The 53,724-nt window shown below is 65.6% G+C and carries 60 protein-coding genes, 1 pseudogene and 1 riboswitch (2 of these 62 cut by a window edge); of the genes and pseudogenes, 22 read left to right on the forward strand and 39 right to left on the reverse strand.

Going from position 1 to position 53,724, the window contains the following annotated elements:
* The 7 genes from aroA to ACFTOW_RS03260 all read left to right on the forward strand — a co-directional run.
* Positions 1-669 carry the end of a 3-phosphoshikimate 1-carboxyvinyltransferase gene (gene aroA / locus ACFTOW_RS03230; RefSeq protein WP_379913260.1) on the forward strand. The gene continues 672 nt to the left of window position 1, outside the view, so only the last 669 of its 1,341 coding nucleotides appear in the window; its start codon lies off the left edge, out of view; it ends in the stop codon at positions 667-669.
* Between the two features lie 53 nt (positions 670-722).
* The gene (locus tag ACFTOW_RS03235) at positions 723-1,343 is read left to right on the forward strand and encodes a (d)CMP kinase (protein WP_379913004.1); all 621 of its coding nucleotides are present in this window, start codon (positions 723-725) and stop codon (positions 1,341-1,343) included.
* Complete coding sequence (locus tag ACFTOW_RS03240; protein WP_379913006.1) at positions 1,340-2,338, forward strand: aldo/keto reductase; 999 nt, start codon at positions 1,340-1,342, stop codon at positions 2,336-2,338. Before ACFTOW_RS03235 ends, ACFTOW_RS03240 begins: the two co-directional genes overlap by 4 nt.
* 256 nt (positions 2,339-2,594) lie before the next feature.
* Positions 2,595-4,274: a 30S ribosomal protein S1 gene (gene rpsA, locus ACFTOW_RS03245; protein WP_379913008.1), complete on the forward strand. Its 1,680-nt coding sequence runs from the start codon at positions 2,595-2,597 to the stop codon at positions 4,272-4,274.
* Positions 4,275-4,553: 279 nt separating this feature from the next.
* Positions 4,554-4,835, forward strand: coding sequence for an integration host factor subunit beta (gene ihfB, locus ACFTOW_RS03250; RefSeq protein ID WP_379913262.1), 282 nt, complete (start codon positions 4,554-4,556; stop codon positions 4,833-4,835).
* A 4-nt stretch (positions 4,836-4,839) separates the two neighbouring features.
* The gene (locus tag ACFTOW_RS03255; protein WP_379913010.1) at positions 4,840-5,199 is read left to right on the forward strand and encodes a lipopolysaccharide assembly protein LapA domain-containing protein; all 360 of its coding nucleotides are present in this window, start codon (positions 4,840-4,842) and stop codon (positions 5,197-5,199) included.
* Positions 5,200-5,206: 7 nt separating this feature from the next.
* Positions 5,207-5,884 (forward strand): phosphoribosylanthranilate isomerase, encoded by a 678-nt coding sequence (locus ACFTOW_RS03260; RefSeq protein ID WP_379913012.1) that lies wholly within the window; start codon positions 5,207-5,209, stop codon positions 5,882-5,884.
* Positions 5,885-5,943: 59 nt separating this feature from the next.
* Here the strand turns inward: ACFTOW_RS03260 and ACFTOW_RS03265 are convergent, their stop codons facing one another.
* Positions 5,944-6,756, reverse strand: coding sequence for a DUF4394 domain-containing protein (locus ACFTOW_RS03265; RefSeq protein ID WP_379913014.1), 813 nt, complete (start codon positions 6,754-6,756; stop codon positions 5,944-5,946).
* A 213-nt stretch (positions 6,757-6,969) separates the two neighbouring features.
* Between ACFTOW_RS03265 and trpB the strand changes: the two genes are divergently transcribed.
* A complete protein-coding gene (gene trpB, locus ACFTOW_RS03270) occupies positions 6,970-8,223 on the forward strand; it encodes a tryptophan synthase subunit beta (protein ID WP_379913016.1) in 1,254 nt (417 codons plus the stop codon).
* A gap of 27 nt (positions 8,224-8,250) precedes the next feature.
* Here trpB and ACFTOW_RS03275 read toward each other — a convergent pair whose 3' ends face one another.
* The 4 genes from ACFTOW_RS03275 to pth all read right to left on the reverse strand — a co-directional run bounded on the left by ACFTOW_RS03275 (position 8,251) and on the right by pth (position 11,561).
* On the reverse strand, positions 8,251-8,625 hold the full coding sequence (locus ACFTOW_RS03275) for a DUF2237 family protein (RefSeq protein ID WP_379913018.1): 375 nt from the start codon (positions 8,623-8,625) through the stop codon (positions 8,251-8,253).
* On the reverse strand, positions 8,622-9,791 hold the full coding sequence (locus tag ACFTOW_RS03280; RefSeq protein WP_379913020.1) for a serine hydrolase domain-containing protein: 1,170 nt from the start codon (positions 9,789-9,791) through the stop codon (positions 8,622-8,624). The genes ACFTOW_RS03275 and ACFTOW_RS03280 overlap by 4 nt, the downstream gene beginning before the upstream one ends.
* Positions 9,792-9,861: 70 nt before the next feature.
* A complete protein-coding gene (locus tag ACFTOW_RS03285) occupies positions 9,862-10,896 on the reverse strand; it encodes a DUF2332 domain-containing protein (RefSeq protein WP_379913022.1) in 1,035 nt (344 codons plus the stop codon).
* Positions 10,893-11,561 carry an aminoacyl-tRNA hydrolase gene (gene pth / locus ACFTOW_RS03290; RefSeq protein ID WP_379913024.1) on the reverse strand — a complete coding sequence of 223 codons (669 nt, stop codon included), beginning with the start codon at positions 11,559-11,561 and terminating at the stop codon, positions 10,893-10,895. Before pth ends, ACFTOW_RS03285 begins: the two co-directional genes overlap by 4 nt.
* An 85-nt stretch (positions 11,562-11,646) precedes the next feature.
* Here pth and hmuQ point away from each other — a divergent pair, with 85 nt between their 5' ends.
* Entirely contained in the window at positions 11,647-11,970 is a 324-nt protein-coding gene (hmuQ, locus tag ACFTOW_RS03295) for an antibiotic biosynthesis monooxygenase family protein (RefSeq protein ID WP_379913026.1), read from the forward strand.
* A gap of 72 nt (positions 11,971-12,042) precedes the next feature.
* Here hmuQ and ACFTOW_RS03300 read toward each other — a convergent pair whose 3' ends face one another.
* From ACFTOW_RS03300 to miaB, 13 genes and pseudogenes are all read right to left on the reverse strand, one after another.
* Positions 12,043-12,681 carry a 50S ribosomal protein L25/general stress protein Ctc gene (locus ACFTOW_RS03300; RefSeq protein WP_379913028.1) on the reverse strand — a complete coding sequence of 213 codons (639 nt, stop codon included), beginning with the start codon at positions 12,679-12,681 and terminating at the stop codon, positions 12,043-12,045.
* 106 nt (positions 12,682-12,787) lie between these two features.
* Positions 12,788-13,372: a GNAT family N-acetyltransferase gene (locus ACFTOW_RS03305; RefSeq protein WP_379913030.1), complete on the reverse strand. Its 585-nt coding sequence runs from the start codon at positions 13,370-13,372 to the stop codon at positions 12,788-12,790.
* Positions 13,369-13,773: a ketosteroid isomerase-related protein gene (locus ACFTOW_RS03310; protein WP_379913032.1), complete on the reverse strand. Its 405-nt coding sequence runs from the start codon at positions 13,771-13,773 to the stop codon at positions 13,369-13,371. Before ACFTOW_RS03310 ends, ACFTOW_RS03305 begins: the two co-directional genes overlap by 4 nt.
* A 166-nt stretch (positions 13,774-13,939) precedes the next feature.
* Positions 13,940-14,653 (reverse strand): tRNA (guanosine(46)-N7)-methyltransferase TrmB, encoded by a 714-nt coding sequence (gene trmB, locus ACFTOW_RS03315; RefSeq protein ID WP_379913034.1) that lies wholly within the window; start codon positions 14,651-14,653, stop codon positions 13,940-13,942.
* Between the two features lie 50 nt (positions 14,654-14,703).
* Positions 14,704-14,871, reverse strand: coding sequence for a hypothetical protein (locus ACFTOW_RS03320; RefSeq protein WP_379913036.1), 168 nt, complete (start codon positions 14,869-14,871; stop codon positions 14,704-14,706).
* Positions 14,872-14,952: 81 nt separating this feature from the next.
* Entirely contained in the window at positions 14,953-16,131 is a 1,179-nt protein-coding gene (gene metK, locus ACFTOW_RS03325; protein ID WP_379913038.1) for a methionine adenosyltransferase, read from the reverse strand.
* A 5-nt stretch (positions 16,132-16,136) separates the two neighbouring features.
* Positions 16,137-16,184: riboswitch (SAM-SAH riboswitch) on the reverse strand.
* Positions 16,185-16,217: 33 nt separating this feature from the next.
* Positions 16,218-17,735 (reverse strand): apolipoprotein N-acyltransferase, encoded by a 1,518-nt coding sequence (gene lnt / locus ACFTOW_RS03330; RefSeq protein ID WP_379913040.1) that lies wholly within the window; start codon positions 17,733-17,735, stop codon positions 16,218-16,220.
* Position 17,736: 1 nt separating this feature from the next.
* Positions 17,737-18,633, reverse strand: a complete 897-nt coding sequence (locus ACFTOW_RS03335) for a CBS domain-containing protein (RefSeq protein ID WP_379913042.1) — start codon at positions 18,631-18,633, stop codon at positions 17,737-17,739.
* Between the two features lie 38 nt (positions 18,634-18,671).
* Entirely contained in the window at positions 18,672-19,175 is a 504-nt protein-coding gene (gene ybeY / locus ACFTOW_RS03340) for an rRNA maturation RNase YbeY (protein WP_379913045.1), read from the reverse strand.
* A gap of 122 nt (positions 19,176-19,297) precedes the next feature.
* Entirely contained in the window at positions 19,298-20,314 is a 1,017-nt protein-coding gene (locus tag ACFTOW_RS03345) for a PhoH family protein (RefSeq protein ID WP_379913047.1), read from the reverse strand.
* 145 nt (positions 20,315-20,459) lie between these two features.
* The gene (locus ACFTOW_RS03350; RefSeq protein WP_379913049.1) at positions 20,460-20,756 is read right to left on the reverse strand and encodes a hypothetical protein; all 297 of its coding nucleotides are present in this window, start codon (positions 20,754-20,756) and stop codon (positions 20,460-20,462) included.
* Positions 20,757-20,775: 19 nt separating this feature from the next.
* Positions 20,776-21,285 (reverse strand): annotated as a pseudogene (locus ACFTOW_RS03355) (OmpA family protein).
* Positions 21,286-21,543: 258 nt separating this feature from the next.
* Positions 21,544-22,863: a tRNA (N6-isopentenyl adenosine(37)-C2)-methylthiotransferase MiaB gene (gene miaB, locus ACFTOW_RS03360; RefSeq protein ID WP_379913051.1), complete on the reverse strand. Its 1,320-nt coding sequence runs from the start codon at positions 22,861-22,863 to the stop codon at positions 21,544-21,546.
* Positions 22,864-22,977: 114 nt separating this feature from the next.
* Here miaB and ACFTOW_RS03365 point away from each other — a divergent pair, with 114 nt between their 5' ends.
* The gene (locus ACFTOW_RS03365) at positions 22,978-23,844 is read left to right on the forward strand and encodes a hypothetical protein (RefSeq protein WP_379913053.1); all 867 of its coding nucleotides are present in this window, start codon (positions 22,978-22,980) and stop codon (positions 23,842-23,844) included.
* Between the two features lie 138 nt (positions 23,845-23,982).
* On the opposite strand, the gene ACFTOW_RS03370 is transcribed toward ACFTOW_RS03365, so the two are convergent.
* Both ACFTOW_RS03370 and argH read right to left on the reverse strand, forming a co-directional pair.
* Positions 23,983-24,297, reverse strand: coding sequence for a DUF2834 domain-containing protein (locus ACFTOW_RS03370; RefSeq protein WP_379913055.1), 315 nt, complete (start codon positions 24,295-24,297; stop codon positions 23,983-23,985).
* Positions 24,298-24,463: 166 nt separating this feature from the next.
* A complete protein-coding gene (gene argH, locus ACFTOW_RS03375) occupies positions 24,464-25,855 on the reverse strand; it encodes an argininosuccinate lyase (RefSeq protein ID WP_379913057.1) in 1,392 nt (463 codons plus the stop codon).
* 21 nt (positions 25,856-25,876) lie between these two features.
* Between argH and ACFTOW_RS03380 the strand changes: the two genes are divergently transcribed.
* The 3 genes from ACFTOW_RS03380 to ACFTOW_RS03390 all read left to right on the forward strand — a co-directional run bounded on the left by ACFTOW_RS03380 (position 25,877) and on the right by ACFTOW_RS03390 (position 28,193).
* Positions 25,877-26,482: a TlpA family protein disulfide reductase gene (locus ACFTOW_RS03380; protein WP_379913059.1), complete on the forward strand. Its 606-nt coding sequence runs from the start codon at positions 25,877-25,879 to the stop codon at positions 26,480-26,482.
* An 89-nt stretch (positions 26,483-26,571) separates the two neighbouring features.
* Complete coding sequence (locus ACFTOW_RS03385; protein WP_379913061.1) at positions 26,572-26,937, forward strand: hypothetical protein; 366 nt, start codon at positions 26,572-26,574, stop codon at positions 26,935-26,937.
* A gap of 83 nt (positions 26,938-27,020) precedes the next feature.
* Positions 27,021-28,193, forward strand: a complete 1,173-nt coding sequence (locus ACFTOW_RS03390; protein WP_379913063.1) for a lytic murein transglycosylase — start codon at positions 27,021-27,023, stop codon at positions 28,191-28,193.
* A 21-nt stretch (positions 28,194-28,214) separates the two neighbouring features.
* Here the strand turns inward: ACFTOW_RS03390 and ACFTOW_RS03395 are convergent, their stop codons facing one another.
* From ACFTOW_RS03395 to ACFTOW_RS03415, 5 genes are all read right to left on the reverse strand, one after another.
* Positions 28,215-30,098 carry an acyl-CoA synthetase gene (locus tag ACFTOW_RS03395; protein WP_379913065.1) on the reverse strand — a complete coding sequence of 628 codons (1,884 nt, stop codon included), beginning with the start codon at positions 30,096-30,098 and terminating at the stop codon, positions 28,215-28,217.
* Positions 30,099-30,276: 178 nt separating this feature from the next.
* Positions 30,277-30,720, reverse strand: coding sequence for a molybdenum cofactor biosynthesis protein MoaE (locus ACFTOW_RS03400; RefSeq protein ID WP_379913067.1), 444 nt, complete (start codon positions 30,718-30,720; stop codon positions 30,277-30,279).
* Between the two features lie 2 nt (positions 30,721-30,722).
* Positions 30,723-30,968 carry a molybdopterin converting factor subunit 1 gene (moaD, locus tag ACFTOW_RS03405; protein WP_379913264.1) on the reverse strand — a complete coding sequence of 82 codons (246 nt, stop codon included), beginning with the start codon at positions 30,966-30,968 and terminating at the stop codon, positions 30,723-30,725.
* Positions 30,968-31,633 (reverse strand): CDP-diacylglycerol--glycerol-3-phosphate 3-phosphatidyltransferase, encoded by a 666-nt coding sequence (gene pgsA, locus ACFTOW_RS03410; protein WP_379913069.1) that lies wholly within the window; start codon positions 31,631-31,633, stop codon positions 30,968-30,970. Before pgsA ends, moaD begins: the two co-directional genes overlap by 1 nt.
* Before the next feature lie 41 nt (positions 31,634-31,674).
* Positions 31,675-32,655 (reverse strand): DMT family transporter, encoded by a 981-nt coding sequence (locus tag ACFTOW_RS03415; RefSeq protein WP_379913071.1) that lies wholly within the window; start codon positions 32,653-32,655, stop codon positions 31,675-31,677.
* Between the two features lie 113 nt (positions 32,656-32,768).
* On the opposite strand from ACFTOW_RS03415, the gene ACFTOW_RS03420 reads away from it, so the two are divergent.
* From ACFTOW_RS03420 to uvrC, 8 genes are all read left to right on the forward strand, one after another.
* Positions 32,769-33,293, forward strand: a complete 525-nt coding sequence (locus ACFTOW_RS03420; protein ID WP_379913073.1) for a CoxG family protein — start codon at positions 32,769-32,771, stop codon at positions 33,291-33,293.
* A gap of 208 nt (positions 33,294-33,501) precedes the next feature.
* A complete protein-coding gene (locus tag ACFTOW_RS03425) occupies positions 33,502-34,431 on the forward strand; it encodes an ABC transporter ATP-binding protein (RefSeq protein ID WP_379913075.1) in 930 nt (309 codons plus the stop codon).
* Positions 34,428-35,189 carry an ABC transporter permease gene (locus ACFTOW_RS03430; protein ID WP_379913077.1) on the forward strand — a complete coding sequence of 254 codons (762 nt, stop codon included), beginning with the start codon at positions 34,428-34,430 and terminating at the stop codon, positions 35,187-35,189. Before ACFTOW_RS03425 ends, ACFTOW_RS03430 begins: the two co-directional genes overlap by 4 nt.
* 67 nt (positions 35,190-35,256) lie before the next feature.
* Complete coding sequence (locus ACFTOW_RS03435; RefSeq protein WP_379913079.1) at positions 35,257-36,054, forward strand: S49 family peptidase; 798 nt, start codon at positions 35,257-35,259, stop codon at positions 36,052-36,054.
* A complete protein-coding gene (locus ACFTOW_RS03440; protein ID WP_379913081.1) occupies positions 36,035-36,223 on the forward strand; it encodes a hypothetical protein in 189 nt (62 codons plus the stop codon). Before ACFTOW_RS03435 ends, ACFTOW_RS03440 begins: the two co-directional genes overlap by 20 nt.
* A gap of 3 nt (positions 36,224-36,226) precedes the next feature.
* Complete coding sequence (locus tag ACFTOW_RS03445) at positions 36,227-37,183, forward strand: calcium/sodium antiporter (RefSeq protein WP_379913083.1); 957 nt, start codon at positions 36,227-36,229, stop codon at positions 37,181-37,183.
* Positions 37,184-37,197: 14 nt separating this feature from the next.
* A complete protein-coding gene (locus ACFTOW_RS03450; protein WP_379913085.1) occupies positions 37,198-37,977 on the forward strand; it encodes an SDR family oxidoreductase in 780 nt (259 codons plus the stop codon).
* 302 nt (positions 37,978-38,279) lie between these two features.
* Entirely contained in the window at positions 38,280-40,142 is a 1,863-nt protein-coding gene (gene uvrC / locus ACFTOW_RS03455) for an excinuclease ABC subunit UvrC (RefSeq protein WP_379913087.1), read from the forward strand.
* 78 nt (positions 40,143-40,220) lie between these two features.
* Here the strand turns inward: uvrC and ACFTOW_RS03460 are convergent, their stop codons facing one another.
* The 5 genes from ACFTOW_RS03460 to ACFTOW_RS03480 form a co-directional block, all read right to left on the reverse strand.
* Positions 40,221-41,087 (reverse strand): crotonase/enoyl-CoA hydratase family protein, encoded by an 867-nt coding sequence (locus ACFTOW_RS03460; protein WP_379913089.1) that lies wholly within the window; start codon positions 41,085-41,087, stop codon positions 40,221-40,223.
* Positions 41,088-41,248: 161 nt separating this feature from the next.
* Positions 41,249-41,884, reverse strand: coding sequence for an ATP-binding cassette domain-containing protein (locus ACFTOW_RS03465; protein ID WP_379913091.1), 636 nt, complete (start codon positions 41,882-41,884; stop codon positions 41,249-41,251).
* On the reverse strand, positions 41,877-43,553 hold the full coding sequence (locus ACFTOW_RS03470) for an ABC transporter permease (RefSeq protein WP_379913266.1): 1,677 nt from the start codon (positions 43,551-43,553) through the stop codon (positions 41,877-41,879). Before ACFTOW_RS03470 ends, ACFTOW_RS03465 begins: the two co-directional genes overlap by 8 nt.
* A gap of 7 nt (positions 43,554-43,560) precedes the next feature.
* The gene (locus ACFTOW_RS03475) at positions 43,561-44,757 is read right to left on the reverse strand and encodes an ABC transporter substrate-binding protein (RefSeq protein WP_379913268.1); all 1,197 of its coding nucleotides are present in this window, start codon (positions 44,755-44,757) and stop codon (positions 43,561-43,563) included.
* A 2-nt stretch (positions 44,758-44,759) separates the two neighbouring features.
* Positions 44,760-45,377 (reverse strand): CDP-alcohol phosphatidyltransferase family protein, encoded by a 618-nt coding sequence (locus ACFTOW_RS03480; protein ID WP_379913093.1) that lies wholly within the window; start codon positions 45,375-45,377, stop codon positions 44,760-44,762.
* 151 nt (positions 45,378-45,528) lie between these two features.
* Here ACFTOW_RS03480 and argE point away from each other — a divergent pair, with 151 nt between their 5' ends.
* The gene (gene argE / locus ACFTOW_RS03485) at positions 45,529-46,692 is read left to right on the forward strand and encodes an acetylornithine deacetylase (RefSeq protein ID WP_379913095.1); all 1,164 of its coding nucleotides are present in this window, start codon (positions 45,529-45,531) and stop codon (positions 46,690-46,692) included.
* A gap of 43 nt (positions 46,693-46,735) precedes the next feature.
* Here argE and ACFTOW_RS03490 read toward each other — a convergent pair whose 3' ends face one another.
* The 9 genes in view from ACFTOW_RS03490 to ACFTOW_RS03530 are tightly spaced (at most 4 nt apart) and all read right to left on the reverse strand, a layout consistent with a single transcriptional unit that may run on beyond the window.
* Entirely contained in the window at positions 46,736-47,683 is a 948-nt protein-coding gene (locus ACFTOW_RS03490; RefSeq protein ID WP_379913097.1) for a TonB family protein, read from the reverse strand.
* Positions 47,680-48,057 carry an ExbD/TolR family protein gene (locus ACFTOW_RS03495; protein ID WP_379913099.1) on the reverse strand — a complete coding sequence of 126 codons (378 nt, stop codon included), beginning with the start codon at positions 48,055-48,057 and terminating at the stop codon, positions 47,680-47,682. The genes ACFTOW_RS03490 and ACFTOW_RS03495 overlap by 4 nt, the downstream gene beginning before the upstream one ends.
* Before the next feature lie 4 nt (positions 48,058-48,061).
* Positions 48,062-48,442, reverse strand: a complete 381-nt coding sequence (locus tag ACFTOW_RS03500; protein ID WP_379913102.1) for an ExbD/TolR family protein — start codon at positions 48,440-48,442, stop codon at positions 48,062-48,064.
* Complete coding sequence (locus ACFTOW_RS03505) at positions 48,442-49,047, reverse strand: MotA/TolQ/ExbB proton channel family protein (RefSeq protein WP_379913104.1); 606 nt, start codon at positions 49,045-49,047, stop codon at positions 48,442-48,444. The genes ACFTOW_RS03500 and ACFTOW_RS03505 overlap by 1 nt, the downstream gene beginning before the upstream one ends.
* Positions 49,044-49,694 carry an adenosylcobinamide amidohydrolase gene (locus ACFTOW_RS03510; RefSeq protein ID WP_379913106.1) on the reverse strand — a complete coding sequence of 217 codons (651 nt, stop codon included), beginning with the start codon at positions 49,692-49,694 and terminating at the stop codon, positions 49,044-49,046. The genes ACFTOW_RS03505 and ACFTOW_RS03510 overlap by 4 nt, the downstream gene beginning before the upstream one ends.
* Complete coding sequence (locus ACFTOW_RS03515) at positions 49,691-50,443, reverse strand: ABC transporter ATP-binding protein (protein WP_379913108.1); 753 nt, start codon at positions 50,441-50,443, stop codon at positions 49,691-49,693. The genes ACFTOW_RS03510 and ACFTOW_RS03515 overlap by 4 nt, the downstream gene beginning before the upstream one ends.
* On the reverse strand, positions 50,440-51,423 hold the full coding sequence (locus ACFTOW_RS03520; RefSeq protein ID WP_379913111.1) for a FecCD family ABC transporter permease: 984 nt from the start codon (positions 51,421-51,423) through the stop codon (positions 50,440-50,442). Before ACFTOW_RS03520 ends, ACFTOW_RS03515 begins: the two co-directional genes overlap by 4 nt.
* The gene (locus ACFTOW_RS03525) at positions 51,420-52,289 is read right to left on the reverse strand and encodes an ABC transporter substrate-binding protein (protein ID WP_379913113.1); all 870 of its coding nucleotides are present in this window, start codon (positions 52,287-52,289) and stop codon (positions 51,420-51,422) included. The genes ACFTOW_RS03520 and ACFTOW_RS03525 overlap by 4 nt, the downstream gene beginning before the upstream one ends.
* Positions 52,240-53,724: the 3' portion of a TonB-dependent receptor plug domain-containing protein gene (locus ACFTOW_RS03530; RefSeq protein WP_379913115.1), read on the reverse strand. The gene runs 366 nt beyond the window's last position; only the last 1,485 of its 1,851 coding nucleotides appear in the window; the start codon falls outside the window, past its right edge; it ends in the stop codon at positions 52,240-52,242. The genes ACFTOW_RS03525 and ACFTOW_RS03530 overlap by 50 nt, the downstream gene beginning before the upstream one ends.

Here is a 53,724-nt window from a genome sequence, read left to right on the forward strand (position 1 = left end):
GTGATCACCCTGACCGGCCAGCCCGAACTGCGCCCCGAGCGGATCGAGGTGCCGCGCGATCCAAGCTCGGCGGCGTTTCCGGTCTGCGCGGCGCTGATCGTGCCGGGATCGGACGTGCTGGTGCCCAATATCGGGCTGAACCCGACGCGCGCGGGGCTGTTCTACACGTTGCAGGAGATGGGCGCGGATCTGGTATTCGAGAACCTGCGCGAAGAGGGCGGCGAGCCAGTGGCCGACCTGCGCGCGCGGTATTCGCCCGACATGACGGGCATTGCGGTCCCGCCCGGGCGGGCGGCCAGCATGATCGACGAATACCCTGTGTTGTCGGTCGTGGCGGCTTTTGCCCAAGGACCGACGGAAATGCGCGGGGTCAAGGAATTGCGCGTCAAGGAAAGCGACCGGATCGCGGCCATGGCGGACGGGCTGCGCGCCGCCGGTGTCACGGTCGAGGACGGGCCGGATTGGTGGATCGTGCATGGCCTGGGCGGTGACGTGCCGGGCGGGGCGACGGTGGCCACCCGTCTGGACCACCGGATCGCGATGTCGTTCCTGGTCATGGGGCTGGCCAGTGCCCGGCCGATGACGGTGGATGATGGCGGGCCGATTGCCACCTCTTTCCCGGTGTTCGGGCCGCTGATGGCGGGTCTGGGCGCCCGGATCGACGGCTGAGGCTGGAAGCCGGCGGCGCGGCCCGCTAGGGTCGGGCGCAAGGAGGCATGCGCATGAGTTTCACCATTGCCATCGACGGGCCTGCTGCGGCGGGCAAGGGCACGATCAGCCGCGCGGTGGCGGCGCATTTCGGTTTCGCCCATCTGGATACCGGGTTGCTGTATCGCGCCGTCGGCGCGGAAATGCTGGCCGGGACAGAGCCGGTTGCAGCGGCGCGCGCCCTGCGGGCCGAGGATCTGGACGCAGCCGCGCTGCGCAGCCCCGAGGTCGCGCAGGCGGCATCGAAGGTGGCAGCGATTGGCGATGTGCGCGCCGCGCTGGTGGATTTCCAGCGTGCCTTTGCCGCGCGGGCGGGAGGGGCGGTGCTGGACGGGCGCGACATCGGCACGGTGATCTGCCCGGACGCAGCTGCCAAGCTGTTCGTGACGGCGAGCGCCGAGGTGCGGGCCGAACGGCGCTACAGAGAGCTGCTGGAGGCTGGCGCGGACACCAATTTTGCCGCCGTTCTGGCCGATGTGCGCGAGCGCGACGCCCGCGACATGGGGCGCGTCGATGCGCCGCTGCGTGCGGCGGCGGATGCGGTCGAACTGGACACATCGGCGATGGACATAGACGAGGCGGTGGCAGCGGCGATTGCCGTGGTCGAGACCGCGATGGAAAGGGGTACGGGATGAGTTTGCCAACACGCAAGATCGGGGATGTCGTCACATCCGCGCTGGGAATCGGCGCCATGAGTTTCGCCGAGTTCTACGGCCCGACAACCGAGGAAAACTCGTTCGCCATTCTGGATGCGGCGGCGGACCTGGGCGTGCGCCATATCGACACCTCGAATGTCTATGGCATGGGGCGTTCGGAACGCGCGATCGGCGCGTGGCTGGGCGACAATCCCGGGATGCGCGACCAGTTTCATATCGCCACCAAAGGCGGGATCACCCGCGATCCGACCGGCGCGCGGCGGTTCGACAATTCGCTGACGCATCTTGAGGCGGAACTGGACAAGAGCCTGGCGCGGATGGGCATCGACTGCGTCGATCTCTATTACATTCACCGGCGCGAGGCGGCCATTCCGATCGAAGAGGCGACCGAGGCTCTGGCGGCCCTTGTGGCCAAGGGCAAGACGCGCGCCATCGGGTTCTCCGAGATCGCGCCCGGCAGCCTGCGGCGGGCCCACGCGGTTCATCCCGTGGCCGCCGTGCAGTCGGAATACTCGCTGGCGACCCGCCTGCCCGATCTGGGGCTGGTGCAGACCTGCGCCGAACTGGGTGTCGCGCTGGTGGCGTTCTCGCCCGTCGCGCGGTCGTTGCTGACGGATCATCCACTGGACGCAGCAGCGGTGGCGGAATTGCCGTTCCTGCGCGAGAACCCGCGCTTCATGCCGCCGAATTTCGCGGCCAATCTGGCTGCGACGGACCGTTTTCGCGCGCTGGCCGCCGAGATGGGCGTGCCTGCCGCGGCGCTTGCCGTCGCCTGGGTGCTGGCGCAGGGCGATCACGTGCTGCCGATCCCCGGCACCCGGTCGGTGGCGCATTTCCGCGAGCTGGTGCAGGGCGCCGGGCTGGTTCTGAACGCCGACGACATTGCCCGGATCGAGGCGGTGCTGCCTGTGGGCTGGGCGCATGGCGACAGGTATTCCGAGGCGCAATGGATCGGCCCCGAACGCTATGGCTGACAATTTGGTGGGCCGTACCGCCTGTTCAAAACGCGTCAAAAACCGCCCCGCCCTGCCAAAGCCCTTGCCATACGCGTCAAGCAACGCTATCAGGCCCCCGTCGAGACGGGCGTAAAGCCGCAACACCAACGAGATCGGGCAGGGTCGGCAGCTACCGGCCCTTGTTTGTATTGCGCACGCCCACATGACCAACCCAAGACCGGCGGAGACAACCGCACGGCCAGATAAAACCAAACGCAAAGGAACTAGACGCCACATGGCAAACGCAACCATGGAGGAGTTCGAGGCCCTCCTGAACGAAAGCCTCGAAATGGACACGCCCGATGAGGGCACTGTCGTCAAGGGCAAGGTCATCGCGATCGAAGCGGGCCAGGCCATCATCGATGTCGGCTACAAGATGGAAGGCCGCGTCGATCTGAAAGAATTCGCAAATCCCGGTGAAGCCCCCGAAATAGAAGTCGGCGACGAGGTCGAGGTGTATCTGCGCTCGGCAGAGAACGCCCGTGGCGAAGCCGTGATCAGCCGCGAGATGGCACGCCGCGAAGAGGCATGGGACCGTCTTGAAAAGGCCTATGCCGACGAAGAGCGTGTCGAAGGTGCGATCTTTGGCCGTGTCAAGGGTGGCTTTACCGTCGATCTGGGCGGTGCCGTGGCATTCCTGCCCGGTTCTCAGGTCGATGTGCGCCCCGTGCGCGATGCCGGCCCGCTGATGGGTCTCAAGCAGCCCTTCCAGATCCTGAAAATGGACCGTCGCCGCGGCAACATCGTTGTCTCGCGCCGTGCCATCCTGGAAGAATCCCGCGCCGAGCAGCGCGCCGAGGTCATCGGCAAGCTGAGCGAAGGCGACACCGTGGACGGTGTGGTGAAGAACATCACCGAATATGGTGCCTTCGTGGATCTGGGCGGTGTCGACGGCCTGCTGCACGTCACCGACATGGCCTGGCGCCGGGTCAACCACCCGTCGGAAATCCTGTCGATCGGCGAAACGATCAAGGTGCAGGTCATCAAGGTCAACAAGGAAACCCACCGTATCAGCCTGGGCATGAAGCAGCTCGAGGATGATCCGTGGGATCTGGTCGGTGCCAAGTTCCCGCTGGATTCGGTGCACACCGGCCGCGTGACCAACATCACCGACTATGGCGCATTCGTCGAACTGGAACCGGGCGTCGAAGGTCTGGTTCATGTCAGCGAAATGAGCTGGACCAAGAAGAACGTGCATCCCGGCAAGATCGTCTCGACCAGCCAGGAAGTCGAAGTCATGGTTCTGGAAATCGACGCCGCCAAGCGTCGGGTGTCGCTGGGTCTGAAACAGACCATGCGCAACCCGTGGGAAGTGTTTGCAGAAACCCACCCCGAGGGCACCGAGGTCGAGGGCGAGGTCAAGAACATCACCGAGTTCGGCCTGTTCATCGGTCTGGAAGGCGACATCGACGGCATGGTTCACCTGTCGGACCTGAGCTGGGACCAGCGCGGCGAAGAAGCCATTCAGGAGTACAAGAAGGGCGATGTGGTTCAGGCCGTTGTCACCGAGACCGACATCGAAAAAGAGCGCATCAGCCTGTCGATCAAGGCCCTGGGCGGCGACAAGTTTGCCGAGGCCGTGGGCGGCGTGAAGCGTGGCTCGATCATCACGGTCGCCGTCACGGCGATCGAGGATGGCGGCATCGAGGTCGAGTATGAGGGCATGAAATCCTTCATCCGTCGGTCCGACCTGTCGCGCGACCGTGCCGAACAGCGCCCCGAGCGGTTCCAGATCGGCGACAAGGTCGATGTGCGCGTGACCAACGTGGACGCCAAGACCCGCAAGCTGGGCCTGTCGATCAAGGCGCGCGAAATCGCCGAGGAAAAGGAAGCCGTGCAGCAGTTCGGCCGCTCGGACTCGGGTGCCTCGCTCGGCGACATCCTTGGTGCGGCGCTGAAACGCGACGACGACTGAGACAGCTTTCCGAACTGAAACACGTGAAAAGGCCCTGCCATGTGCGGGGCCTTTTTGCATGCGGGCAGCGCCCGAATCATGCGCGCCGTCAGCGTCGGCTTAACCCCTTGGCATTGGTCGAAAATTCTGACGGTCCCGGCAAAACACCCGGAAATTCCCGCTGAAACCCGCGAGATTCAGCGCAAAGCCCCAGCAGGGCTATTTCCGTTGCACGCTTTTGTTTCTATAGTCCAAGGCAATAAGGCTGCGCGGCACACACTCGCGGGGGGGATTGTTGACATGATCAGGTCCGAACTGATTGAAAAGATCGCAGACGAAAATCCACATCTGTATCAAAGGGATGTCGAAAGGATCGTGAACACGATCTTTGAAGAGATCACCGCCGCCATGGCCCGGGGCGACCGGGTCGAACTACGCGGCTTCGGAGCATTTTCGGTCAAGAAGCGTGACGCGCGGATCGGTCGCAATCCACGCACCGGCGAATCCGTGCATGTCGAGGAAAAGCACGTGCCGTTCTTCAAGACCGGCAAGCTGCTGCGTGACCGCCTGAACGGAAAGTAACCTTATGCGCTATATCCGCTATGCCATCCTTGCCGCGATCGCGGTCGTTCTGATCGTCCTGGCGCTGGCCAACCGCGCCAGCGTGACCCTGCACAGCCTGCCCGAGGGCATGGCCGAGATCCCCGGCATGGCCGTGCTGGACCATTCCATCGATCTGCCCTTGTTCGTGGTGATCTTTGGCGGTGTCCTGATCGGCCTGCTGCTGGGCTTTGTCTGGGAATGGATCCGCGAGCACAAGCACCGCGCCGAGGCCGCGCGTCGCCAGTCCGAGGTGACCAAGCTGCAACGCGAATTGCGCCGCACCAAGGCGCAGCGCGACGAGGGCAAGGACGAGGTTCTGGCCCTGCTCGACAACACGAACTGATCGGCCGATGCCCGAGATCGCCGTCAAAATCTGCGGACTGACCCGGCCCGCCGATGTGCAGGCGGTGGCGCAGGCCGGCGCGGCCTATGCGGGTTTCGTGTTCTTTGGCAAAAGCCCGCGCAACCTGTCGGTGGCCGATGCCCGTGCGCTGGCGCTTACGGCCCCCCCGGGGCTGTGCAAGGTGGCGCTGGTGGTGGACGCCGATGATGCCACGCTGGATGCGATCCTGGCGGATGTGCCGCTGGACATGCTGCAACTTCATGGCCACGAAAGCCCCTGGCGCGTGGCCGAAGTCCGCGCGCGATACGGCCTGCCCGTGATGAAGGCGATCGGCATCGCCGACGCGCAGGATCTGGCGCAGATCGATGCCTACGGCGACGTGGCCGACCAGTTGCTGATCGATGCCAAGCCCCCAAAGGGCGCGGACCTGCCCGGCGGCAACGGGCTGTCCTTTGACTGGCGGCTGTTGCAGGGGCGCAAATACTGGCAGCGTCCCTGGATGCTGGCGGGTGGGCTGACGCCCGATACGGTGGCGCAGGCGGTTGGCCTGACCGGGGTGCGGCAGGTGGATGTGTCCTCGGGCGTCGAATCCGCCCCCGGGATCAAGGATGCGACGCTGATCGCGGATTTCGTGACCGCCGCGCAGGGCACGCCCGCCGTGCCACGCCTTGCAAACCCGAATTGACAGACTGAACAGGGGCGGCCCAATGGACCGCCCCTTTTGGTATTGCCTTTGGATGGCGATCACATCGCGGGCAGGATCGTCAGGTCGCGGATATCGCCCGACAGACCGTCAAGGCCGGTGAACTCCCAGCTTTGCGACACCATGCCGGTCCCTAGGTCGACGGTATGCAGCGCGCCGTTGGCCACCAGCCAGGCGGTGTTCATGCCATCCTCGGTGGTCTGCACATCGAACGCGACCATGCCGTCGATCTCGGCACCCAGCATGCCGATCGTGGCCAGCGTGCCATCATTGGGCGCGGTCTGCTGGATCAGCGCCGACAGGCCGGCGTCGATGTTGAACATCGCCGTGCTGTCAGGCTGGCCAAAGCTGTTGATATAGGCCGCTGCCGCCACCATCGGGTCTGCCGACGCGTTGCCGTCGTCGGTCACAAAGGCCAATCTGCCATCGACGATGACCTCTCCGGTGTCGACGTTCACGCGGTGGTTGGTGGTGCCAGTCATGAACCGCAGACGATCCGCCGCCGGGTTGAAATCGACGACGACCTGCATGTCCTCCATCAGCGGCAGCATGGTTTCCATGCTCGACAGTTCGGTCGTCTCGCCGGACTCGGCATCAATCTCGACGATACGGTGATCCGTGCTGACGCCGATCAACTGGCCGGTTGCGGGGCGATAGTCGATGCCCAAAAGGCTGTCCACGCCCGACACCTCGACCATGCCCGAGACTGTGGCAGTGTCTGTTTCGAACAGGACAAGCGTGCGGTCGCCGGTCAGCGCGACTGCAGGGGCCGCGAAGGCGGGTGCGGCAAAAGCAACCAGCGAGGCCGAGGCGGCTGCCGCCGCGGCGAATGTGAATCGGTTGGTGATCGTCATGTCAACTCTCCTGAAAATCTTGCATCCAGACCGCCCGTGCTGGCCGATCCGTCGATTCAGTCACGCCCCAGTCGCGGCAGAGTTTCACCGCTCGCGTTTTCGTGATGGCAGGATGATCCGGCCTTGAGTCCGACGGTAAGGGGGCGCGGGGTCTGCGCCCCCTTTACCGCCTTGGCTGCGGGCGCTAGATCATGATCAGCGATGGAGGATGCGATGCCCGAAGACCTGATCAACAGCTTTCTGACCGGCCCCGATGACAAGGGCCGTTTCGGCAAATTCGGCGGGCGCTTCGTGTCCGAGACACTGATGCCTCTGATCCTTTCGCTGGAGGAAGAGTATGAGCGCGCCAAGGATGATCCCACCTTCTGGGCGGAAATGGACGACCTGTGGGCGCATTACGTGGGCCGTCCCAGCCCGCTGTACTATGCCGAGCGGCTGACCCAGCATCTGGGCGGAGCAAAGATCTATCTCAAGCGCGACGAGCTGAACCACACCGGCGCGCACAAGATCAACAACGTGCTGGGCCAGATCCTGCTGGCGCGCCGCATGGGCAAGAAGCGCATCATCGCCGAAACCGGCGCGGGCCAGCATGGCGTCGCCACCGCCACGGTCTGCGCCAAGTTCGGGCTGCAATGCGTGGTCTACATGGGAAAGCACGATGTCGAACGGCAGGCCCCCAACGTGTTCCGCATGCGCCTGCTGGGGGCCGAGGTGATCCCGGTCACCTCGGGTCGCGGCACGCTGAAGGACGCGATGAACGACGCGCTGCGCGACTGGGTGACCAACGTGTCCGACACCTTCTACTGCATCGGCACGGTGGCAGGCCCGCACCCATATCCCGCCATGGTGCGGGATTTCCAGTCGATCATCGGCAAGGAAGTCCGCTGGCAACTGGCCGAACAGGAGGGCGAAGGCCGCCTGCCCGACACGCTGATCGCGGCCATCGGCGGCGGATCGAACGCGATGGGCCTGTTCTATCCCTTCCTCGACGACAAGAGCGTGAACATCATCGGGGTCGAGGCCGGCGGCAAGGGTGTCGATGACAAGATGGAGCATTGCGCCAGCCTGACCGGCGGGCGTCCCGGCGTGCTGCATGGCAACCGCACCTACCTGTTGCAGGATGACGATGGTCAGATCCTCGAAGGGTTCAGCATCTCGGCGGGTCTGGATTATCCCGGCATCGGCCCGGAACACGCCTGGCTGCACGATATCGGCCGAGCGCAGTACGTCAGCATCACGGACCGCGAGGCGCTGGAGGCGTTTCAGCTGTCCTGCGCTCTCGAAGGGATCATCCCGGCGCTGGAGCCCAGCCACGCGCTGGCCCATGTCATGAAGATTGCCCCCGATCTGCCGTCCGACCATATCATCGTGATGAACATGTGCGGGCGCGGCGACAAGGACATCTATACCGTCGCGCGCCACCTTGGGTTCGACATGTCCGACACCGTGGGCCGCGACACCGACTGAAGGCGCGGGGGGCAGCGCCCCCTGCCCTCAGACCGCATAGATTTCCAGAACCTCCAGCGGCACCACGTCCAGCGCGCGCAGGTGGGTTGCCTGCAGGTGCACCTTGGGCGCGCAGCCCTCGTCATGGGCCTGCAGGAACCGGCCCGCGCACAGGCACCATTGGTCGCCCGGTTTCAGCCCGGCAAAGTTGAACTCGGGGCGCGGCGTGGACAGGTCGTTTCCGACGTATTTCGAATAGGCCAGAAATTCGGCCGTCAGCACCGCGCAGACCGTGTGGCTGCCCTGATCCGCGGCACAGGTGTTGCAATGCCCGTCGCGGAAAAACCCGGTCAGCGGTTCGGCGGAACAGGCCTCAAGCGTGCCGCCCAGCACGTTGACGGATGCGTCTTTCTTAATGGTCATTGGCTGTCCCCCTCTGCTGTTGCCTGTGCGATGCGGCGCAGCATGGCGATGGTGCCGTCATGCACGCCCGGTTCGCGAAACGCCCGGTCTGCGGAGGTGACGACAATCACCACCCCCTGCGCGCGGTCAAGATACAGGTATTGACCGTAAACCCCGCGTCCATAAACCTCGCCCTCTTGTGCATCCCGTGGCATCCACCATTGATAGCCATACTGTTCGGCCCCTGCGGCGGTGGGGGCGCTGGCGGTGGTGCTCTCGGTCAGCCAGTCGGCGGGTACGACCTGCTGGCCCTGCCACTGCCCGTCCTGCAAAACCATCTGGCCAAAGCGCGCATAGTCGCGCGTGGTCAGGTTCAGCCCGCCCAGAACGAATGCGGTGCCAAACGAGTCGGTGACAAACTTTGGCGACGCCTCAAGCCCCAGCGGCCCGATCAGGTATTCCCCCATCAGGTCGGCCACCCGTCGTCCCGTTGCCCCGCGCAGCACCATGCCCAGAACATGTGTGTCGATCGAGACATAGCGCCAGTCCTCGCCCGCCGGGCCCGTGCGGTCCTGCTGACCGGCGGCAAACCCGTCCATCGACCCACCAAGCGCCAGAACGCGACCCATCTTGTTGATGTCGCTCCAGAAGTCCAGGTAATCCTCGTCAAAGGCGACGCCGCTGGACATCTGCAACACGTTGCGGACCGTCACCCCGTCATAGGCGCTGCCACCCAGTTCGGGCGCGTATTGCGTCACCGGGTCGTCGATGCTGTCGATGGCCCCCTGCTCCAGCAGGATGCCCGTCAGCGCCGACAGGAAGCTCTTTGCGACCGACCACGAGATGCGCAGATCGTCCGGCCCGGTGCCAAGGTGATAGGATTCGTGCACGATCTGCCCGTCGCTCAGCACCAGCAGCGAGGTTACCGCGCGGGCATCGATCCATCGCGCCGTGTCCTCGGGCAATGTCATTTCAGGGCCAGTCTGCAATTCGGCCACCGGGCAGTCGCCGCGGTCGATCTTGCTGGTCCAGAACAGCGCATCCATGTTGGAAAAGTTCTGCACGATCCGGTCTTCGGCAAACAACGAATTGACCGCCCAGAGGCGCGACAGCGTATCGCGCTGCCATAGCCCCACCACCAGAACAGCCAGCAAAAACAGCCCGACGATCCGCAGGAAAATGCGCATGTGGTTCCCCTTCCCCATTCAGCCCAAGTGCAGCACGCGCGCGGCCCCGTGGCAAGAGGCGCGCGCAGGATCAGGCCAGTTGCGGTGCCCAGCGGACCCAGCGCCCGTGAAAGCACGCGCGTCCGAGCGACAGGTGCAGATCACCGGGCCACAGGCGCAGGGTCAGCGCGGCACCGGGGCTGGCCCCGTCCGACTCCATTCCGAACCAGGCCAGCGGGGCATCATCGGTGGCTCGCGCGCCCGCCTCGGCGATCAGGGCGGCACCGCGCTTTTGCGCGGCCGCCGGAAAATACTGCCACGCCACGGTGTGATAGATCAGATGCAGGTGGCCGGGCATCGGCGTGGTCAACCGGGTCTCCAGCCAGTCAACCGCATCGGCGCGTTCTACGGGCGCAGGCGGCAGCGCCAGCGCCGCCCGGGTGCGCGCCAGGCGTTCGGGCTGATCGGGCCAGAGGTAGGCCAACAGGCGCAGCGCATCCTCGGGGTTGGCGGGATCAAGCGGTTTCAGATCGACGCCAGCTCGCGCCGACACGACGGGCATGGCCGATGCGGGGGCAGGCCCCTGCCAGTCCGGAGTCAGAACCATCGGCGCGTCATCCAGCCCATAGCTGCGCCCACCCACGCGCAACGCATAGGCGTCGAAATGCAGGTTCAACCCGGCGCTGGCCCCCAGTTCGCTGACCACGAAAGGCAGATCATGGCGCGCGGCCAGCCAACGCGCGGCGGCGATCAGAACCGCCGAGCGGCCCAGTTCATTGGTCTGCGGCGCGCTGTCGATCCAGCGGTCCAGAAACTCGGCATGGGTCAGTATCGCCCCTTTCACGGCGGCCAGCAGCTGCGCATCGGGCACAGTGTGCGGCGGATAGGCGGCGGCCAGATCGGGCGCTGCCTCAAGCAACGTTAGCGCGTGCAGCCCACCTGCCAGCCGCAGCGGCAACGAGGCACCGTTCGGCCCCAGGTCACCGGGCCACAGGTCCATCCGGGCGGCCAGCGCGCGATCCAGCGGCCAGTTGTCCGCCATCACCCGCATCAGCCGCCCCATGAAGGGCGAGCCCATCGCGGCGCAGCTTTCGCCCTGCGCCCGCAAGGCGGCCTTGAGCCTCACCTGAACTTGTCCAGCAGCTTTTGCATCGGGTTGCGAGTATCCGGCGGGGCGGGTTCGGCGGCGGGTTTTTCAGCCACTGCCGGTTTCGGCTTCTCCGGCGCGGGCCGCGCCAGCGCCACGGCGTTCAGAAACTTCGGCGCATCCCCCGCCGCGAGATCGGGCGCACCGCGCGCGATGCCGCGCATCAGATCGTCCAGCCAGTCCTGATCGGCCTTGGCGAAATCCGACAGCACATAGCCCGACACGCGGTCCTTGTGGCCCGGGTGCCCGATGCCCAGCCGCACGCGGGCATACGCCTCGCCGATATGCCCGTGGATCGAGCGCAGACCGTTATGACCCGCATGCCCGCCGCCCTGTTTCACGCGCAGCTTGCCGGGGGCAAGGTCCAGCTCGTCATGGAACACGGTCACGTCGGCTGGCGTCAGCTTGTAGAACCGCATCGCCTCGCCCACCGACTGGCCCGACAGGTTCATGAAGGTTTCGGGCTTGAGCAGCAGAACGTTTTCCGTGCCCAGCCTGCCTTCGGTCAGTTGCCCCTGAAACTTGGCGCGCCAGGGGGCAAAGCCATGATCCTCGGCCACGCGATCCACGGCCATGAAGCCGATATTGTGCCGGTTCGCGGCGTATTTCGCACCCGGATTGCCCAGGCCCACCCAAAGCTGCATCTGCGACCCCCCTGTTTTCTGCCCGCAGGTTATTGACCCCACGACCGGTTTTCAATGAACTGCGGCCAGACAAGGGAGAATTCACATGGCCTATATCGCGATGAACCGCTTTCGCGTGCTGCCCGGGCAGGAAGACACATTCGAAACCATCTGGCGCGACCGCGAAAGCCACCTGCACGAGATGCCGGGTTTCATCGAATTCCGCATGCTGAAGGGGCCGCAGCAAGGCGGGCACACCCTGTATGTCTCGCACGCCACCTGGGCCAGCGAGGATGATTTTCGCGGCTGGATGACCTCGGCGCAGTTTCGCGGCAGCCACAAGAACGCGGGCCGCAGCCGGATGGACGGCGTGATCGACGGCCCGCCGGATTTCGAAGGGTTCGAGACCGTGCTGCATCAGGCCAAATGAAAAACGGCGCAAGGGTTTCCCCCTCGCGCCGTTCCTGTCTGTCCCTCGTGGCCGTGATCTGGCCGGTCGGCTTTACGCTTCGGTGGTTTCTTCTTCTGCGTCCGCCGCGTCATCCTCGGCTGCATCGTCAGCAGCGCGCAGGCCCGACGGGGCCGAGATGTTGGCGATCACGAAATCACGGTCGATCGTGGGTTTCGCGCCCGCAGGCAGGGTCACCGACGAGATCGTGACGGTGTCGCCGATTTCCAGCCCGGTCAGATCGACGGTGATCTTCTCGGGGATGTCACCGGCGGTCACGACCAGTTCCACCTCGGGGCGCACAGCGGTCAGAACGCCGCCCTTTTTCAGGCCCGGAGCCTCCTCTTCGTTCAGGAACTCGACCGGAATGAACAGGGCGATCTTGGACGTGCGGCGCAGGCGCATCAAGTCCAGGTGCGTGGGCAGATCCTTGACCACGTCGCGCTGCACGTCGCGGCAGATCACGCGCACGTCGTCATGGCCGTCAACCTTGAGGTTGAACAGGGTCGATTTGAAACGACCGGCCTTCAGGTGCTTGACCAAGGCATTGAACGGGATGTTGATGGGCAGCGGATCGGCGTCACCACCGAAAACGATACCCGGAACCAAGTTGTTCCGCCGTGCCAGACGAGCGGCGCCCTTGCCTGTCCCCGTCCGGACCTCGGCATGAAGATCAGGAATCTCTCCAGCCATTTGAATTCTCCATAAGCTAGGGCGGGGTGCCTCCAAGGCTGTCACCCCGCGTGAAGCTGCGCCTATAGACCGGATGGGTGCATTTGGAAAGGGAAAAGCGCGGTTTTCACAGGCGGCGCATCCAGAATTGCAGCGGCTTTTTCGTCTCGTGATCGTGGTCGATATCCTTCCACGAGAATTCCGCCACCACCCCGGGCAGCTTCTCGTAGCCGCGCTTGCGCCAGAACGGATCAAGCGGCGCGTAACCCTGCGGTCTCAGCGGATGGTCATCGGGGCGCACCACGCCACAGAATGCCGATCTGTCCCGCCCCAGCGCGCGTGCATGGTCTTCGCGCAGGTCAAAGAACCGGTGCCCGATCCCCTGCCCGCGATACGCGGGCAGCAGCACCGACTCCGCGCAGTAGAAGATCGTGTTCAGGTCCAGCCCGGTGCCCGCAAAGGCGGCGGCGAAATCGTCCGCATGATCTTCCATCGGGGTGCCGGTGGCGGCCCCCACCAGCCGGGCGCCGTCAAAGGCCCCGACCACGATGGCATCCGCACTGTCGCGATAGGTCTGCAGATAGGCCCGCTCGTAGGCCACATCGCCATCGTAGAGATAGGGCCAGGCCCGGAACACCTTGATCCGCAACCGCGCCACATCCTCCAGCGCCGCATCGAGGGCAGCGCCGGTCAGAGCACGCACATCGGTCATTTCGAGACCTGGGCGATCCAGTCCGCAAGGTTGTAATAGGTGACGACACGGGTGATCTTGCCCTCGCTCAGCGAAAAGAACGACCCCGCAGGCAGGCGATAGGTCTGGCCACGGGCCTCGGCCAGGCCATCGTCGGTTTCCAGATAGGTGCCGTTGACGATGTATTCGGCCGCCGCGCGGGTGCCGTCCTCGCTGACAAGGATCACCATGTCGCTCAGGGTCTCGCTGTAGCAGCGGGTCATGTGCGCGCAAAAGGCGGCGAATCTCTCGCGGCCTTCGCGAATCTGCCCCTCGTTGACGTGATGGGCCACGTCCTCGGCCAGACAGGCCAGCATGGCATCGGTGTCGCCTGCGTTGAAGGCGTCGAAATAGCTCTGGATGGTGCTGCGGGCGTCTGTCATCGGGGCCTCAAGTTGTTTGCGGCAGGGATAGCATCGGCGCGCGCGGGGGCCAACGCGAAAGCGGCACTTGCACGCGGGTCCGCGACCGAGATTTTTCGGACGAAAAATCTCGCGCCTTTGGCGGCGCGCGGGCTTGCGAAAATCTTCGGACGAAGATTTTCGCCGCTCACGCCCGGCGGAATGTCAGGTAATGCGGTGTCCGCCCCTCGCGCAGGGCCTTTTGCTCGTAGCGGGTCGAGGTCCAGTCCTCCCAAGGCTGTCGCCAGTCCTGCGGCCTTTTGCCCAGCCACTCGAACCCGTGGCGCGGCACCTGCTCCAGCGTCTGACGCACGTAGTCGGGAATATCGGTCGCGACGCGAAACATCGCGCCCGGTTTGAGCACGCGCGCCAGCGGCTCCAGATGCTCGGGCGTCACGAACCGGCGGCGGTGGTGGCGTTTCTTGGGCCAGGGATCGGGATAGAGCAGAAAGGCCCGGTCGATACTGGTCTCGGGCAGCACGTCGAACAGATCGCGCGCGTCTCCTGGATGCACCGACACGTTCTGCGTGCCCAAGCGCCGGATCTTGCCCAGCAGCATGGCGACGCCGTTGATGTAGGGCTCGCAGCCGATGATCGCCATCTGCGGATGGGTTTTCGCCATATGGACAAGGTGTTCACCGCCGCCAAAGCCGATCTCCAGCCAGACCGGCACTCCGCCGAACCGCGCCTTCAGGTCCAGCGGGCGGCGCTCGGGGTTCACGTCCCAGCCCACGGGGCCGGGCGACAGCGCCTCGAGATCCTCGTCCAGATAGTCCTTTTGCGCCTGATTCAGCGTGGGGCCGTGAATACGGCCATAGAAGTTGCGCCACGGCGCCTTGGGATGCTTGTTCGAGGCTGTCATGGGCGGGGCCATAGCAAGCGCGCCTGCCCCGGGCAAGCGCGCATCAGGGGTCAGCCCTGTGTCTTGCGCGCCTCGGCGGCGGCTTTCATCCGGGCCAGCAGCTCGGCCTTGGTGGCTTTCGCGCCGAACGGGTTCTTGTCGCTGCCCTTGCGGTTGTGCTCGTCATGGCGCGGGGCGCCCTTGGGCTGGCTGCTGCTGCCCGATTTCTTGTAATCCATGTCCCGTCCTTTTGTTGCGGGGCCGTTTGAACAGCAAGGGGCGGCCCCGACCGGACCGCCCCCCGCCAGAATGTCACCCGATCACAGTGCGGCTTTCAACGCCTCGGCCAGATCGGTGCGTTCCCAGCTGAATCCGCCATCGGCCTCGGGCGCGCGGCCGAAATGGCCATAGGCCGCGGTGCGGGCATAGATCGGGCGGTTCAGGTCCAGATGCGTGCGGATGCCGCGCGGCGTCAGGTCGATGACCTTGGGGATTGCCGCCTCGATCAGCGATTCGTGCACATCGCCAGTGTCATGGGTGTTGACGTAGATCGACAAGGGCCGCGCCACGCCGATGGCATAGCTGAGCTGCAAGGTGCAGCGTTTCGCAAGCCCCGCCGCCACGATGTTCTTGGCAAGATAGCGCGCAACATAGGCCGCCGACCGGTCAACCTTGGTCGGGTCCTTGCCCGAGAACGCGCCGCCCCCATGCGGGGCCGCCCCGCCATAGGTATCAACGATGATCTTGCGCCCGGTCAGGCCCGCGTCGCCATCGGGCCCGCCGATGACGAACTTGCCCGTGGGATTGACGTGCCATTCGGTGGCGTCGGTGATCCATTCAACAGGCAGAACCTCGCGGATATAGGGCTCGACCACGCTGCGCACATCGGCGCTGGTCATGTCCTCATCCAGATGCTGGGTGGACAGAACGATCTGCGACACCTCGACAGGCTGGCCATCCTCGTAGCGCACGGAAAGCTGTGATTTCGCATCCGGGCCCAGCACGGGCTCCGTGCCGTTCTTGCGCACCTCGGCCAGCCGACGCAGGATCGCATGGCTGAACTGGATCGGCGCCGGCATCAGCGCATCGGTCTCATCCGTGGCATAGCCGAACATGATGCCCTGATCGCCTGCGCCTTCATCACCCTGCTGGCCGGTCACGCCTTGCGCGATATGGGCCGACTGCTCGTGCAGCAGGTTGGTGACCTCGCAGGTTTTCCAATGGAACTTTTCCTGCTCGTAGCCGATGTCGCGGATGCAATCGCGGGCGATCTCGTCGATCTTGCCCATGTACTCGGTCAGCTTGGCCTGATCGCTCAGCCCCACTTCACCGCCGATCACCACCCGGTTTGTCGTGGCGAAGGTCTCGCAGGCCACGCGGGCCTCGGGTTCCTGTGCCAGAAAGGCATCCAGCACCGCGTCCGAGATACGGTCGCACACCTTGTCGGGATGCCCCTCCGAAACGGATTCGGAGGTGAAAGTGTAGTTCTGTCTTGCCATGAAAATGCTCCAATCATGCGACCCGCCACGCCAGGAAGCCGTTGTGGCGGTGAATTTCGACTCGTTACGCCGCACGGCGGCGCAGGTCAATGTCGTATTGAACGGCCCCGGATGGCACGGGCAAGGCCGAATGCGGCCAGGATCGCGACAATCAGTGCCGCCATCGGCCAATCGCCGGTTTTCGCGTAAACCGTAGGCGGCAGCGCGGGGGGCAGCAGCGCATCGACAAACCCCGCCTGCCCCAGCGCGATCTGCGCGCGCACCTCGCCGCGCGGGCCAATCATCGCCGACACACCGGTGTTGGCCGACCGCACCATCGGCAGCCCCTGTTCCACCGCGCGCAACCGCGCCTGCGCCAGATGCTGATACGGGCCGGACACCCGCCCGAACCAGGCGTCATTGGTGATCTGAAGCAACAGCCGGGGCCGTGCTGGGGCGGCGTTCACGTCCTGGGCGAACACCGCCTCGTAGCAGATCAGCGGCAGGGCCGGCCCGATCCCGGGCAGATCCATCAGCCGCGCCCCGGGGCCAGGCGAATACCCCTGCCCCTCGTTGGCGGCCAGCCCGTGAATGCCCATACGCGCCAGCCAGTCGCCAAAGGGCATGTATTCGCCAAAGGGCACAAGATGATGCTTGTCGTAAAGCGCGCCGACCTGCCCGCCGGCATCGACGCGGATCGCGCTGTTGTAGATGCGCAAGCCATCCTCGCGCTGAATGCCCAGCACCACCGGCGCAGTCCCGGCTGCGTCGGCCACTGCGGCCAGCGCGTCCTCGGCATAGCTCAACCAGACCGGCACCGCGGTCTCGGGCCAGACGACCAGATCGGGGGGCGCGGTGCCTGTGTCGGCGGCGGTATAGTCCAGTTGACGCCGAAAGAAGAATGACGCTCTTTCGGGGTTCCATTTTTCGTTCTGGGGTGCGTTGGGCTGAACCAGCCGGATCAGCGGCGCATCGGTCGCGGGCTCGGGCGGCACCTGCACCGCGCCCCAGTACAACAGCGCGGCAAACAGCCCCGGCACGGGCAAAGCCGCCAACCAGCGCGGCCCGGCCAGATGCACAAGCGCCGCCGCGACCGACAACGCAACGAAGGTCAGGCCCAAGGCCCCCACATGAGCCGCAACCTGCACCGCGGGCGCGGCGATCAGCCCGTGCCCGATCAGCGCCCAGGGAAAGCCGGTAAAGACATAGCTACGCAGCGCCTCGGCCCCGGTCAGGGCCGCAATCCACACCAGAGTATGCCCGCCAAGCGCGCGCGCCAGCCCAAAGGCCAGCCCCCAGAACAGCGCCAGACCGCCTGCCAGGAACACCAGCGCAAAGGGGGCCATCCAGCCATGGCGCGCGACATCCACCAGAAACGGCTCGATGATCCACGACAGGGCCAGCAGGAAATACCCCGTGCCCCCCGCCCATCCGATCCAGCCCGCCCGTCGCCGGCCCGGGGCCATGCCAAACAGCGCAAATAGCCCCGCCAGCCCGATCAGCGCCAGCGGCCACAGGTTCAGAGGGGCCTGCCCCGTCGCCGCAACGGCACCGGACGCCGCGGCCAGCGCCATCAAGCGGCGGGTCGATTGTCCCTGCCCCCAGCGCTGTGCGGCTGTGATCATCCTAGCTTTCTGTGCCGCCGTTGACGCGCACGCGCAGGCGCTTGATGCGGCGGGGGTCGGCCTCGACCACCTCGATCTCGGGGCCGGCGGGGTGCTTGATCACCTCGCCGCGCACCGGCACCCGGCCCGACAGCATGAAGACCAACCCGCCCAGCGTGTCGATTTCTTCCTCGTCCACATCCTCGGTTTCGGTCAGGGACAGACCGATCTCGGCCTCGAACTCGTCCAGCGGGGTCTTGGCCAGCGCAATGTAGATTCCGGGCTTTTCCAGCGTCCAGTAGCTGTCATCGTCGGTGTCGTGCTCGTCCTCGATCTCGCCGATCACCTGTTCGATCAGGTCCTCGATCGTCACCAGCCCGTCGACACCGCCATATTCGTCGATCACCAACGCCATGTGCTTGCGCTCGGTCTGCATCTTTTGCAGCAGCACACCGATCGTCATCGAGGGTGGCACATAAAGCAGTGGGCGCAGCATGTCGGTCACGTCGAAATGGCCACCGCTGCCGTTGAACCCATGGCGCAGCGCGAAATCCTTGAGATGGATCATGCCCTGCGGGCTGTCCAGCGTGCCGTCATAGACCGGCAGGCGCGACATGCCGGACTCGCGGAACTGCTCGACCAGTTCTTCGCGGCTGATCGTGCAGGGCACCGAGACGATATCGGCCTTGGGCACGGCCACGTCCTCGACCCGCATGTGACGCAGATTGGACAGGCCCGGCAGCGGATGCTGCGCGGCGAGCCCCGTGCCGTCATCCTCGTCGCCCATGTCCGAAGGGCTGAGTGCCCCGATGATGCGCTTGAAAAATCCACCGCTGTTGGCGGTGCTTTCATTCTGTTCGATCTCTTCGCCCTGCGCGCCCGGCGCTGCGATAGAAGACCCGTCGGTGCTGTCGCCCATCTGTCCTTACCAGTAAACGGGCCTGTCAGACCCTTCGTTCATGAATATGGGTCAGAAAGACCCAGTTTGCCAAGTATCTCGACCTCGGTTCGTTCCATCAAAGTGGCGTCTTTGTCACGTAAATGATCATACCCCAAAAGATGCAGGGTGCCATGCACGATCAGATGCGTGACGTGATCGGCCAGCGGCTTGCCCGCCGCAACGGCCTCGCGCGCGCAGGTGTCGTAGGCGATGGCGATATCGCCCAGTTCATGCGCAAAAGGCCCGTCAGCCGCACCCGTTGGCAGATCAGGGGCCGCACCGTCAACCTGTGCGGCGTGCTCTTCGGCAGGCCAGGACAGAACGTTTGTCGGCTGCGGCTTGCCCCGGAAATCGGCGTTCAACACCGCGATGCGCGAATCGTCGCAGGCCAGAACTGCGATCTCGAACCGCGCGTGATCAAGCCCGAGATGCGCCAGCGTGGCACTGGCTGCGGCTTCGGCCAGGGCTTCCAGCCCGGCCTGCTGCCAGCGGTCGTCTTCGATGATCGTGTCGGTCAGCATCTGTCAGATGTCTGTGGCGGGCCAGCCCGCCACACCTCTTGCTCAAGTGGGGGGCCAGCCCGCCACACCCCTCGGGTTATTCGACGAGAGAGGAAGGGCATGGCGAACCTGCCTTGCACCGGTCAGCCGCGCGCCTCTTCGGTCTCGTAGGCCTCGATGATGGCGGCGACCAGCGGGTGGCGCACCACGTCTTTCGAGGTGAAATAGTTGAAGCTGATCTTGTCGATGCTTTTCAACAGACGCTCGGCGTCATGCAGCCCCGAGGACACGCCGCGCGGCAGGTCGATCTGGGTGCGGTCGCCGGTGATCACCATGCGCGACCCCTCGCCCAGGCGGGTCAGGAACATCTTCATCTGCATGGAGGTTGCGTTCTGCGCCTCGTCCAGCACGACAAAGGCATTGGACAGCGTGCGCCCGCGCATGAAGGCCAGCGGCGCGATCTCGATCTGCTTTTCCTCGATCAGCTTGGCGACCTGCTTGCCCGGCAGGAAATCGTTCAGCGCATCATACAGCGGCTGCATGTAGGGATCGACCTTGTCCTTCATGTCGCCGGGCAGATAGCCCAGTTTCTCGCCCGCCTCGACCGCGGGGCGCGACAGGATGATCTTGTCGACCACACCGTTGATGAACATGTTCACCCCCGCCGCGACCGCAAGATAGGTCTTGCCGGTGCCAGCCGGGCCGATGCCGAAACACAGTTCGGATTTGAACAGGTTCTGGGCATAGGCCTTTTGCGCGTCGGTGCGTGGTTCGACCAGCTTCTTGCGAGTCTTGATCTCGACCGCACCGCCCTTGAACATCTCGAGCTGATCGCCGCCGCGTCGTGCGGTTTCGGCCTCGGGCCCGCCCATGCGAATCTCGCGGTCGATATCGGCGCGTCCCACTTCGCGCCCGGCCTCGAGCCGTTGATACAGCGCGCCCAGAACCTCGACCGCGTTGCCCGTGGCGTCATCCTCGCCGATCACGGCCAGTTCGTTGCCACGGCGCAGGATCTGAACACCCAGCTTCTGCTCGATCTCTGCTAGATTGCGGTCATATTCCCCGCACAAGTCGATCAACAGCCGGTTGTCGGGGAAATCTATCAGGCGCTCGCCGAGCGCGGACAGGGTGGTTGCCGGAGGCAGCGCGGTGGTGGCCAATCAGATCTCCTTGTCTGAAGTTGCTGCAATGGTGCCAAGTTGTTCGGGTCTGCGCAACCGTGCGCCCGAAATTGTCATCGCTTTGACACCAAAAAACCGCGGGTCGGCGACCCGCGGCCTTTTTCTGCTGTCAGATGACATCCGATTACAGGATGTCAGGCACCCCGCTGCCACCCTTGAACGGTCCGACGGCGGTGTTGGGCGGTGCCACGCCCGAGCAGACCGGCTTGCCGTACTTGTCCAGACGTGGCGACAGATACCCTTCGAGACCGTCATCGATGATCCAGTGATCACAGCCGTTGGGATCAACCCAGATGCCCGCCTGCAATTGGCTCAGGTGCTTGCGGTCAAAGCCACGGTCGCGACTTTTGTCCGGCCCGACCTCGCAGGCGGCAAGCGTCGTGATCAATCCAAGGCCAACAGCGATTTTTACAATATTCATGCCCAAGTCCCCCGTGGCCTTACTGGATGCAGATGATTTCGACACGGCGATTCTGTGCCATGCCGGCCGCGGTGTTGTTCGCCGCCTTGGGCATACGCTCGCCATAGCCGCGCACATCGGTGACGCGTGCACCGGTGCCGACGGCCACGCGGGCCACGGCATTGGCGCGGTTGTAGCTCAGGCGCATGTTGTATTCATCCGAGGCGCGGCTGTCGGTGTGGCCCACGATCACGAAGGCCCGGGCCGAGGACGACCGGAAGAAGTTCGCAAGATTTGCCTAGCCACCGGGCGAGATGCGGTGACTGTCGGTGGCGAAATACTGATCGGTGTTCAGAACGCCGCACACGTTCCCCCGGCGGCAGACCGGAAGACCCTGACGGGTAAGGTGCGGGCTCATGTAGCCTTCGGCACCGTCGTCCATGACCCAGTGTTCGCAGCCGTCCGGATCGATCCAGATGCCGGGAATGTATTTTTCACCCTGCACTGTCGATTGGGCAAGTGCAGGTGTCGTCAGAATGGTCGCGCCCACGACAGCAGCGCAAATGAATTGCCCTGCCCTGCGGATCGCTTTGGTAAATGTAACCACAGCCGTATTCCTAAATTGTTATCCCCCACGATCCGCCCCGCAGATATCTGGGCCGGACCAACGTTCCGCCTACAGAATGTAGCAAAATCAAGCGTCTGTGAAGGAAAAAAACCCTTGCATTGTTTCGCCATGGGAAACAGGGGCGCAAAACAGGCCAGCCCGGGTTATGCTGGTCGTGGATTCCGCTTTGCCGACATGTGGTCAGACGAGGTCTCCGCCCAGCGAATTCGGCCCGCTATGCGTGATTCGAACCTGATAGCTTTCGCCCACCTGCGGGCGCGCGTCGGTCACGTGAACCGCGTGCAGGTATTCAGACTTGCCCACCATCTGCCCGTCCATACGGCCCGGCTTCTCGAACAGCACCCGCACGTCACGGCCTACCATGCTGTCCTGAATGGCGCGCTGCTGTTGGGTGATCAGTGCCTGCAACCGGCGCAGGCGATCATCGGCCACGTCAGGGTCGACCTGCGCACGCTCTGCCGCCGGGGTGCCCGGACGGGTGGAGTATTTGAACGAAAACGCCTGCCCGTAATTCACCGCGCGGATCAGGTTCATCGTATCCTCGAAATCCTGATCGGTCTCTTCGGGGAACCCCACGATGAAATCACCCGAAATCAGGATATCGGGGCGCGCCGCGCGGATACGCTCGATCAGGCGGATATAGCTTTCGGCGGTGTGGCTGCGGTTCATCCGCTTGAGGATGCGGTCGCTGCCCGACTGCACCGGCAGGTGCAGATAGGGCATCAGCTTGGCACATTCGCCATGCGCCGCGATAAGGTCGTCGCTCATGTCATTGGGGTGGCTGGTGGTAAAGCGGATACGCTCCAGCCCGTCGATGTCGTTCAAAGCCCAGACCAGCCGCGCCAGCGACCAGTCGCCATCCGGTCCGGCCCCGTGATAGGCGTTGACGTTCTGGCCCAGCAGGGTGATTTCGCGCACGCCACGCTCGACCAGGTCGCGCGCCTCGTCCAGCACACGGGCCGCGGGGCGGCTGACCTCGGCACCACGGGTATAGGGCACCACGCAAAAGGCGCAGAACTTGTCGCAGCCCTCCTGCACGGTCAGAAAGGCGGTCGGCCCGCGCCGCGCCTTGGGGCGGCTTTCCAGAATCTCGAACTTGTCCTCGGCCGGGAAATCGGTGTCCAGCGCCTTGACGCCACCGCCCGCGCGGGCCTCCATCTCGGGCAGACGGTGATAGCTTTGCGGCCCCACCACCAGATCGACCATGGGCTGACGGCGCATGATTTCCTCGCCCTCGGCCTGGGCCACGCAGCCCGCGACGCCGATCTTCAGATCGGGCCTGGCTGCTTTGAGGCCCTTGAAGCGGCCAAGTTCGGAATACACCTTTTCCGCCGCCTTTTCGCGGATATGGCAGGTGTTGAGCAGGATCATGTCGGCATCGTCGGGCGTGTCGGTCGGCACGTATCCCTGCCCGCCCAGCGCCTCGGCCATGCGTTCGCTGTCATAGACGTTCATCTGACAGCCATATGTCTTGATATAGAGTTTTTTCGGATCGCCCATGGTGCCGGTCCTGTCCTGCCGCTGGGGGGTGCCTATACCACAAAGGTCGCGCCTTGCAATGCAGGGCGATTTGGTCAAGTTTCTGCGGCAATCACAAAAGGGGCCTTGGGCAGCATGCGGTTTGGGTCATTGGACGAGTTTCTGGGGACGGGCAAGGACACGCTGGCAAAGGGGCCGGTCGCCCTGATCTTTGCCGAGGACGCGGTCGAGCTGGACAGTACCCTGCGCCATCACCTGACATGCGGTTTCAAGGTGGTCGTCGCATTCGCGCTGCCGGCGATTGACATCGCCGCCGACGTGGCCGAGCGTATCGTGCGCGTCGACTTTGACCCGCTGGGCGAAAACGCGGTCCCGCAGGCGGTCAACGGGGTGATTGCAAGGGCGCCCGGCCTATGGATGTATTACTGCTACAACGCCGAATACCTGTTCTATCCGTTCTGCGAAACGCGCAGCGTGGGCGAAATGCTGGCCTTTCACACCGAGGAGCGGCGTGACGCGATGCTGACCTATGTGGTCGATCTGTACGCCGGCGACCTGACAGCGCATCCCGATGCGGTGGCGATCGAGGATGCGCATCTGGACAAGTCCGGCTATTACGCGCTGGCGCGGCCGGACCCGGTGACCAAGCATCCGCGCGAACGCCAGCTTGATTTCTTTGGCGGTCTGCGCTGGCGGTACGAGGAGCATATCCCGGCCCCCCGACGCAAGATCGACCGGATCGCCCTGTTTCGCGCAGCCCCGGGGCTGCGCCTGCGGCCCGATCACACGTTCAACGACGAGGAATACAACACCTATGCCTGTCCATGGCATCACAACCTGACGGCGGCGATCTGTTCGTTCCGCACCGCCAAGGCGCTGAAACGCAACCCCGGCTCGACCTTCGACATCGAGACGTTCCTGTGGCACAATTCCGTGCCGTTCGAATGGCATTCGCGGCAATTGCTGGACCTGGGGCTGATGGAGCCCGGGCAGTGGTTCTGACGTGCATGTTGCCACATTGTGTGCGCCGAAGGCGCACGCTTGGGGAGCATCGCTTACGCGATGCGGAATGAGGGGCGCTGCCCCTCAAACTCCCCGGAGTTTAGGGGCAAGATGAAGCTGCTTTTGCTCGCGAGGCGATCAAACCGGCCTTGTGCGCAGGAACAGGTAGAGCGGCAGACCGCAACTGACGCCGATGCAGAAGGTGGCCGGGATGGCGATCAGTGCCAGCCAGTTGCGGCGGGTTGCGACCTCGGCCACGATCCAGACGGTCAGGGCGATGGCCGCGATCGTCAGATCCCATGTCAGCCCGGTGGTCGAGGCGTTGACATACCACGCGTCGATCAGCCCCGACAGGCCGGTGCCTGTCTCGCGCATGTAGCTGACGAACCAGTACATCGGATGAATGGCGCCCCAGATGGCAAGCGCCAGATAGATCATCCGCAGCGGCGACATCAGTTGGTGATCCCGAGTCTCGCGTTACCGCTGATTGTGATGCCTGTCGCGGTCGAGGCATCGATGGTCAGACCGGGACGCGAGGGGGTGGGCGTTGGCCGCTGTGGTTCGCCGTCGGCACCGCAGGCGGCCAGGGCCCCGAGGGTCATGATCAAGACGACGGCTTTCATCCCAGCACCTCTTTCCAGCGGGCGATCTGCGCGCGCACCTGATCGGGCGCGGTTCCGCCGTAGGATGTGCGCGATGCGACCGAGTTTTCAACCCCCAACACGGTGAACACGTCGGCGGTGATGTCGGCATGCACCGATTGCATGTCCTCAAGCGTCAGGTCGGGCAGATCGCAGCCGCGCGCCTCGGCCATGCCGACCAGCGTGCCGGTGACATGGTGCGCGTCGCGGAACGGGATGCCCGCCACCCGCACCAGCCAGTCGGCCAGATCGGTCGCGGTGGAAAAGCCCGACCCGGCGGCAGCGGCCAGATTGGCGCGGTTGGCGGTCATGTCGCGCACCATGCCCTCCATCGCGGCCAGCGCCAGCATCAGGTTGTCGGCGGCATCGAACACCTGCTCCTTGTCTTCCTGCATGTCCTTGGAATAGGCCAGCGGCAGCCCTTTCATGACCATCATCAGCGCCACGTTGGCCCCGAAGATGCGCCCGATCTTGGCGCGGATCAGCTCGGCCGCGTCGGGGTTCTTTTTCTGCGGCATGATGCTGGACCCGGTGGAAAACCGGTCCGACAGGGTGACAAAGCGGAATTGCGCGCTGGACCAGATCACCAGCTCCTCGGCAAAGCGCGACAGGTGCATGGCGCAGATGCTGGCGGCCCCCAGGAACTCCAGCGCGAAATCGCGGTCGCTGACCGCATCCAGCGAATTGGCGGCGGGCCGGTCGAACCCCAGCGCGCTTGCCGTCATCTCGCGGTCGATCGGGAACGACGTGCCGGCCAGCGCGGCCGCGCCCAGCGGGCATTCGTTCATCCGTGCGCGCGCATCGCGCATCCGCGACAGGTCGCGCCCGAACATCTCGACATAGGCCATCATGTGATGGCCCCATGTCACCGGCTGCGCGGTCTGCAGATGGGTGAACCCCGGCATGACCCAATCGGCGCCAGCCTCGGCCTGCGCCAGCAGCGCGCGGATCAGCGCCTCAAGCCCCTGAATGGCGGCGTCGATCTGGTCGCGCACCCACAGTTTGAAATCGGTCGCCACCTGGTCGTTGCGCGAGCGCCCGGTGTGCAGCCGCCCGGCGGGTTCACCGATCACCTCTTTCAGGCGTGCCTCCACATTCATGTGGATATCCTCGAGGCTGGCGGAAAACTGGAACGTTCCGCCCTCGATCTCTGACAAAACGGTGAGCAGCCCTTTGCGAATGGCCTGCGCATCGCTATCACTCAGGATGCCTGTGGCGGCCAACATGGCGGCATGGGCGCGTGAACCGGCGATATCCTGTGCCGCCATCCGCTGATCGAACGAGATCGAGGCGTTGATCGCCTCCATGATCGCGTCCGGCCCGGCGGAGAACCGGCCACCCCACATCTGGTTTGCGCTGTCGCTGCCCATGTCTGCCCTTTCGGAGGTCAAATGCGTCTGTCCAAGTCCACCGTGCTTTATATGGCCATCGCCGCCTGTGCAATCGCAGGCGTGGGCTGGGTCGCGTTGCAGGATCCCGCTCAGGTTGTGCCTGCGGGTCTGGAAAACCGGGCGGAAATCGAGGCGCTGCAGACCGGCGACATGCGCAAGCTGCAATTCCACGCAACGCCCAAGTCGGTGCCCGACATCGCCTTTGACACGGCCGACGGCGGCACCGCCACGCTGGCCGATTACAGAGGCAAACTGGTGGTCGTGAATTTCTGGGCCACCTGGTGCGCGCCCTGCCGCAAGGAAATGCCGATGCTGGACGCGCTGCAGGACCAGATGGGCGGCGACACGTTCGAGGTGGTCACCATCGCCACGGGGCGCAACGCGCCACCGGCGATGAAGGCGTTCTTTGAAGAGATCGGCGTGAAGCACCTGCCGCTGCACAAGGATGACAATTCGGCCCTCGCCCGCGCCATGGGTGTTCTGGGCCTGCCTGTCACGCTGATTCTGTCGCCCGAGGGGGTGGAACTGGCCCGCCTGACCGGCGATGCCGACTGGTCATCCGACAGCGCCAAGGCGATTTTGCAGGCGTTGATGCCCGCCGGCTAACTGGTATTCAAAACAGATTTATGGATGACCGGATACGCAGGCATGTGATAACGTATATTGGTGTATTTTTTTGTTTCGAGGGATTGACCATGAAAATCAACCGAATTTCTCTTGTGTCCGCGTGCCTTCTTGCGCTTTTCGCCACGCCTGCTTTGGCCGAGTTCAAACACATAAGAACCGAGGCTCAGCTTCAGCCTCTAATTGGCAAAAAAATGTATGATTCCAGCGGCAATTGGTTCCGCTGGAATGCCGATGGCAGCATGAGTGCGCAGATGACGAGTGGCGCACCCTTTGCAGGCGCTTGGAAATGGAGCAATGGGTTCGTCTGCCGCAATGCGCGCATCGGCGACAACGAGCTTGGAACTGATTGCCAGAAAATCGAGTTCGACGGCAAGAACATGCGTTACACCCGCAATCGCGGTCGGGGTGAGGCGAGTGTAATGGCCTTGCAATAGGTGGCGGGACCCGGGGTTTCGACGGTTGCTTTGGCAACGCGGAAGTTCTGTAGTAGAGTGCGTGCCAAAATAGGACTATGCTCATGCCCCTGTCACGCCGCGCCGTGACCCTTGGCCTGCTGGCCGCCACCTTGCCGCGCGCGGCCCTGTCCGCCGATTTCGGCACCTGGCTTGCCGGGTTCGTCAGTCGCGCCCGTGCGGCGGGGATCAGCCAGCGGGTTCTGGATTCCGCCCTGTCAGGTGTCAGCCCACAACCGCGCATCATCGCCAATGACCGCAAGCAGGCCGAGGTTGCGCGGTCCTTGCAAGACTACATCGCCACCGCCGCGTCTTCGGCACGGATCGCGGGCGGGCAGCGGGCGCTGGCGCGGTATCGCACACTTCTGGCCGGGATCGAGCGCACATACGGCATCCCGCAACAGGTGATCGTGGCGATCTGGGGGATGGAAAGCAGCTTTGGCGGATTTCGTGGATCGACCCCGGTGATCCCCACCCTGGCCACGCTGGCCCATGAAGGGCGCAGGCGTGATCTGTTCGAGGCCGAGTTGATCGCCGCCCTGCGCATCCTGCAATCAGGTGATGCAACACCCGCGCAGATGCAGGGCAGTTTTGCAGGGGCGATGGGGCACATGCAGTTCATGCCCTCGACCTATCTGGCCCATGCGGTCGATCACAACGGCGACGGGCGGCGCGACATCTGGGGCGATGATCCGACCGATGCGCTGGCTTCAGCCGCCGCGTTGCTGCGCGCGAACGGCTGGCAACAGAGCCAACCCTGGGCGACCGAGGTGACGCTGCCGCAGGGGTTTGACCTGGCTTTGACGGGCCGTATCTATCCGCGCCCCGCGCGCGACTGGCGCGCACTTGGGGTGGCTGCCGCGGCAGGCGGGCAACTGCCGGATCACGGAGCGGGCGCGCTGATCCTGCCTGCCGGACCGCGCGGGCCGGTATTTATGATCTATAACAATTTCCACGTGCTCAAGACCTACAACTACGCAGATTCATACGTCATCGGCGTGGGCCACCTGTCGGACCGGCTGGCGGGGGGCGGGCCGATCCGCGCAGGGTATCCGCGCGACCCGTGGGGCATGTCCGATGCTGAGCGCACCGCGCTGCAGAACCGCCTTAACGCGGGCGGCTACGGCGCCGGCAATCCCGACGGCGTGATCGGTGAAAAGGGCCGCGCCGCCATCCGCGCCTATGAGGCCGCGAATGGCCTGCGCGTCACCGGGGTGCCCAGCCGCGCGCTGTTGTAACGGTTGCAATAAGACAGCGGTTCACTCGGCCCATTCCCAGGGCCGGGTGAACGCGCCCAGCACGTGACCGACCTTGTCGTCCTCGACCTCGCCGGTGCGAGCCACACGCGCCACCAGCCCGCGCTTCTTGTCGTCGACGACTTCGATCACCTTGGCATTCAGCCCCGCCTCGTCCAGCGCGGCGCTGTAGACCCGGGTGATGGCGCGCTTGCGCAGATCGGGTTTGAACACCTTGCCCACCGCCGTCTTGGGCAGTTCGTCCAGAACCTCGACATGCTTGGGCAGGGCCGCGCGTTCGTGCACATGGATCTTGCAATGCTCGCGCAGCTCATCCCCCGTGACGCTGGCCCCCGACACCAGTTCGACATAGGCGCAGGGGATTTCCCCGGCATGGGCGTCGGGCTGGCCGATCGCGCCGGCAAAGGCCACGTCCTTGTGCGCCAGCAGCGCATCCTCGATCTCGGCGGGGTCGATGTTGTGCCCGCCCCGGATGATCAGATCCTTGGCGCGGCCGGTGATCCACAGATAGCCGTCAGGGTCCATCCGCCCCAGATCGCCGGTGCGCAGGTATTTGCCATAGTAATACAGATCCTTGTTCTTGGCGGTCTCGGTATAGGTCTCGGGCGCGTTCACCCCGGGGTTGGAGACGCAGATCTCGCCCACCTCGTCGGGGGCGCATTCCACGGGTTCACCATCGGTTTCTCGCATGATGCGGATGTCGGTATAGGGAAAGCGGATGCCGACCGAGCCCACCTTCTTCTCGCCATCCACCGGGTTGACGCTGACAAGGCAGGTCGCCTCGGTCAAGCCGTAGCCTTCGACGATGGTGACGTTCGACGCCGCCTCGAACCGCTTGAACAGTTCCAGCGGCATCGGGGCCGAGCCCGAGAAAGAGGTTTTCACACTGCTGACATCGGCATCCACCGGGCGCTGCATCAGGGCAGACACGGCGGTGGGCACGGTGATCACAAAGGTGATCTGCCAGCGTTCGATCAGCTTCCAGAAGTTGTCGAACACCCCGTCACCGCGATAGCCTGCAGGTGTCGGGAACACCACATGCGCCCCGGACGTGACCGCCGCCATCATGATCACATGGCAGGCAAAGACGTGAAACAGCGGCAGCGGGCAGATCACGTTATCCTCGGGCGTGAACAGCAGCGTGCCGCCCAGCCAGCCGTTGTAGATGATGCCGGAATAGCGATGCTGCGCCACCTTGGGCATGCCCGTGGTGCCGCCGGTGTGGAAATAGGCCGCCACCCGGTCGCCGGTGGCGTCGTCGAATTGCAAGGTCTTGGGCTGGCGCGCGATCTCGGCGTTGAAATCGCGCACATCGGCATGGTGGTTGCCGGGGTTCTTGGGCCGGACCAGCGGCACGATCAGGTTCTTGGGAAAACCCAGATAGCGGTTCAGGTCGATTTCAAGAACCGTATGCACGCCGGGTGCGTGGCGCACCGCCTCGGCGGTTTTTTGCGCCACATCGGTTTTCGGGAACGCCTTGAGCGTGACCACGACCTTGGCCCCGGTTTCGCGCAGGATCGCGCCGATCTGTTCGGGCTCCAGCAGCGGGTTGATCGGGTTGACGATCCCGGCAATCGCGCCGCCCAGCAGCGTCAGAACCGCCTCGTTGCAATTGGGCAGGATCATCGCGACCACGTCGCCCTCGCCCACCTTCAGGCTGCGGAACAGGTTGGCGGTCTGGATGCTGCGGTCATAGAGCGCGTTCCATGTCAGCGTCTCGGCCTTGTCCTTGGGTCCCGACAGCAACTGGAACGACACCGCCTTGTTGGCCCCGTGCGCGTCCTTGGTGCGGCGCAGCAACTGGTGCAGCGTGGCGGGCAGATCGCGTTCGGCCCACGGCATTTCGTTTTCGATGGCAATGGAATCCTGCACGCTGGCAAAGCCCATGAAACTCCTCCCCTGACAGGCGCGCATGTTGCGCGCCGTAATTCATCCCTGACATGCAGTCTGCGGGCGAACCCATTGCTATGCAAGGGTCGGGGAAGCCACGTCAGCAGGCAATATGGCGCAACGTCACGTGGAAATGGGCAGAGTCTTGCCCAAGGGGCATGGCAAAACAGGCCATCTACCAGCGGCGCAGCGCGTCCTCGTCCGCGTCGCGCGCCGCGACCCAGTCGGCACCGTCGCCGGTATGTTCCTTTTTCCAGAATGGCGCGCGAGATTTCAGATAGTCCATAAGGAATTCAGCAGCTTCGAACGCATCCCTGCGATGGCGCGCGGCGGTGGCGACCATCATGATCATCTCGTCGGGGCGCAGCGGGCCATAGCGGTGCAGGATCAGCACGCCGCCCAGCTCCCAACGGTCGCGCGCATGATCCTCGATCTGCGTCAGGGCGCGTTCGGTCATGCCGGGGTAATGCTCGATCTCCATGGCCTGCAAGCTGCCCGCCACATCGCGCACCACGCCGGTAAAGGTGACGATGGCCCCCATCCCGCCCGTCTGCGCGGCGGCAAAGGCGTTGGCCTCGGCCCCCAGATCGAAGGGATCTGACTGCACCCGTACAGCCATGGCTACCCCCCTGTCATCGGGGGAAAAAACGCCACTTCGCGCGCGCCTGCCAGCGAGGCGTCAAAGTCTGTCAGATCCTGATCCACCGCCACCCGCAGCGCCGACAGGTCGGCAAAGGCGGCGGCATAGCGTTCCTCGCGCCCGCGCAACTCGTTCACAAGCTCGGACACGGTCGCGGCCTGCGTGTCCACCACCTCGCGCGGGACACCGATACGTTCACGCACCCAGGCGAAATACAGCACGTCAATCATGTGTCATCCCTCAGGTAAGGCATGGATTTGCGGAAATACTCCCAACCTGTCACAAGCGTCAGCGCCGCCGCGATCCACAGCAGCACAAGCCCGATGCGCCCGGCCCAGATCATCCCCTCAAGCTTCCACCACAGCCCGTGCAGGTCCTCGACCTCGCCATCCAGAATGGCGGCGACCATGCCCGCATCCATGCCGTAGGTAAGCGAGCCGAAGTAATGTTCAAACACGCCTTGCGAAAACAGCACCGCAATGGCGACCATCTGCAGGGTCGTCTTCCACTTGGCCAGTTTCGTGACCTTCAGCGTGCCGGCGGTGTCGCCCAGAAACTCGCGCAGGCCGGAAACAAAGACTTCGCGGAACAGGATCATCGTGGCGGGCAGCACCAGCCAGGGCGACATCGACGAATAGCCCACTATCACCATCAGCGCGATCACCACCATCGCCTTGTCGGCGATCGGGTCCAGCATCGCTCCCAGCCGGGTTTCCTGCTGCCAGATGCGGGCCAGATAGCCATCGAACCAGTCGGTGATCGCCGCCCCCATGAACAGGACCAGCGCGAACCAATCCGCATAGGGCCGGGTGAAATACAGGAACATCACCGCCACGCCGGGCGCGGCCGCAAGGCGCAGGGCCGTCAGGATATTCGGTATCGTCCACCTCATGCGCCACTCCTAGCCCGTTCACCGGGCGGGGGGAAGGCCCGTCAATAGCGCCGATGCACGCGCTTTGCCCTGAGCAGCCGACGGTTCAGCATCTTTTCGCGCAGGAACACGAAAAGCCCCGATCCCATGATCAGCACGATTCCCATGCTGACCCACAGATCGGGCAACTCGGCCCAGATAATCCAGCCCCAGAACACCGCCAGCGGCAGGCCGACATACTCGAACGGCGCGACGGTTGCGGCATCGGCCATGCGGTAGGCTTGGCTCAGGCAATAGCCGATGATGGCCGAGTTGAAGCCCAGCCCGGCAAAAAGCCAGATATCGCCATCGGCCGGCCAGACCCAGGCCCGCAGCAGGAATTGCAGCGATCCGTTCTCAAGCCCCACGGCAAAGCGACCATCGCCCGCCGCCAGCCAGAACATCACAGAGACAACGATGAAGGTGCCCTGTATCCATACCGCCAGCGCCGCCGCACTGGTCGTGACCCCCAGCCGCCGGGTCAGAAGCTGGTTCAGCGCATAGGTCAACGCGGCGATCACCGGCAAAAACAGCACCGCACGCGGCACCCCCAGCGCGGCCTGCCCGGCCCATGGCTTCATCATCACCACGACTCCGGCAAAGCCCACCACGACCGCACCGATCCGCCAGGGCCCGACCTTTTCACCCAGCAGCGGGATCGACAGCAGCGTGATCATCAGCGGCGCCACAAAGAACAGCGCCGTCGCATCCGCCAGCGGCAGCACCGCCAGCGCGGCGAAAAAGGTCATGTTGGCCACCACGATCAGCAGCCCGCGCAGCACATGCAGCCAGGGCGTGCGGGTTTTCAGGAGGTGAAATCCCCCCTCCCACTGCAGGATCATCAGGCTGAACACGATGCCCACCGAAGAACGGATGAACACCATCTGGTGCAGCGGATAGCCGCCCGACAACTGCTTGATCAGCATGTCGTTCACCGAAATCGCCGTCACCCCTGCAAGGATGAACAGGATGCCGAGGGTGTTTCTGTCGATCTGTGCGCTCATCAGGATTGGCTAGCACGAAGGATGGGGCACGCCCATCGCAAAAGCGCCCTCTTTCCCGGCGCTGTGGCTTGGGCTAACCTATGCGTCAGGGACAGGACAGGGAGAGACCCGGAATGGAAATGCACGACCAGCGCGACATCCGCGCCGACCGCGAAACGGTATGGGCCGCCTTGCTGAGCGCCGATGTGCTGCACGAATGCGTGCCCGGCGCGCAGGAGGTGACCGGCAGCCTCGAAGAGGGGTTCCACGCCACCGTGGTGCAGAAGGTCGGGCCGGTGAAGGCCACCTTCAAGGGGGCCGTGACCCTGACCGACATGGTCGAACTGGAGAGCCTGACCCTGTCGGGCGAAGGCAAGGGGGGGGCTGCGGGCTTTGCCAAGGGCGGGGCCAGGGTGCGGCTGGAAGAGATCGAGACCGGCACGCGGCTGTTCTATGATGTCGAGGCCAAGGTCGGCGGCAAGCTGGCACAACTGGGCAGCCGCATCATCGACGGCTTTGCCAAGAAGATGGCCGACCAGTTCTTTTCCCGCTTTCAGGAGGTGCTAGAAGGCCCTGCCGAGGCCGAGGCGGACAGCCCCGAGGCCCAGCCCGAGGCGGTCAAGAAGGGCTGGCTGAAACGGCTGACCGGCAAGGCCTGATCCGGCTGACAAAACGGTGCGCGCCAGAGGCGCGCGCTGTATCAGCATCGCTGACGCGATGCGGTTGGGGGCGCTGCCCCCGGTCGCCCGATGGGCGCCCTCCCCCGGGATATTTCCAGAGAGAGGAAACATGCGCAGCCCCTGTGCGTTCCGGCGGGTTGGGTGTTCTGCCGGTCGTGTGGTAGGGGGCAGGGGCGGAGGAACGATCATGGCGTCCATTCTTGAAATCAAAGGGCTGGAAAAGCGCTATGCCAGCGGGCATGTGGCGCTGCACGGTGTCGATCTGTCGATCGAGGAGGGCGAGATCCTGGCGCTGCTTGGCCCCAACGGGGCAGGCAAGACCACACTGATCTCGATCGTCTGCGGGCTGGTGATGCCATCGGCCGGGCAGGTCAGCGTCGGCGGGTTCGACATCAGGCGCGAGTATCGCCGCGCTCGCGCGCTCATCGGTCTGGTGCCGCAGGAAATCGCGCTGGAACCGTTCGAGACGGTGTGGAACGTGGTGCGGTTTTCGCGCGGGCTGTTCGGCAAGGGGCGCGATGATGCGCATCTTGAGGACGTCCTGCGCAGCCTGAGCCTGTGGGACAAGCGCGATGCGCAGGTGCGCGAGTTGTCGGGCGGGATGAAACGTCGCGTGCTGATCGCCAAGGCACTGGCGCATGAGCCGCGCATCCTGTTTCTGGACGAGCCGACCGCGGGCGTGGACGTGGAACTGCGCCGCAGCATGTGGGAGGTGGTCGAGGGTCTGCGCGCGCGCGGCGTCACCATCATCCTGACCACGCATTACATCGAGGAAGCCGAAGAGATTGCCGACCGCATCGCGGTGATCGCCAAGGGCGAGATCCTGCTGGTCGAGGACAAGGCCCGATTGATGGACCGCATGGGGCAAAAAGAGCTGCGCATCGAATTGCACGAGCCGATCACGGCCCTGCCCGCGCGGTTTGCCGAAAAGGGGCTGGAGCTGATCGACGAGGGCCGGGCCATCCTGTTTCGCTATGACACGCGCGGGCCGCGCACGGGCATCGCCAGCCTGCTGACCGATCTGGCCGCCGAAGGCATCGTTTTGCGCGACATCGCCACCCGGCAATCCAGCCTTGAGGAAATCTTTGTCGGGCTGGTGACAGAGGAGCAGACATGAACCTGACCGCAATCGCCGCCATCTACCGGATGGAGATGCTGCGGTTCTTCCGCACAATCCTGCAAAGTTTCGTCTCGCCAGTGTTGTCCACGTCGCTATATTTTGTGGTCTTCGGCACCGCCATCGGCAGCCGCATCGACCAGGTCGAGGGGGTGAGTTACGGCGCGTTCATCGTGCCGGGGCTGATCATGCTGTCGATCATGACCCAAGGCATCTCCAACGCCAGCTTCGCAATCTATTTCCCGAAGTTCATCGGCACGATATACGAGCTGTTGTCAGCGCCCATCAGCTTTATCGAGGTGACAATCGGCTATGTCGGGGCGGCGGCCACCAAGTCGCTGTTCATCGGGCTGGTGATCCTGGCCACCGCGCATCTGTTCGTGGATTTGCAGATCGCGCATCCGGTGGCGATGCTGGCCTTCATGGTGCTGACCTGTCTGAGCTTTGCCTTGTTCGGCTTCATCATCGGCATCTGGGCGCAGAATTTCGAGCAGTTGCAGATGATCCCGCTGCTGGTGGTCACGCCTTTGGTGTTTCTGGGTGGCGCGTTCTATTCGGTGTCCATGCTGCCGCCGACGTGGCAGACGGTGACCCTGTTCAACCCGGTGGTCTACCTGATTTCCGGCTTCCGCTGGTCGTTCTTCGGGCTGGCGGATGTGCCTGTGGGGCTGAGCCTGCTGGCCATCGCGGGCTTTACCGTGCTGTGCCTTGCCATCATCGCATGGATGTTTCGCACAGGGTATCGCCTGCGCGACTGAGGCGCACGCCGCAAAAGCCCGGCACCGCGCCTTGTTTGTGGTGCGCGGGCAATCTACATGACTTGGCATGAAACGATTTATCCCCTTTGTGAAATCCGACCCCACCGTGGCCGTCATCCGGCTGTCTGGCATGATCGGATCGGGCCCGCGCGCGCAGTTGAGTGACGAGGCCATGGCCCCCGTGATCGAACGCGCGTTCCGGCGGGGCAAGCCCGCGGCGGTGGCGCTGGTCATCAACAGCCCCGGCGGATCACCCGTGCAATCGGCCCTGATCGGGGCGCGCATCCGCCGGCTGGCCGAAGAGAAAAAGATCCCCGTGCATGCCTTTGTCGAGGATGTCGCCGCCTCGGGCGGGTATTGGCTGGCCTGTGCGGCCGATGACATCCGGGCCGACTATGGCTCGATCGTGGGGTCGATCGGCGTCATCTCGGCGGGGTTCGGCGCGCATGAATTGCTGGCCCGACAGGGGATCGAGCGGCGGGTCTATACCGCCGGGCAATCCAAATCCATGCTCGACCCGTTCAAGCCCGAGGACGAGGCCGACGTCGCCCGGTTGCGCGTGATCCTCGAGGACATGCACACCGGGTTCAAAGAGTGGGTCACGGCGCGGCGCGGTGACAAGCTGGCGACCGACAGGGACCTGTTCACCGGCGACATCTGGCTGGGTGGAAAGGCGATCGAGGTCGGGCTGATCGACGCTCTGGGCCACATGGAACCGACGATGAAGGATCTCTATGGCGACAAGGTGCGGTTCGCGCGCTACGGGCGCAAACGCTCGATCTTTCAGAGGTTCGGGGCAACCCTGATCCATGATGCCCTGACCGGATTCGAGGAGCGCGCGGCCTATGCGCGTTTCGGCCTGTGACGTGATCATCAAGATCGTCACCCTGTTTCTGGTCGGCATGGGCGTTCTGGCCATGTTCGGCAAGCTGCGCTTTCCGGGCCAGAAACGCCTGCAATCGGCGCGCTGCCGGTCCTGCGGGCGCTACCGCATCGGCAAGGGGCCCTGCCCCTGCAAGCAAGGGAAACGGTAATTCATGGAATGGCTGCTGGTGGGGCTTGGCCTTGTGATCCTGCTATTGGCGGGCGACGCACTGGTGAAGGGTGCCGTGAACCTGTCGCTGCGGGTGGGGATACCTGCGTTGATCGTCAGCCTGACCATCGTGGCCTTTGGCACCTCGGCGCCTGAGCTGCTGATCTCGATAAAGGCGGCATTGGCGGGCGTTCCGGGCATCGCCATGGGCAATGTGGTGGGATCGAACACCGCCAACGTGCTGCTGGTGCTGGGCATCCCGGCCATGCTGACGACCCTTCACACCAGCGAGGTCAACAGCCGCAAGACCTATGTGCAGATGCTGATCGCTTCGGTCCTGTTCATCGGTCTGGCCTTTACCGGCGAGTTCAATGCCCCCATCGGGCTGATCCTGCTGGCGGCGCTGGCCACGATGCTGACGCTGGCCTATCTGGATGCGCGCAAGCACCGGCGCGCGGAAAAGGCCGCCGCCGCATTGGCGGATGACGAAGAGGTCGAAGGTGCCGATCCTGACATGCCGTGGTGGCAGATCATCGTCTTTCTGGTGCTGGGTCTGGTTGGCCTGCCGCTGGGGGCCGATCTGCTGGTGGACAACGCCAGCGTGATCGCGCAGCGCTATGGAGTCAGCGACACGGTGATCGGCCTGACGCTGGTGGCGGTCGGGACCTCGCTGCCGGAACTGGCCACGACCGTGATGGCCGCGCTGCGCCGACAGGCCGACGTGGCCCTGGGCAATGTCATCGGGTCGAACATGTTCAACCTGCTGGCCATCATCGGCGTTGCCTCTCTGGTCGCGCCGATCCCGGTCGACCAGTCCTTTCTCACCTTCGACCTGTGGGTCATGCTGGCGGCGTCGCTGGTGCTGATCCCCTTCGTGTTCCTTGGCCGCAACCTGACGCGCCTGTGGGGGGTGATCTTGACCGCCGCCTATGTGGGCTATGTCGTGATCGTGCTGAGCTAGGACAGGGGACGGCGATGGGACGGGCATTGGTAACCGGCGCGGGCAAGCGGCTGGGTCGCGCGATGGCGCTGTATCTGGCCGGGCGCGGGTTTGACGTGGCGGTGCATTACGACAGTTCAACCGAGGCTGCCGAAGAGGTCGCCAGCGACATCCGCCGCATGGGGGGTAACGCCGCAACGCTGCAAGCCGATCTGCTGGACGAGGACGCAACGCAGGCGCTGCTGCCCGCCGCGGCGCAGGTCCTTGGCGGGCCGGTCACCTGCCTGGTCAACAACGCGTCGATCTTCGAACATGACACCATCACCAGCGCCACCCGCGAAAGCTGGGACAGGCATATCGACTCCAACCTGCGCGCGCCTTACGTGCTGACCCAACACATGGCCGCACAGATTCCCGACCCGGTGCGGGACGATATGGGCGAGCCGGTGGCGCAGGGGCTGATCGTGAACATGATCGACCAGAGGGTGCGCAAACTGACTCCCGAGTTTTCCACCTACACCATCGCCAAGATGGGTCTCTGGGCGCTGACGCAGACCGCTGCACAGGGTCTGGCCCCGCGCATCCGCGTCAACGCCATCGGTCCCGGCCCGACCCTGCAGGGCGGCCGTCAGAGCGACCAGCATTTCGCCCGCCAGCGCGCCGCCACGGTGCTGGGCCGCGGTGCCAACCCGTCGGACATCACCGCTGCGCTGGGGTACTTTCTGGACGCGCCGGGCGTCACCGGGCAGTTGATCTGCGTCGATGGCGGGCAGCACCTGGCGTGGGAAACGCCCGACGTTCTGGGGGTGGAATGACAAGCCCTGCGGTTGCCCTTGCGGCAAGTTGTGCACCGCTCTCATTCCTGTGATCTTCGCGTTACAAAAATGTTAAGAAAATCATACGCTTGTCAGCGCCATCAATTTTTATGTAAAGATTTCAAGCCTTTAAAAAATCGCACAAAAAATAGGCAAATGCCGGAAACCAGCCGAAACCAACAAGAATTTCGACATGTCTGGAATTTATGCGCAGACTTATCCACAGAAACGGTGGATGCGTTCCCCCTTGCCCCGCCCCGGTATTCATTGCAGCGCAGCACGCAGAATCATATCTCTTGACCATGACCACGCAAACCCAGGCTCCGCCCACCGGCCATTCGGTGATTCACGACTATCTGCGCACGCTGGACGCCTCGCCGGGCGTCTACCGGATGCTGGATGCGCAAAGCCGCGTGCTCTATGTCGGCAAGGCCCGCAACCTGCGCGCACGGGTCGGCAATTATGCCCGCCCCGGCGGACACAGCCCCCGCATCGCGCGGATGATTTCCGAAACCGCGACGATGATGTTCCTGACCACGCGCACGGAAACCGAGGCGCTGCTGCTGGAACAGAACCTGATCAAGCAGCTCAAGCCGCGCTACAACGTGCTGCTGCGCGACGACAAGTCATTCCCCAATATCGTCGTCACCGCGCATGAGTTTCCGATGATCAAGAAGCACCGCGGGGCCAAGCGCGAAAAGGGGCAGTATTTCGGCCCCTTCGCCAGCGCCGGCGCGGTCAACCGCACGCTGAGCCAGTTGCAGCGCGCCTTTCAGCTGCGCAACTGCACCGATGCGCAGTTCGAGGGCCGCACCCGGCCCTGCCTGCAATACCAGATCAAGCGCTGCACCGCGCCCTGCGTCGGCAAGATAAGCCGCGACGAGTACAACCGGCAGGTCGCCGATGCCGCGCGCTACCTGTCGGGCAAAAGCACCGAGATTCAGGAAAGCCTGGCCACCGCCATGCAGCAGGCGTCAGAGGCGATGGAGTTCGAACGCGCCGCCGCGCTGCGCGACCGCATCCGCGCGCTGACGCAGGTACAGACCGCACAGGGCATCAACCCAAGGACGGTGACCGAGGCCGACATCATCGCGCTGCACCTGGAAAACGGTCAGGCCTGCGTGCAGGTGTTCTTCATCCGGGCCGGGCAGAACTGGGGCAACAGCGATTTCTACCCGCGCGTCGGTGCCGATATAGACGCCCCCGAGGTGCTCGAGGCGTTCCTTGGCCAGTTCTATGACAGCAAGGACCCGCCGCGGCAGATCATCCTGTCGCACGGGATCGAGAATCCTGACCTGATGGAGCAGGCGCTGTCGGACAAGCTGGGCCGCAAGGTCGCGCTGATCGTGCCGCAAAAGGGCGAGAAGGCCGAGCTGATCGAAAGCGCCGCGCGCAACGCCCGCGAAAGCCTGGCGCGCAAGATGGCCGAGACCGCCACGCAGACCAAGCTGCTGCAAGGGGTGGCCGATGCCTTTGGCCTGCCCGGCCCGCCCCGCCGGATCGAGGTCTATGACAACAGCCACATCCAGGGCACCAATGCCGTGGGCGCGATGATCGTCGCCGGCCCCGAAGGTCTGATGAAAAACGCCTATCGCAAGTTCAACATCAAGGGCGACGACCTGACCCCCGGCGACGATTTCGGCATGATGAAAGAGGTGCTGACCCGCCGCTTCAAACGCCTGCTCAAGGAAGACCCCGACCGGACCAGGGGCCACTGGCCCGACCTGCTGCTGATCGACGGCGGTGCCGGGCAGGTGACCGCCGTGCACGAGATCATGGCCGAACACGGCGTGGCCGACATCCCCATGGTGGGCGTCGCCAAGGGCGTGGACCGCGACGCGGGCAAGGAAGAGTTTCACCGCAAGGGCCAGCGCACGTTCGCCCTGCGCATGAACGATCCCGTGCTCTATTTCATCCAGCGCCTGCGCGACGAGGCGCACCGCTTTGCCATCGGCACCCATCGCGCCAAACGCGCCAAGGCGGTGGGCGCGACGCCGCTGGATGACGTGCCGGGCGTGGGGGCCGCGCGCAAGCGCGCGCTGCTGGCGCATTTCGGCTCGGCCAAGGCGGTCAGCCGCGCCAACCTGTCCGACCTCAAAGCGGTGGAGGGCATCTCGGACAGCATGGCCGAAGCGATCTACGGGTTCTTCCACGAAAAGGGCTGACGCGCCCCTGCCGGTTTCCTCTCTCTGCAAATATCCCGGGGGGAGTCGCGCCTTGCGCGACGGGGGGCAGCGCCCCCCTCATCCATCCCGGTTGGCACCCGGAATGGGGCCATTCGCCGTCCAGTCCCATGTGCCCGCGTCCCGCTCGGCCACCGCCTGTTTCCAGCCCACAGCCTCGGCGCGGGCCTTGAAATTCAGCCCCTCGGGCGAGTGACGCGTGATGCCGTCAAAGATCGTCGCCAGCCGCTGGGTGTTCATCAGCCCCTGCGCCTCGATCGCCTGGTTGATCACCAGCTTCTGCATCGCCAACTGGTTGATAGGCACACCGGCCATGCGCTGTGCCAGAGCCTCGACCTCTGCGTCCAGATCGGCCTCGGGCACGGATTTCAGGATCAGTCCCATCTCGGCCGCCTCGCGCCCGGTGATCTTGTCGCCGGTGAACAGCATCCGCTTGGCGCGCTCGGGTCCCAGCCGGTAGACCCACATCGCCGTGGTCGGGCAGCCCCAGACGCGGGTCGGCATATAGCCGATCTGCGCGGTGTCAGCCATCACCACGAAATCGCAGCACAGCGCGATATCCGACCCGCCCGCCACGGCGAAGCCATGCACCTTGGCCACCACCGGCTTCATGGCGCGCCACAGCGACATGAACGCCTGGGTGTTCTTCCACATGAAGCGGTAGTCCCTGATCGGATCCCAGGGCATCTCCTGCGTCACCTGTCCGGTGCCGTTGCCCTCGGCATAATACGCCAGATCATAGCCCGCACAGAACGCATCGCCCGCGCCTGACAGCACCATCACATGCACGCTGTCATCGGCATCGGCCCGCGCCACCGCCTGTTCCAGCAGATGCGGCACCTCGTCATCTATTGCGTTCATCACCTGCGGGCGGTTCAGCGTGATCCGCGCGATCCGCCCGTCCTTTTCGTACAGCACCTTGGTCATGGTTTTCTCCTCCTCCGATACGTTTCACAGAACCATCTGTTGCAGCCCGCGCCAAGGCAAAGGTGGCAGGGCACGCACAGGCGCGCAGGCAAGGGGGCGCTGCCCCCTCGGCCTTGCGGCCTCACCCCCGGAGTTTATGGGCAAGATGAAGGCCGGACCGCTCAGCCCAGCCGCAGCACCGGCCCGCCCGCCGCCTGCGCATCCTGCGCATCATGCGTGACCAGCAGCACCGGCAGGCCGGCGGCGCGGGCGCGGTCGAACACCAGCGCGCGCATCTGGGCGCGGCGGTCGGCATCAAGGCTTGCGAAAGGCTCGTCCAGCAGCAGCGCGGCGGGCGCGGCCAGCAACGTGCGCATCAGCGCCACGCGCACCTTTTGCCCGCCCGACAGCGTGGCCGGATCGCGCGGCGCAAAGCCTGACAGCCCGACCTGATCCAGCGCCGCATCCACCGCCGCACGCCGGTCGGCGCCCTTGACGCTGCGGGGCAGACCGAACGCCAGATTGGCCCCCACCGACAGATGCGCGAACAGCAGCGGGTCCTGGAACAGGATGCCGATCCCGCGCGCCTGCGTTGGCAGGCCGGTGACATCGCGCCCGTTCAGAACCACACGCCCCGACACCGCAAAGGGCGCGCCCAGCGTGCCCATGACCGCGCCCAGCAGGGTCGATTTGCCCGATCCCGACGGCCCCATCACCGACACCACCTGCCCCGGCGGCACGGTGGCCGACAGGCGCAGCATGTCCTTGCCTGCCAGACGCACGCGCAGATCGTCCAACAGCAGCCCGTCCTCAGCCATGCAGCACCCCCCGCCGGTTGCGAAACAGCACGCGCGGCAGCCCGATCGCCAGCGCGAAAGGCACCAGCGCCAGCGCCGTCTGCACCAGCGCCCAGACCCCGATCGCGCGCCTGTCCCCGCCCGAGGCCAGCGCCACGGCTTCGGTCGTCACGCTGGACACGCGGCCGCCGCCGATCAGCAGCGTGGGCAGGTATTGCCCCACCGACACCGCCCAGCCCACCGCCGCCGCCGTCAGCACCGGGGCCAGCAGCATCGGCAGACGCACCGCCCACAGCACCCGGCCCGGCCCGGCCCCCAGACTGTGCGCCACGGTGGCCTGCCTCGCATCCCAGGCGCGGAACGGATCACCCAGCGACAGGAACACATAAGGAAACACAAAGATCACATGCGCCGCCACCACAGCCGCCAGCCCGCCCTTGACGCCCAGCATCAGCATCCATGTCTGCACCCCGGGCAGGAAGGCGACCTGCGGCACCAGCAGTGGCAGATAGAGCAGCCATTGGCCGCGCGCGCGCAGGCGCAGGCCAAAGCGGTGCTCGGCCTCCAGACAGCCCATGGCCAGCGCCAGCGCCAGACCGGTGGCAAGGGCGGCAATCGCCATGGTGACCGCCAGCGCATCACGCACGCCGGGCCAGTGCCGCGCCCAGGTGCGCCATGTGACGGCTTCGGGCCAAGCTTCTGGGAAACTCCAGAACCCCGCGACCGACCAGACGCCCAGCACCACCAGACCGGCCAGCACCGCCGCCGCCGCCATGCCCGCCAGACCCAGCGCCAGCGCCGCCGTCACACGCCCGCCCGCGCGACGATGCCCCGACCAGACCCAGGCCCGGCCCAGCCGTGCGACCAGCCGCTCGCCCAGCCACCACAGCGCCAACGCCGCCAGCACCAGCACCAGTTGCAGCGTCGCCGCCGCCGCGCCCTGCAACCGCATGTCCAGGTCGGGGTCGCTCATCCAGCGCAGGATCTGCACGGCCAGCGTGGGCGGCGTGTTGGGGCCAAGGATCATCGCCACATCCACCACGGTCATGGAAAACGCCAGCACCACCAGCACCGGCAGCCTGATCTGGCGGTAGACCAGCGGGAACACCGCCTTGAGCCATGCGGCAGGCCGATCATGGCCCAGGCTGCGCGCCACCGTCTCGGCCCGGGTTGCATCGGCCTGCCCCAGCGCCGCCAGCGTCATCAGCAGCAGGAAGGGCACCTCTTTCACCACCAGCCCGGCCAGCAGCGACAGGCCCATCGGGTCCTGCACGATCAGCAGGTCGGGCGGCTGCGTCCAGCCCGTGGCCCAGGGCGACAGCCCGCGCACGATCAGCCCCGAGGGCGCGATCAGGAACGCCAGCCCGAAGGCCGCCGCCGCATGGGGCACCGACAGCAGCGGCGACAACACCCGCCGGAACGCCGCGAAGGACCGCGTGCCCGACCAGCAGGCCACAAGCAGCGTCACGATCCCCAGCGAAATCACCGCCGAGCCCAGCCCGGTCACCAGGCTGAGGCGCACCGCGCTGGCCAGCCCCGGCCAGTCCAGCAGCGCGCCAAAGGCCTCCAGCCCCGGCTGGGTCCGGCCAATCACGGGCAGGATGCCAAAGGCCGGGGCCAGCGTGCCCAACAAGCCCGCCAGAACCGGCCCCAGCAACAGCGCGATCACCAGCGCGGGCAAGTAACGCAGGGCCGGGTTACTCGGCAATGCCGTACCGCGCGGTCCAGTCTGCCGCGATGCGGGTCATCCAGCTTGGGTGCGGCTCGGGCAGCGCGGGGCCAAGCTGGTCCGGCGACAGGGTGGCGATGCCAAGGTCGATCCCTTCGAACAGCGCGCGACCCGCCTTGGGCAGGGCTGCCACGTCCAGCACCGTGCCATAACCCAGGTTGACCGGGTCCAGCGCCCGCGCCTGCGCCTGCGGCGACAGCAGGAAATCGGCCACAACCATCGCGCCCGCCTTGGCGCTGGCATTGTAGGGGATCGCCACGAAACTGGCGTTGCCGATGGTTCCGCCCTGCGGCACGAAGGTGCGCACCGTGTCGGGCAGTTCAAAGTTCGCGATGGCACTCGAGGCCTCGCCGGGGCTGAAGCTGATGGCCAGTGAGATCTCGTCATCCGCCAGCAGCTGAATCTGGCGCGGCCCGGTCTGCGGATAGGCCCGGCCCTGCCGCCACAGGTTCGGCGTCAGCGCGTCCAGAAAGGCCCAAAGGGGGGCGGTGACGGCCTCATAGTCCGCCTGATCGACCGGGTCCAGCAACGGCGCGGGATCATCCAGCACGCCATACAGCGCCTGTTTCAGAAAGGTCGTGCCCAGAAAATCGGGCGGCTGCGGATAGGTGAAGCGCCCCGGATTGTCCTGCGCCCAGTCCAGCAGCGCGGCCATGTCGGCCAGCGGTTCCATATCCGCGCTGTCATACATGAACACCACCTGCGCCGCGGCCCAGGGGCTTTCCATCCCGTCGGTCGGCACGGTGAAATCCACCTGCACCGGCTTGCCCGCCACATCGACCAGCGCCCAGTTGGGCAGGCTTTCGGCGAAGGGGCCGAACAGCAGCCCGGCGTCCTTCATCGCGGCAAAGTTCGGCCCGTTGATCCAGATCAGGTCGATCGCGCCGCCGCTGTCCTGCCCGGCCTGCTTTTCGGCCAGCACCCGGCCCACCGCATCGGCGGTATCGGACAGCTTTACATGCTCCAGCGTGACGCCGTATTCCGTCGACACCTGCTCGCCGACCCAGCCGATAAAGGCGTTGGTCGTGGTCGATCCACCCCACGCGTTCCAATAGACGGTCTGCCCGCGCGCCTGCTCCAGCACCGCATCCCAGTCGGCGGGGTCCGGCTCGGCCCAGGCCAGTCCGGGCAGCAGCGCCAGCGCCGCAATCGCCTGTTTCCACATCGTCATTTCCTTCTCTCCCCAAACACCTGACGTGCCAGCAGTATCCGCGACACGCCCGTGACGAAACACAAGGCCCCGAACCCCCAGGCCAGCGGTGCGAACCACGCAGGGGCAAGACACAGGATCACGAAGAACGCGATCGTCTCGAACCCCTCCAGCAGCCCGCCCGTGAAATACAGCGACTTGACCCCGCGCACATCGGTCCGCATCTCGTGCTTTTCGGCCAGGATGGCAAAGCCCAGAAAGCTGGCCCCGTTGAAATAGAAACTGCACAGCAGGAACGCCCCCGCCGCCGCATTGGCCGCCGGGTCCAGCCAGACAAAGGCCAAGGCGACAGCGCCGTAGAACAGGAAATCGCTGGTGATATCCAGATAGCCGCCAAAATCGCTGGTCTGCGTGGCCCGCGCCACCGCCCCGTCCAGCCCATCGGCAAGACGGCTGACCAGCAGCGGCACCAACGCCCAGCCGGGCGCCCCCAGTGCGATCATCGCCGCCGCGATCAAGCCCAGTGCCAGACCTGCCAGAGTGACCGCATTGGCCGTGATCCCCCAGCCCGCCAGGCTGCGGCCTTGGGCGTTCAGGATCGGGTCGATCAGCGGGCGGATGCGGGCGTCGAACATGGCTCAAGCCATAGACCGCAGGCCCGCGCACAGGCCAGTCCCAATTGCGTGACGCGCCTGAAACATTGGAGCACCGACCGCGCGCAACCGCTTGCACCCCGAGCCGAACACCGTCACCCTGCAGGCCAGCACGGTCATCAAGGGGGCCCCCATGGACAGGTTTGAACACACGGTCGAGATCCTGCGCGACCTGATCGCGTTTCCCACGGTGTCTGCCGACAGCAACCTTGAGATGATCGCCCATCTGGCCAACCGCCTGAACGACGCGGGCGCGCATGTGCAGATGATGACCGACCCCAGCGGGCACAAGGCCAACCTCTTTGCCACCATTGGCCCCGAGGTGTCGGGCGGGATCGTGCTGTCGGGCCATTCCGATGTCGTGCCCGCCGAAGAGGACGGCTGGACCGACGATCCGTTCGAGATGACCCCGCGCGACGACGCGTTTTACGGGCGCGGCACATGCGACATGAAGGGGTTCATCGCCGCCGCCACCGCCATGGCCCCGATGCTGGGCAAGGCGAACCTGCGCCGCCCGATCCATTTCGCCTTTACCTATGATGAAGAGGTCGGATGCCTGGGCGCACAGCATCTGGTGCGCGATCTGGCGGCGTCGGACATCCGGCCCGCCACCGCGATCATCGGTGAACCCACGATGATGCGCATCATCGAAGGGCACAAGGGCTGCTGCGAATACACCACCCGGTTTCACGGTCTCGAAGGGCACGGATCAGCCCCCGATCGGGGCGTGTCGGCGGTGGAATATGCCGCGCGCTACGTCATGCGCCTGCTGGAACTGCGCGAAGACCTCAAGCCCCGCGCCCCGGCGGGCAGCCTGTTCGATCCGCCGTGGTCCACCTTGCAGGTGGGCCGCCTGCATGGCGGCGTGGCCCATAACGTCATCGCCGGTCTGGCCGAGGTCGACTGGGAACTGCGCCCGGTGCAGCCCGGCGACAAGGCCTATGTGACCGAGGAAATCGCGGCCTATGCCCGCGATGTGCTGCTGCCCGCGATGCGCGCCGTGCATCCGGGTGCGCGGATCGACACGCAGGTGATCGGCGATGTGCAGGGGCTGGAACCCGCCGAGGAAAACGAGGCGCGCGACATCATCCAGCGCCTGACCGGCCAGAACGGTGCCGAGGTGGTCGCCTTTGGCACCGAGGCGGGCCTGTTCCAGTCGCTGGGGATGAGCGCGGTGGTCTGCGGCCCCGGCTCGATCGAGCAGGCGCACAAGGCCGATGAATTCGTATCGGCCGACCAGTTGCGGCAATGCACCGACATGCTGGAACGGTTGTGCGCCGGTCTGATCACCGACTGAACCGGGGCGCAGCGCCGGGTTTCAGCGCGCCGCTGTGGCGCGCTCAGCGTGCGAAGGACACCGGCAGGTTGAAGCTGTGGCTGCCTGCCGCCAGCCCCTTGGGGGCCGCCGGAAACCGCGCCTGCCGCACCGCCGCCAGTGCCGCCCGGTCCAGCGCGGCATGCCCCGAGGATTGCGCCACCGCGACCCCCTGAAGCCCCCCGGTATGCGACAGGGTGATGCGCAAAGTCACCCGCCCGCTGTCGCGGCTGCCGCGGGGATACCGCTTGCTTCTCTCGACACTGGCGCGCACGCGGCCACCCCATTGGGCCATCAGGCTGCGCCGCTGGCTGTCGCTCAGCCCGGCAGGGTCGGCGGCCTTGGCGCGCGGTTGTCCGGCCTGCGGCGACGCCCCCTGCCCCTTGGCCTTTTGCGCGGCGCGCGGGGGCGGTGCGGCCTGCGTGGTTTCGGGCCGTGCTTTGGGGCGCACGGATGACACCGGCGCGGCGGCCTGCTGCTGCGGCGGTGGATCCTGCGCCACAGGCGGCAGGTCCGGGGCCGCTTGCGGCGGTGCCTGCCCCGGGGCGGGCCGGTCTGGCGCATCGGGCATCGCAACGGGGCCGGGCAATTCCGGCAGGGCCGCCACCTGCGGCGCGGCCATCGGTGCCGGTGCGGCTTGATCGGTCACCGGCGCAGACTGCGGCACCTCCACCGGGGGAAGCGCCGCCGGGGCGTCGCGCGGGACCTGCGCGTCGGGGGCCGCCTGAACCTGCGGCGCGGCCCTATCCATCGCCGGCAAGGGCATCGCCACATCCTGCGCCTGAACCTGCGGCGGTGTGGTCCATGCCACCACCAGATCGGCCAGATCGCCCGGCGCGGCGGCCAGCGTCACCTGCGCCGTGCCCTGATCGCCACCCGGTCCCGCGCCATCGCCCCCGGGCTGGGCCAGCACCAGCACATGCGCGCCCACCGACAGCCCGATGAACACAAGGTATTCCGCAACGCCTCTCATGGCTGCACCGCCAGTTGCACATCGCGCAGGCCAAGCCCCGACAACCGCTGCATCACCCGCGCAAGCTCGACCCCCGGCAGCGCCTGATCGGCCCGGATGCTCAGCGCCACATCCGGCCCCAGCGCCGCCAGGGCGGACCAGACGGCCTCCCCTGTCACGCCGTCCAGCGCGGGCGTGCCGTCTGCTGCCAGCCACAGCACGGCCGGACCGTCCAGGTCCGCCTGTTCCGAGGCCTGCGGCAAGTCCATATCAAACGGATCGGGCGGGGCGATCTGCGCGGTCATCAGGAAAAAGATCAGCAGCAGGAACACCACGTTGATCATCGGCACGATGGTCTCGCGCGGGGTGCGTCGGACGGGCGGGGCAAATCGCATCGCGCTACTCCACCACTGTCACGCGGGCGATCCCGGCAGCGCGCAGCGCCGTGGCCACGTCGATCAGCCGTTGCAGATCGGCGCCCTCCCGTGGGCGCAGCACCACCATATCCTCGGGCCCCTGCATCAGCGGGGCCAGCGCATCGGCCAGCCCGTCCAGTGCCACGGCCTGCCCGTTCAGGCGCAGCCCGTCCGGCGCGATATCGACCAGACGGGGCGGGCCCTGATACTCGGTCGCGCCCCCCGTCGCCAGATCCAGCGGCAGGGCGGCATCCACGCCAAAGCGCGCGGCCAGCATGAAGAAGATCAGCAACAGAAACACCACGTCGATCATCGGCGTCAGGCTGGGGCGACGGCGCGGACGGGGGGCGGCAAAGCTGAACATCAAGCGCCCCCGGCCCGGCCCGTCATGCGGGTTGCCATGTCCTCCAGATCCGCCTGCACGCGCTCGGCCACGGATTCAAACCCCGACAGGGCAATCGCCGCCGGAATCGCAACGGCCATGCCTGCGGCGGTGGTCAGCAGTGCCTCCCATATGCCGCCTGCCAGCACCGAGGGATCGGCCCGCGCGCCGCTGTCCTGCAGGGCCTGAAACGCCTCGATCATGCCCAGAACGGTGCCCAGAAGGCCCACCAGAGGCGCAATCGTCACGATCAGTTCCAGCGCCCGCAGCCCGGCGCGCAGCGGGGTCAATTCGCACAGGGCCAGCCGGGTGATCTCGTCGCGCTGCGCCTGCGGGGCCATCGGCCCGGACAGCACGCCCGCCACGCGCGAGACAAAGCGCAAGTGCAGGTTGCGCGCCTGAGGCACCGGGGCGGCGCGGCCTGTCACCACAGCCTCGGCCCGGCCCGGCGACCAGACCCCGGCCAGTGCCAGCCGCCACAGCTTCCACAGGGTCAGTGCCACGGTCAGCACCGACAGCGCGGCAATCACCCACAGCGCCGGGCCGCCCAGATCCAGCATGGCCTGCACCCTGTCAAATCCGCTCATGCCTGCCTCCGCCGTACATGGGTCATCCAGAAATCACCGCCCGCGCGCACGACGTCATATACCGCACGGCCCGCCGCCACGCCAATATCGGTGTGCATACCGGCAAACCCGGCCTCACCAACGGGGGCGGCCACGGCCAGACAATCGGTGCCTGTGCCGGTGGCAAGGCCCGTGGGCAGGGCATGGCCCAGGTCCATAACCGCGACGGTGCGGGCCTGTGCAGCAATCGCCAGCACCTCGATCAGTGCCGCCTGTGTCATCCCGACCGACAGGCGCAACGCCACGTTGATCGTGCCGAACGAGGCCGGATCATAGGCCATGCGCGTGCCGATCCGCTCGGCGTTGGAGAGGCCCACGGTGGCCACGGCGGTGGCGGTCACGTCGCCTGTCGTGGCTTCCGACACCTCAAAGGCGCTGACATCGCGCGAGGTCAGGAAACATGGCGCGTCCTGCGCGCTGCGCGCGGCCAATTCCGCGCCCAGCCATACGGGCACGTCCAGTTCCGGCGTCAGGTCGGCATTGCGCACCTCGCGCCACAGGATGCGGCGGGCGGTGACGAAACCGGGGCGGTTCAGCGTGAAGCTGAGCACCGGCATATCGGCACCAAGGTCAAACGCCAGCCAGGGGCGATCGAGTGTCACGCTCATCCCAGCACCTCAAGCGGCTGGAATACCCGGCCATGCGCGGTGTCGGCGCTGTAGGCGGTGATGCCGAACACCTGCGCCACCAGGTCCGGGGTCAGCACATCGGCGGGCGGGCCATCGGCCATCACGCGGCCCTGCCCCAGCAGGATCAGGCGGCTGCAATGGCGCGCCGCCAGCCCCAGATCGTGCAGCGACACAAGGGCCGAGTGCCCGGCCCGCGCCAGATCGGCAAAGGTCTGCATCGTGGCGATCTGATGCGCCGGGTCCAGCCCGGCAATGGGTTCATCCGCCATCAGCAGCGGCGTGTCCTGCGCCAGCGCGCGGGCGATCAGAACGCGGGCCTGCTCGCCGCCCGATAGCCGCGTGGCGGTGCGGTGGCGCATCTCCGACAGGTCCATCCAGTCCAGCGCGCGGTCCACGGCGGCGCGATCAGCTGCGGTCAACGCCCGCGTGCGGTGCGGGGTGCGGCCCAGCGTCACCAGCGCCTCGACCGTCACGGGCCAGGCGATCTCGCGCGCCTGCGGCATCCATGCGGCGGCACGGGCGCGGGCCGATGGGTGCAGCGCGGCAAGGCTGCTGTCGCCCTCATGCGCCAGCAGCCCCAGCGCCGCGCGCATCAGCGTGGTCTTGCCCGCGCCGTTGGGCCCGATCAGGCCCACAAGCTCGCCCTTGCCGATCTCAAGCGTGACGCCGGAAAATACCATACGGTCGCGCAGGGTGACCGACAGATCGCGCAGGGACAGCAGGGTCATGCCATCTCCTTTCGCGTCTTGTAGATCAGGTGCAGAAACAGCGGCGCGCCCACAAGCGCCGTCAGCACGCCCAGTTTCAGATCGCGTTCCGGCAGGATCAGCCGCACCGCCAGATCGGCGGCCAGCAGCATCGCTGCACCGCCAAGGGCGCTCGCAGGCAAAAGGCGCGACGGCTGTGCGCCCACCAGAGGGCGCAGCAGATGCGGCACCACCAGCCCGACAAAGCCGATGGCCCCGGCCACCGCCGTGCCCGCCCCCACCACGCAGGCTGTGCCAAGGATCAGCATCAGCCGCAGGCGGGTCAGGTTGATCCCCATGACCTGCGCCGCATCCTCGCCCAGCGTCAGCGCGTCAAGGCCACGGCCTAGGCTGGCCAGCAGCGCCCACCCAAGCAGCGTGAACGGCAGCGCCAGCCAAAGATGCGTCATCGACCGATCCGCCAGCGATCCCATCATCCAGAACACGATCTCGTTCACCGCAAAGGGGTTCTGCGACAGGTTCAGCACCAGTTGCGTCAGCGCCCCCGCCATCGCCGAAATCGCGATGCCCGCAAGGATCAGCACCAAGGCCCCGCCGCGCGGTCCGGCCAATGCCAGCACCAGAAGGACGCCGCCCAGCGCCCCGGCCAAAGCCATCAGCGGCAGCGCCAGCGCAAAGGCCGCCGACAGCCCGGTCTGGATCGCCAGCACCGCCCCCAGCGCGGCCGAGCCCGAGACCCCGATCAGCCCCGGTTCGGCCAGCGGATTGCGCAGATAGCCCTGCATCGCCGCGCCGGCCAGGCCCAGGCTGGCCCCGATCATCACCGCCAGCAGGGCACGCGGCAGGCGGATTTCGCGCATCACCATCGCCACCGGCCCGTCGCCCCCGCCCAGCAGCCCCGCAAGGCTGTCCAGCGGCGCGATGCTGGCGGGCCCCACCAGCAGCGACAGGGCGAACAGCCCCGCGACCGTCACCGACAGCAGGATCAGAACGCGGCTCATTGCCCCGCCTCCACCGCGCGGCGCAGATCGGCCATCGCCTGCACCGCGCGCAGGGCATAGGGCGTGCCGCAGACCCAGTCGCGGTCGGTCACCGTGCCGCTGACCCGGCCACGTTTCAGCGCGGTGACGACGGGATGATCCATCACCGCCTCCGCCCGGCTGGCCCCGGGATAGGGGTTGCCGGTCACCACCACATCGGGATCGGCCAGCGCCAGCAGTTCCAGCGGCAGCGCGCCGATAGCCCCATACCCCAGATCGGTCGCCACGTTGTCGAACCCCCCGGCGCGCAGGATCTGCCCCGCCAGCGAGGTACCGCCCGAGGTATAGCCATTGGCGTAATACAGGGCCGCCTGCGGGCGGGTGTCCGTTTCGGCCTGCACGTCCGCCAGCCCACTGTTGAACTGCGCGATCAGGGCGTCGGCGCGCGCCTCCTGCCCCAGAACCGCGCCCATCTGGGCCAGCCGGTCGGCCACATCGGTCAGGGCGTAGGCGGGGGCGAACTCTGCCACCGGGATGTCCAGACGGCGCAGCATTTCCACCGTGGCACGGGCGGTGAACCGGCCCGCCACCACCAGATCGGGCTGCATCAGATAGATTTCCTCGGCGCGGCCATGGGTGACGGACAAATCGCGCGCCTGATCTGCCATGGCCGAGGTGCGCGGGTTCGCCGCCAGCGGTGTCACCGCCGCCAACTGCCCCGGTGCCGCCACCAGCATGGCCAACTGATCGGTGCACAGGTTCAGCGACACGACACGTTGCGGCGTGTCGCCAAACGCCGCGCCGCCGATCAGAAGCGCAGCCAGGGGTGATATGATCCTAGAAAGACGCACGAAGCCCGAAAAAGGCTGCGCGGTCCGACGTGCCATATCCCGCAACCGTCTGGTATTCGCGATCCAGAAGGTTCTCGATCCGCAAATAGGCCTCGACCCCGTCGCTGACCTCATACGCGGCGGCCATGTTGACGACGACAAAGTCGTCCACGCGGGGCTTGTCGGCCGAGGCGATCATATTCAGGCCCAGGTCAAGCCGCTCTGTCGCGGCCCAGTCCAGCGCCAGCGCCAGCTTGTGCAGAGGCACCGCCGCGGACCAGCCCGACGAGTCGAGCGCCACGTCGATATCCGTATCGGTATAGGTGTAGGCGCCACTCAGCCGCAGGCGGTCGTCGATATCCCACTCGCCCGACAGCTCGATGCCCGTGCGCCGTGCTGCGCCGTTGCGCTGCACATAAGTGCCCGAGGCAAAGCTGTAATCGATCAGGTCGGTGGCCTTCAGATAGAACGCCGTCAGCGCCACGCGGCCATTGCCGAATTGCTGTTCGATCCCGAAATCGACGCTTTGCGCCTTTTCCACGCCCAGCGTGGGGTCGCCCACCAGCACCGTGGCGGGTGGTGTCACGAACGTATCGACGTAAAAGCCGTAAAGCTCATAATTCGACGGCGCGCGATAGCCGGTTCCGGCCGACCAGCGCAGCGTGGTGCCCCCGCCCAGCCGGTGCGCCCCGTTCAGGCGTCCGGCCCATTGCCCGCCGAATGCCGAATGATTGTCATGGCGCAGGCTGGCCGTCACGTCGTTATCGGCATTTATGGCATATACCGCCTGCGCGAAGGCCGTGTTCATGTCGGTGCTGCGCGACTGGTAGGTGTCGATATAGGTTTCCCGTTTGTGCTCGATCCCCGCCACAACGTCGATGGATGCGCCCAGCGCAAAGGCCGCTTCGAGGCGCGCGGTATCGCGCCGGCCTTTGTAGGGCAGGATGAAACCGCTGTAATCCAGCTCGCGGTCGATGGCGAACCGGCTGAGCGTGCCGGTCACCTGCACCGCGCCGAAATCGTGGATCACACTCAGGCGCGCGCCGCGTTTCCGGCTGCGGTTCACGTTGGCCGAGTCGAAAAACGTGCCGCTGAAATTGTCGTCGAACTCGCCTTCTGAATCGATGAAGAAACCCGCAAACTCGACCGTCGTGGCGGCGCCCAGATCGTAGGCGGCAAAAAGGTTCAGGCGGGTTTCCTCGTAGCCATCAGCCTCGGCGCCGGGGCGCCCGTTTTCTTCCCAGGCCGAGAAGCCGTCGGTGCGGAAACGGCCCAGGCCAAAGCTCAGCTCGCCCCGGTCCGAGGCCATCGCCACGTCGATGGAGGCCTGCCGGGTTCCGTGGCTGCCGAACTCCAGCTGGGTTTCGACCTCGGTGCCGATGCCGCTGGCACGTTTGCCCTGCATCAGGATCGCGCCGCCAACCGCCTGGCTGCCGAACAGCGCCGATTGCGCGCCGCGCAGAACGTCGATCCGGCCCAGGCCGCCGGTCAT

This window comes from Lacimonas salitolerans (assembly GCF_042677865.1).
Taxonomy (GTDB): Bacteria; Pseudomonadota; Alphaproteobacteria; order Rhodobacterales; family Rhodobacteraceae; genus Lutimaribacter; species Lutimaribacter salitolerans.

What these genes read in the sequence shown, in the direction of transcription:
- trpB (WP_379913016.1), top strand. Translation starts at nt 6,970, where the DNA reads ATGCCCGAAGACCTGATCAACAGCTTTCTGACCGGCCCCGATGACAAG.
- ACFTOW_RS03495 (WP_379913099.1), bottom strand. Translation starts at nt 48,057, where the DNA reads ATGCGATTTGCCCCGCCCGTCCGACGCACCCCGCGCGAGACCATCGTG.
- ACFTOW_RS03460 (WP_379913089.1), bottom strand. Translation starts at nt 41,087, where the DNA reads ATGACCAAGGTGCTGTACGAAAAGGACGGGCGGATCGCGCGGATCACG.
- ACFTOW_RS03235 (WP_379913004.1), top strand. Translation starts at nt 723, where the DNA reads ATGAGTTTCACCATTGCCATCGACGGGCCTGCTGCGGCGGGCAAGGGC.
- rpsA (WP_379913008.1), top strand. Translation starts at nt 2,595, where the DNA reads ATGGCAAACGCAACCATGGAGGAGTTCGAGGCCCTCCTGAACGAAAGC.
- ybeY (WP_379913045.1), bottom strand. Translation starts at nt 19,175, where the DNA reads ATGCTGACCGACACGATCATCGAAGACGACCGCTGGCAGCAGGCCGGG.
- miaB (WP_379913051.1), bottom strand. Translation starts at nt 22,863, where the DNA reads ATGGGCGATCCGAAAAAACTCTATATCAAGACATATGGCTGTCAGATG.
- ACFTOW_RS03510 (WP_379913106.1), bottom strand. Translation starts at nt 49,694, where the DNA reads ATGAGCGTGACACTCGATCGCCCCTGGCTGGCGTTTGACCTTGGTGCC.
- ACFTOW_RS03395 (WP_379913065.1), bottom strand. Translation starts at nt 30,098, where the DNA reads ATGGGCTTTGCCAGCGTGCAGGATTCCATTGCCATCGAAAACGAAATG.
- ACFTOW_RS03310 (WP_379913032.1), bottom strand. Translation starts at nt 13,773, where the DNA reads ATGACAGACGCCCGCAGCACCATCCAGAGCTATTTCGACGCCTTCAAC.
- uvrC (WP_379913087.1), top strand. Translation starts at nt 38,280, where the DNA reads ATGACCACGCAAACCCAGGCTCCGCCCACCGGCCATTCGGTGATTCAC.
- ACFTOW_RS03300 (WP_379913028.1), bottom strand. Translation starts at nt 12,681, where the DNA reads ATGGCTGGAGAGATTCCTGATCTTCATGCCGAGGTCCGGACGGGGACA.
- ACFTOW_RS03350 (WP_379913049.1), bottom strand. Translation starts at nt 20,756, where the DNA reads ATGAATATTGTAAAAATCGCTGTTGGCCTTGGATTGATCACGACGCTT.
- ACFTOW_RS03260 (WP_379913012.1), top strand. Translation starts at nt 5,207, where the DNA reads ATGCCCGAGATCGCCGTCAAAATCTGCGGACTGACCCGGCCCGCCGAT.
- ACFTOW_RS03465 (WP_379913091.1), bottom strand. Translation starts at nt 41,884, where the DNA reads ATGGCTGAGGACGGGCTGCTGTTGGACGATCTGCGCGTGCGTCTGGCA.
- ACFTOW_RS03435 (WP_379913079.1), top strand. Translation starts at nt 35,257, where the DNA reads ATGAAACGATTTATCCCCTTTGTGAAATCCGACCCCACCGTGGCCGTC.
- hmuQ (WP_379913026.1), top strand. Translation starts at nt 11,647, where the DNA reads ATGGCCTATATCGCGATGAACCGCTTTCGCGTGCTGCCCGGGCAGGAA.
- ACFTOW_RS03320 (WP_379913036.1), bottom strand. Translation starts at nt 14,871, where the DNA reads ATGGATTACAAGAAATCGGGCAGCAGCAGCCAGCCCAAGGGCGCCCCG.
- ACFTOW_RS03365 (WP_379913053.1), top strand. Translation starts at nt 22,978, where the DNA reads ATGCGGTTTGGGTCATTGGACGAGTTTCTGGGGACGGGCAAGGACACG.
- ACFTOW_RS03380 (WP_379913059.1), top strand. Translation starts at nt 25,877, where the DNA reads ATGCGTCTGTCCAAGTCCACCGTGCTTTATATGGCCATCGCCGCCTGT.
- ACFTOW_RS03480 (WP_379913093.1), bottom strand. Translation starts at nt 45,377, where the DNA reads ATGTTCGACGCCCGCATCCGCCCGCTGATCGACCCGATCCTGAACGCC.
- ACFTOW_RS03490 (WP_379913097.1), bottom strand. Translation starts at nt 47,683, where the DNA reads ATGAGAGGCGTTGCGGAATACCTTGTGTTCATCGGGCTGTCGGTGGGC.
- ACFTOW_RS03500 (WP_379913102.1), bottom strand. Translation starts at nt 48,442, where the DNA reads ATGTTCAGCTTTGCCGCCCCCCGTCCGCGCCGTCGCCCCAGCCTGACG.
- ACFTOW_RS03275 (WP_379913018.1), bottom strand. Translation starts at nt 8,625, where the DNA reads ATGACCATTAAGAAAGACGCATCCGTCAACGTGCTGGGCGGCACGCTT.
- ACFTOW_RS03515 (WP_379913108.1), bottom strand. Translation starts at nt 50,443, where the DNA reads ATGACCCTGCTGTCCCTGCGCGATCTGTCGGTCACCCTGCGCGACCGT.
- ACFTOW_RS03445 (WP_379913083.1), top strand. Translation starts at nt 36,227, where the DNA reads ATGGAATGGCTGCTGGTGGGGCTTGGCCTTGTGATCCTGCTATTGGCG.
- ACFTOW_RS03400 (WP_379913067.1), bottom strand. Translation starts at nt 30,720, where the DNA reads ATGGCTGTACGGGTGCAGTCAGATCCCTTCGATCTGGGGGCCGAGGCC.
- ACFTOW_RS03415 (WP_379913071.1), bottom strand. Translation starts at nt 32,655, where the DNA reads ATGAGCGCACAGATCGACAGAAACACCCTCGGCATCCTGTTCATCCTT.
- pgsA (WP_379913069.1), bottom strand. Translation starts at nt 31,633, where the DNA reads ATGAGGTGGACGATACCGAATATCCTGACGGCCCTGCGCCTTGCGGCC.
- ACFTOW_RS03450 (WP_379913085.1), top strand. Translation starts at nt 37,198, where the DNA reads ATGGGACGGGCATTGGTAACCGGCGCGGGCAAGCGGCTGGGTCGCGCG.
- ACFTOW_RS03390 (WP_379913063.1), top strand. Translation starts at nt 27,021, where the DNA reads ATGCCCCTGTCACGCCGCGCCGTGACCCTTGGCCTGCTGGCCGCCACC.
- ACFTOW_RS03240 (WP_379913006.1), top strand. Translation starts at nt 1,340, where the DNA reads ATGAGTTTGCCAACACGCAAGATCGGGGATGTCGTCACATCCGCGCTG.
- ACFTOW_RS03525 (WP_379913113.1), bottom strand. Translation starts at nt 52,289, where the DNA reads ATGGCACGTCGGACCGCGCAGCCTTTTTCGGGCTTCGTGCGTCTTTCT.
- ACFTOW_RS03385 (WP_379913061.1), top strand. Translation starts at nt 26,572, where the DNA reads ATGAAAATCAACCGAATTTCTCTTGTGTCCGCGTGCCTTCTTGCGCTT.
- ACFTOW_RS03505 (WP_379913104.1), bottom strand. Translation starts at nt 49,047, where the DNA reads ATGAGCGGATTTGACAGGGTGCAGGCCATGCTGGATCTGGGCGGCCCG.
- ACFTOW_RS03265 (WP_379913014.1), bottom strand. Translation starts at nt 6,756, where the DNA reads ATGACGATCACCAACCGATTCACATTCGCCGCGGCGGCAGCCGCCTCG.
- ACFTOW_RS03420 (WP_379913073.1), top strand. Translation starts at nt 32,769, where the DNA reads ATGGAAATGCACGACCAGCGCGACATCCGCGCCGACCGCGAAACGGTA.
- ACFTOW_RS03255 (WP_379913010.1), top strand. Translation starts at nt 4,840, where the DNA reads ATGCGCTATATCCGCTATGCCATCCTTGCCGCGATCGCGGTCGTTCTG.
- ACFTOW_RS03440 (WP_379913081.1), top strand. Translation starts at nt 36,035, where the DNA reads ATGCGCGTTTCGGCCTGTGACGTGATCATCAAGATCGTCACCCTGTTT.
- argE (WP_379913095.1), top strand. Translation starts at nt 45,529, where the DNA reads ATGGACAGGTTTGAACACACGGTCGAGATCCTGCGCGACCTGATCGCG.
- argH (WP_379913057.1), bottom strand. Translation starts at nt 25,855, where the DNA reads ATGGGCAGCGACAGCGCAAACCAGATGTGGGGTGGCCGGTTCTCCGCC.
- metK (WP_379913038.1), bottom strand. Translation starts at nt 16,131, where the DNA reads ATGGCAAGACAGAACTACACTTTCACCTCCGAATCCGTTTCGGAGGGG.
- ACFTOW_RS03430 (WP_379913077.1), top strand. Translation starts at nt 34,428, where the DNA reads ATGAACCTGACCGCAATCGCCGCCATCTACCGGATGGAGATGCTGCGG.
- pth (WP_379913024.1), bottom strand. Translation starts at nt 11,561, where the DNA reads ATGCAGCTTTGGGTGGGCCTGGGCAATCCGGGTGCGAAATACGCCGCG.
- trmB (WP_379913034.1), bottom strand. Translation starts at nt 14,653, where the DNA reads ATGACAGCCTCGAACAAGCATCCCAAGGCGCCGTGGCGCAACTTCTAT.
- ACFTOW_RS03305 (WP_379913030.1), bottom strand. Translation starts at nt 13,372, where the DNA reads ATGACCGATGTGCGTGCTCTGACCGGCGCTGCCCTCGATGCGGCGCTG.
- ACFTOW_RS03370 (WP_379913055.1), bottom strand. Translation starts at nt 24,297, where the DNA reads ATGTCGCCGCTGCGGATGATCTATCTGGCGCTTGCCATCTGGGGCGCC.
- ACFTOW_RS03520 (WP_379913111.1), bottom strand. Translation starts at nt 51,423, where the DNA reads ATGAGCCGCGTTCTGATCCTGCTGTCGGTGACGGTCGCGGGGCTGTTC.
- ACFTOW_RS03335 (WP_379913042.1), bottom strand. Translation starts at nt 18,633, where the DNA reads ATGGGCGACAGCACCGACGGGTCTTCTATCGCAGCGCCGGGCGCGCAG.
- ACFTOW_RS03425 (WP_379913075.1), top strand. Translation starts at nt 33,502, where the DNA reads ATGGCGTCCATTCTTGAAATCAAAGGGCTGGAAAAGCGCTATGCCAGC.
- ACFTOW_RS03475 (WP_379913268.1), bottom strand. Translation starts at nt 44,757, where the DNA reads ATGTGGAAACAGGCGATTGCGGCGCTGGCGCTGCTGCCCGGACTGGCC.
- lnt (WP_379913040.1), bottom strand. Translation starts at nt 17,735, where the DNA reads ATGATCACAGCCGCACAGCGCTGGGGGCAGGGACAATCGACCCGCCGC.
- ihfB (WP_379913262.1), top strand. Translation starts at nt 4,554, where the DNA reads ATGATCAGGTCCGAACTGATTGAAAAGATCGCAGACGAAAATCCACAT.
- ACFTOW_RS03280 (WP_379913020.1), bottom strand. Translation starts at nt 9,791, where the DNA reads ATGCGCATTTTCCTGCGGATCGTCGGGCTGTTTTTGCTGGCTGTTCTG.